At 69.7% G+C, this 56,362-nt stretch carries 48 protein-coding genes and 3 tRNA genes (1 of these 51 cut by a window edge); 31 read left to right on the top strand and 20 right to left on the bottom strand.

Going from position 1 to position 56,362, the window contains the following annotated elements; translation table 11 throughout:
- From AB4Z46_RS24915 to ligD, 4 genes are all read left to right on the top strand, one after another.
- Positions 1–1,802: the 3' portion of a branched-chain amino acid ABC transporter ATP-binding protein/permease gene (locus AB4Z46_RS24915; protein WP_442286228.1), read on the top strand. The gene continues 28 nt to the left of window position 1, outside the view; 1,802 of the gene's 1,830 nt are visible here — the last part of the coding sequence; its start codon lies beyond the left edge, outside the window; it ends in the stop codon at positions 1,800–1,802.
- Positions 1,799–2,551 (top strand): ABC transporter ATP-binding protein, encoded by a 753-nt coding sequence (locus AB4Z46_RS24910; RefSeq protein ID WP_442286227.1) that lies wholly within the window; start codon positions 1,799–1,801, stop codon positions 2,549–2,551. Before AB4Z46_RS24915 ends, AB4Z46_RS24910 begins: the two co-directional genes overlap by 4 nt.
- Positions 2,552–2,573: 22 nt before the next feature.
- Positions 2,574–4,619: a phenylacetic acid degradation bifunctional protein PaaZ gene (gene paaZ / locus AB4Z46_RS24905; protein WP_442286226.1), complete on the top strand. Its 2,046-nt coding sequence runs from the start codon at positions 2,574–2,576 to the stop codon at positions 4,617–4,619.
- 78 nt (positions 4,620–4,697) lie between these two features.
- Positions 4,698–7,208, top strand: coding sequence for a DNA ligase D (ligD, locus tag AB4Z46_RS24900; RefSeq protein ID WP_442286225.1), 2,511 nt, complete (start codon positions 4,698–4,700; stop codon positions 7,206–7,208).
- A gap of 16 nt (positions 7,209–7,224) precedes the next feature.
- Here the strand turns inward: ligD and AB4Z46_RS24895 are convergent, their stop codons facing one another.
- The 3 genes from AB4Z46_RS24895 to AB4Z46_RS24885 all read right to left on the bottom strand — a co-directional run bounded on the left by AB4Z46_RS24895 (position 7,225) and on the right by AB4Z46_RS24885 (position 10,015).
- Positions 7,225–8,214: an asparaginase gene (locus tag AB4Z46_RS24895; protein ID WP_442286224.1), complete on the bottom strand. Its 990-nt coding sequence runs from the start codon at positions 8,212–8,214 to the stop codon at positions 7,225–7,227.
- Positions 8,215–8,275: 61 nt separating this feature from the next.
- Positions 8,276–9,049, bottom strand: coding sequence for an aspartate/glutamate racemase family protein (locus AB4Z46_RS24890; RefSeq protein WP_442286223.1), 774 nt, complete (start codon positions 9,047–9,049; stop codon positions 8,276–8,278).
- Between the two features lie 150 nt (positions 9,050–9,199).
- On the bottom strand, positions 9,200–10,015 hold the full coding sequence (locus AB4Z46_RS24885) for a helix-turn-helix domain-containing protein (protein ID WP_442286222.1): 816 nt from the start codon (positions 10,013–10,015) through the stop codon (positions 9,200–9,202).
- Positions 10,016–10,171: 156 nt separating this feature from the next.
- Here AB4Z46_RS24885 and AB4Z46_RS24880 point away from each other — a divergent pair, with 156 nt between their 5' ends.
- Entirely contained in the window at positions 10,172–11,497 is a 1,326-nt protein-coding gene (locus tag AB4Z46_RS24880) for an MFS transporter (RefSeq protein ID WP_442286221.1), read from the top strand.
- Positions 11,498–11,502: 5 nt separating this feature from the next.
- The gene (locus AB4Z46_RS24875) at positions 11,503–12,990 is read left to right on the top strand and encodes an N-acyl-D-amino-acid deacylase family protein (protein WP_442286220.1); all 1,488 of its coding nucleotides are present in this window, start codon (positions 11,503–11,505) and stop codon (positions 12,988–12,990) included.
- Between the two features lie 12 nt (positions 12,991–13,002).
- On the opposite strand, the gene AB4Z46_RS24870 is transcribed toward AB4Z46_RS24875, so the two are convergent.
- Positions 13,003–13,623, bottom strand: coding sequence for a pentapeptide repeat-containing protein (locus AB4Z46_RS24870; protein ID WP_442286219.1), 621 nt, complete (start codon positions 13,621–13,623; stop codon positions 13,003–13,005).
- 235 nt (positions 13,624–13,858) lie between these two features.
- Between AB4Z46_RS24870 and AB4Z46_RS24865 the strand changes: the two genes are divergently transcribed.
- From AB4Z46_RS24865 to AB4Z46_RS24855, 3 genes are read left to right on the top strand one after another with little or no spacing between them, the layout of a single operon-like run.
- Positions 13,859–14,230 carry a hypothetical protein gene (locus tag AB4Z46_RS24865; protein ID WP_442286218.1) on the top strand — a complete coding sequence of 124 codons (372 nt, stop codon included), beginning with the start codon at positions 13,859–13,861 and terminating at the stop codon, positions 14,228–14,230.
- Positions 14,227–14,613: a DUF4345 family protein gene (locus AB4Z46_RS24860; protein WP_442286217.1), complete on the top strand. Its 387-nt coding sequence runs from the start codon at positions 14,227–14,229 to the stop codon at positions 14,611–14,613. Before AB4Z46_RS24865 ends, AB4Z46_RS24860 begins: the two co-directional genes overlap by 4 nt.
- A 53-nt stretch (positions 14,614–14,666) precedes the next feature.
- Positions 14,667–15,197: a dihydrofolate reductase family protein gene (locus AB4Z46_RS24855; protein ID WP_442286216.1), complete on the top strand. Its 531-nt coding sequence runs from the start codon at positions 14,667–14,669 to the stop codon at positions 15,195–15,197.
- Between the two features lie 30 nt (positions 15,198–15,227).
- Here the strand turns inward: AB4Z46_RS24855 and AB4Z46_RS24850 are convergent, their stop codons facing one another.
- The 3 genes from AB4Z46_RS24850 to AB4Z46_RS24840 form a co-directional block, all read right to left on the bottom strand.
- A complete protein-coding gene (locus AB4Z46_RS24850) occupies positions 15,228–15,830 on the bottom strand; it encodes a murein L,D-transpeptidase catalytic domain family protein (RefSeq protein ID WP_442286215.1) in 603 nt (200 codons plus the stop codon).
- Positions 15,831–15,982: 152 nt separating this feature from the next.
- Positions 15,983–17,779 carry an autotransporter domain-containing protein gene (locus AB4Z46_RS24845; protein WP_442286214.1) on the bottom strand — a complete coding sequence of 599 codons (1,797 nt, stop codon included), beginning with the start codon at positions 17,777–17,779 and terminating at the stop codon, positions 15,983–15,985.
- Between the two features lie 234 nt (positions 17,780–18,013).
- Positions 18,014–18,841, bottom strand: a complete 828-nt coding sequence (locus AB4Z46_RS24840; RefSeq protein WP_442286213.1) for a transglutaminase-like domain-containing protein — start codon at positions 18,839–18,841, stop codon at positions 18,014–18,016.
- Positions 18,842–19,074: 233 nt separating this feature from the next.
- Between AB4Z46_RS24840 and AB4Z46_RS24835 the strand changes: the two genes are divergently transcribed.
- Positions 19,075–21,264 (top strand): catalase, encoded by a 2,190-nt coding sequence (locus AB4Z46_RS24835; RefSeq protein ID WP_442286212.1) that lies wholly within the window; start codon positions 19,075–19,077, stop codon positions 21,262–21,264.
- A gap of 12 nt (positions 21,265–21,276) precedes the next feature.
- Here the strand turns inward: AB4Z46_RS24835 and AB4Z46_RS24830 are convergent, their stop codons facing one another.
- The 4 genes from AB4Z46_RS24830 to AB4Z46_RS24815 form a co-directional block, all read right to left on the bottom strand.
- The gene (locus tag AB4Z46_RS24830) at positions 21,277–21,501 is read right to left on the bottom strand and encodes a hypothetical protein (protein WP_442286211.1); all 225 of its coding nucleotides are present in this window, start codon (positions 21,499–21,501) and stop codon (positions 21,277–21,279) included.
- A gap of 142 nt (positions 21,502–21,643) precedes the next feature.
- Entirely contained in the window at positions 21,644–23,644 is a 2,001-nt protein-coding gene (locus AB4Z46_RS24825) for an ATP-binding protein (protein WP_442286210.1), read from the bottom strand.
- 13 nt (positions 23,645–23,657) lie between these two features.
- Positions 23,658–24,611 (bottom strand): ABC transporter substrate-binding protein, encoded by a 954-nt coding sequence (locus AB4Z46_RS24820; protein ID WP_442286209.1) that lies wholly within the window; start codon positions 24,609–24,611, stop codon positions 23,658–23,660.
- A gap of 158 nt (positions 24,612–24,769) precedes the next feature.
- Positions 24,770–26,683 (bottom strand): ATP-binding protein, encoded by a 1,914-nt coding sequence (locus tag AB4Z46_RS24815; RefSeq protein WP_442286208.1) that lies wholly within the window; start codon positions 26,681–26,683, stop codon positions 24,770–24,772.
- 262 nt (positions 26,684–26,945) lie between these two features.
- Here AB4Z46_RS24815 and phnD point away from each other — a divergent pair, with 262 nt between their 5' ends.
- Together phnD and AB4Z46_RS24805 are read left to right on the top strand one after the other, a co-directional pair.
- Positions 26,946–27,953: a phosphate/phosphite/phosphonate ABC transporter substrate-binding protein gene (gene phnD / locus AB4Z46_RS24810; RefSeq protein ID WP_442286295.1), complete on the top strand. Its 1,008-nt coding sequence runs from the start codon at positions 26,946–26,948 to the stop codon at positions 27,951–27,953.
- On the top strand, positions 27,950–28,996 hold the full coding sequence (locus tag AB4Z46_RS24805) for a phosphate/phosphite/phosphonate ABC transporter substrate-binding protein (RefSeq protein WP_442286207.1): 1,047 nt from the start codon (positions 27,950–27,952) through the stop codon (positions 28,994–28,996). The genes phnD and AB4Z46_RS24805 overlap by 4 nt, the downstream gene beginning before the upstream one ends.
- Here AB4Z46_RS24805 and AB4Z46_RS24800 read toward each other — a convergent pair.
- Positions 28,993–29,388 (bottom strand): hypothetical protein, encoded by a 396-nt coding sequence (locus AB4Z46_RS24800; protein ID WP_442286206.1) that lies wholly within the window; start codon positions 29,386–29,388, stop codon positions 28,993–28,995. The two genes, AB4Z46_RS24805 and AB4Z46_RS24800, sit on opposite strands and share 4 nt — an antisense overlap.
- 91 nt (positions 29,389–29,479) lie before the next feature.
- Between AB4Z46_RS24800 and fusA the strand changes: the two genes are divergently transcribed.
- Positions 29,480–31,540, top strand: coding sequence for an elongation factor G (gene fusA, locus AB4Z46_RS24795; protein WP_442286205.1), 2,061 nt, complete (start codon positions 29,480–29,482; stop codon positions 31,538–31,540).
- 3 nt (positions 31,541–31,543) lie between these two features.
- Here fusA and AB4Z46_RS24790 read toward each other — a convergent pair whose 3' ends face one another.
- Together AB4Z46_RS24790 and AB4Z46_RS24785 are read right to left on the bottom strand one after the other, a co-directional pair.
- Positions 31,544–32,620 carry a type VI secretion system protein gene (locus AB4Z46_RS24790; protein WP_442286204.1) on the bottom strand — a complete coding sequence of 359 codons (1,077 nt, stop codon included), beginning with the start codon at positions 32,618–32,620 and terminating at the stop codon, positions 31,544–31,546.
- A 20-nt stretch (positions 32,621–32,640) separates the two neighbouring features.
- A complete protein-coding gene (locus AB4Z46_RS24785) occupies positions 32,641–33,966 on the bottom strand; it encodes a DotU family type IV/VI secretion system protein (protein ID WP_442286203.1) in 1,326 nt (441 codons plus the stop codon).
- A 249-nt stretch (positions 33,967–34,215) separates the two neighbouring features.
- Here AB4Z46_RS24785 and AB4Z46_RS24780 point away from each other — a divergent pair, with 249 nt between their 5' ends.
- Positions 34,216–34,890, top strand: a complete 675-nt coding sequence (locus AB4Z46_RS24780; RefSeq protein ID WP_442286202.1) for a LuxR C-terminal-related transcriptional regulator — start codon at positions 34,216–34,218, stop codon at positions 34,888–34,890.
- A 27-nt stretch (positions 34,891–34,917) separates the two neighbouring features.
- On the opposite strand, the gene AB4Z46_RS24775 is transcribed toward AB4Z46_RS24780, so the two are convergent.
- From AB4Z46_RS24775 to prpC, 3 genes are read right to left on the bottom strand one after another with little or no spacing between them, the layout of a single operon-like run.
- Complete coding sequence (locus tag AB4Z46_RS24775) at positions 34,918–35,787, bottom strand: isocitrate lyase/PEP mutase family protein (RefSeq protein ID WP_442286201.1); 870 nt, start codon at positions 35,785–35,787, stop codon at positions 34,918–34,920.
- 1 nt (position 35,788) lies between these two features.
- On the bottom strand, positions 35,789–37,240 hold the full coding sequence (locus AB4Z46_RS24770) for a bifunctional 2-methylcitrate dehydratase/aconitate hydratase (RefSeq protein WP_442286200.1): 1,452 nt from the start codon (positions 37,238–37,240) through the stop codon (positions 35,789–35,791).
- A 50-nt stretch (positions 37,241–37,290) separates the two neighbouring features.
- Complete coding sequence (gene prpC / locus AB4Z46_RS24765) at positions 37,291–38,451, bottom strand: bifunctional 2-methylcitrate synthase/citrate synthase (RefSeq protein ID WP_442286199.1); 1,161 nt, start codon at positions 38,449–38,451, stop codon at positions 37,291–37,293.
- A 111-nt stretch (positions 38,452–38,562) separates the two neighbouring features.
- Here prpC and AB4Z46_RS24760 point away from each other — a divergent pair, with 111 nt between their 5' ends.
- Positions 38,563–39,996 (top strand): short-chain fatty acyl-CoA regulator family protein, encoded by a 1,434-nt coding sequence (locus AB4Z46_RS24760; RefSeq protein WP_442286198.1) that lies wholly within the window; start codon positions 38,563–38,565, stop codon positions 39,994–39,996.
- Here AB4Z46_RS24760 and metE read toward each other — a convergent pair.
- The gene (metE, locus tag AB4Z46_RS24755) at positions 39,956–42,313 is read right to left on the bottom strand and encodes a 5-methyltetrahydropteroyltriglutamate--homocysteine S-methyltransferase (protein ID WP_442286197.1); all 2,358 of its coding nucleotides are present in this window, start codon (positions 42,311–42,313) and stop codon (positions 39,956–39,958) included. The genes AB4Z46_RS24760 and metE overlap by 41 nt on opposite strands.
- 70 nt (positions 42,314–42,383) lie before the next feature.
- Between metE and AB4Z46_RS24750 the strand changes: the two genes are divergently transcribed.
- On the top strand, positions 42,384–43,310 hold the full coding sequence (locus AB4Z46_RS24750; RefSeq protein WP_442286196.1) for a LysR substrate-binding domain-containing protein: 927 nt from the start codon (positions 42,384–42,386) through the stop codon (positions 43,308–43,310).
- A 9-nt stretch (positions 43,311–43,319) separates the two neighbouring features.
- Here AB4Z46_RS24750 and AB4Z46_RS24745 read toward each other — a convergent pair whose 3' ends face one another.
- Positions 43,320–44,225, bottom strand: a complete 906-nt coding sequence (locus AB4Z46_RS24745; RefSeq protein ID WP_442286195.1) for a LysR family transcriptional regulator — start codon at positions 44,223–44,225, stop codon at positions 43,320–43,322.
- 152 nt (positions 44,226–44,377) lie between these two features.
- On the opposite strand from AB4Z46_RS24745, the gene AB4Z46_RS24740 reads away from it, so the two are divergent.
- The 3 genes from AB4Z46_RS24740 (at position 44,378) to gph (ending at position 47,926) form a co-directional block, all read left to right on the top strand.
- On the top strand, positions 44,378–45,706 hold the full coding sequence (locus AB4Z46_RS24740; protein WP_442286194.1) for an MFS transporter: 1,329 nt from the start codon (positions 44,378–44,380) through the stop codon (positions 45,704–45,706).
- A 16-nt stretch (positions 45,707–45,722) separates the two neighbouring features.
- The gene (locus tag AB4Z46_RS24735) at positions 45,723–47,168 is read left to right on the top strand and encodes an amidase (protein ID WP_442286193.1); all 1,446 of its coding nucleotides are present in this window, start codon (positions 45,723–45,725) and stop codon (positions 47,166–47,168) included.
- 65 nt (positions 47,169–47,233) lie between these two features.
- Positions 47,234–47,926, top strand: coding sequence for a phosphoglycolate phosphatase (gene gph, locus AB4Z46_RS24730; RefSeq protein WP_442286192.1), 693 nt, complete (start codon positions 47,234–47,236; stop codon positions 47,924–47,926).
- On the opposite strand, the gene AB4Z46_RS24725 is transcribed toward gph, so the two are convergent.
- Positions 47,890–48,480 carry a chalcone isomerase family protein gene (locus AB4Z46_RS24725; RefSeq protein WP_442286191.1) on the bottom strand — a complete coding sequence of 197 codons (591 nt, stop codon included), beginning with the start codon at positions 48,478–48,480 and terminating at the stop codon, positions 47,890–47,892. The genes gph and AB4Z46_RS24725 overlap by 37 nt on opposite strands.
- A 283-nt stretch (positions 48,481–48,763) precedes the next feature.
- Between AB4Z46_RS24725 and trpE the strand changes: the two genes are divergently transcribed.
- The 12 genes from trpE to AB4Z46_RS24665 all read left to right on the top strand — a co-directional run.
- Complete coding sequence (trpE, locus tag AB4Z46_RS24720) at positions 48,764–50,266, top strand: anthranilate synthase component I (protein WP_442286190.1); 1,503 nt, start codon at positions 48,764–48,766, stop codon at positions 50,264–50,266.
- 82 nt (positions 50,267–50,348) lie between these two features.
- Positions 50,349–50,738, top strand: coding sequence for a GxxExxY protein (locus AB4Z46_RS24715; protein WP_442286189.1), 390 nt, complete (start codon positions 50,349–50,351; stop codon positions 50,736–50,738).
- Positions 50,735–51,319 carry an anthranilate synthase component II gene (locus tag AB4Z46_RS24710; protein ID WP_442286188.1) on the top strand — a complete coding sequence of 195 codons (585 nt, stop codon included), beginning with the start codon at positions 50,735–50,737 and terminating at the stop codon, positions 51,317–51,319. Before AB4Z46_RS24715 ends, AB4Z46_RS24710 begins: the two co-directional genes overlap by 4 nt.
- Positions 51,320–51,324: 5 nt before the next feature.
- Positions 51,325–52,386 carry a low-specificity L-threonine aldolase gene (gene ltaE, locus AB4Z46_RS24705; RefSeq protein WP_442286187.1) on the top strand — a complete coding sequence of 354 codons (1,062 nt, stop codon included), beginning with the start codon at positions 51,325–51,327 and terminating at the stop codon, positions 52,384–52,386.
- Positions 52,379–53,029, top strand: a complete 651-nt coding sequence (locus AB4Z46_RS24700; protein ID WP_442286186.1) for a LysE family translocator — start codon at positions 52,379–52,381, stop codon at positions 53,027–53,029. Before ltaE ends, AB4Z46_RS24700 begins: the two co-directional genes overlap by 8 nt.
- 17 nt (positions 53,030–53,046) lie before the next feature.
- Positions 53,047–54,072: an anthranilate phosphoribosyltransferase gene (gene trpD / locus AB4Z46_RS24695; RefSeq protein ID WP_442286185.1), complete on the top strand. Its 1,026-nt coding sequence runs from the start codon at positions 53,047–53,049 to the stop codon at positions 54,070–54,072.
- 9 nt (positions 54,073–54,081) lie between these two features.
- The gene (gene trpC / locus AB4Z46_RS24690) at positions 54,082–54,882 is read left to right on the top strand and encodes an indole-3-glycerol phosphate synthase TrpC (RefSeq protein ID WP_442286184.1); all 801 of its coding nucleotides are present in this window, start codon (positions 54,082–54,084) and stop codon (positions 54,880–54,882) included.
- Between the two features lie 82 nt (positions 54,883–54,964).
- Positions 54,965–55,687 (top strand): uracil-DNA glycosylase, encoded by a 723-nt coding sequence (locus tag AB4Z46_RS24685; protein WP_442286183.1) that lies wholly within the window; start codon positions 54,965–54,967, stop codon positions 55,685–55,687.
- Between the two features lie 97 nt (positions 55,688–55,784).
- Positions 55,785–55,870: transfer RNA gene (locus AB4Z46_RS24680), tRNA-Tyr, on the top strand.
- Between the two features lie 74 nt (positions 55,871–55,944).
- Positions 55,945–56,018: transfer RNA gene (locus AB4Z46_RS24675), tRNA-Gly, on the top strand.
- Between the two features lie 51 nt (positions 56,019–56,069).
- Positions 56,070–56,144: transfer RNA gene (locus tag AB4Z46_RS24670), tRNA-Thr, on the top strand.
- Positions 56,145–56,218: 74 nt separating this feature from the next.
- A partial coding sequence (locus AB4Z46_RS24665; protein ID WP_341888899.1) for a GTP-binding protein occupies positions 56,219–56,362 on the top strand: 144 nt, incomplete at its 3' end.

Here is a 56,362-nt window from a genome sequence, read left to right as displayed (position 1 = left end):
GCATTGCCGCGCTGGCGCTCAGCTGGCCCTGGCTGCCCGAGTTCACGGTCACGCTGTTCAGCTACATCGCGCTCTATTCCCTGGTCGCGGCCGGCCTCGTGATGCTCACCGGCGTCGGCGGCATGACCTCTTTCGGCCAGGCGGCCTTCGTCGCCGTCGGCGCCTATGCGACCGCCTGGGTCTGCACCTCGCCGGCCGCCACCGCGGCGCTCTCGGGCGTGGTCGCGCCGGGGCTGCTGCCCTGGATCGGCCTGCTGTTCGGGCTGGTGCTGACTTTCGCCGTGGCCTGGGGCCTGGGCGCGATCACGCTGAAGCTCTCGGGCCACTACCTGCCCTTGTGCACCATCGCCTGGGGCCTGAGCCTCTACTTCCTGTTCGGGAACCTGGAGTTCCTCGGCGGCCAGACCGGCATCACCGGCGTGCCGGCGCTCACCATCGGCGGCCTCTCGCTGGCGTCGCCGCGCGCGCTGGGGCCCCTGATCTGGGCCGTGCTGCTGCTCGCTCTCTGGGCGCTGCACAACCTGCTCGACTCGCGCGAGGGCCGAGCCGTCCGCGCGCTCAAGTCGGGCCGCGTGATGGCCGAGTCGATGGGCGTCGACACGGCGCGCTACCGGGTCAAGGTGTTCGTGCTCGCCGCATTGCTGGCGGCCCTGTCGGGCTGGCTCTACGCGCACATGCAGCGCTTCGTGAACCCGACGCCCTTCAACATCAACATCGGCATCGAGTACCTGTTCATGGCGGTGGTCGGTGGATCGGGCCACCTGTGGGGCGCGGTGCTCGGCGCCACGCTGATCACGCTGGTCAAGGAGCAGCTGCAGGACATCCTGCCCAAGCTCCTGGGCGCCAGCGGCAACTTCGAGGTGATCGTGTTCGGCCTCCTGATGCTGTTCGTGCTGCAGCGCTTCGCCGAGGGGCTGTGGCCGACGCTGGCGCGCGTCACGGGGCGCTTCCTGAAACCGGAACCGGTGAAGCCGGCCAAAACGCTGGCGACGCTCGCGAGCCGATCGCTGCCGCCCGCCGGCGAGCTGCTGCTCGAGGCCGACCGGGTGACCAAGCGCTTCGGCGGCCTGGTCGCCAACAACGCGGTCGCGATGACGCTCAAGGCCGGCGAGGTGCATGCGCTGATCGGCCCGAACGGCGCCGGCAAGAGCACCTTCTTCAACATGATCTCGGGCGTCGACGACCCGACCGAGGGCGAGGTCCGCCTGCTGGGCGTGGCCATGACCGGCAAGCCCTCGCGCGACTTCGCGGCCCGCGGCCTGGGGCGCACCTTCCAGCACGTGCGGCTGCTCGGCACGCGCAGCGTGCTCGAGAACGTGGCGCTGGGCGCGCACCGGCGCGGGCAGCGCGGCTGGATCGCTTCCATGCTGCGGCTGGACCGTGCCGAGGAGGCCGCGCTGCTGGCCGAGGCGCGGCGGCAGATCGAACGCTGCGGACTCGGCGCACATGCCGATGCGCCGGCCGCTTCGCTGGCACTGGGCCAGCAGCGCGTGGTCGAGATCGCGCGCGCGCTGGCGGGCCAGCCGGCCGCGCTGCTGCTCGACGAGCCGGCCGCCGGCCTGCGCCACCTGGAGAAGCAGGCGCTGGCCGATCTGCTCGCGCAGCTGCGCGCCGAGGGCCTGGGCATCCTGGTGGTCGAGCACGACATGGAGTTCGTCATGAACCTGGCCGACCGCATCACGGTGCTGGAGTTCGGCGCCGTCATCGCCGAGGGCACGCCGGCCCAGGTGCAATCCAACCCCCGTGTGCTGGACGCCTACCTGGGCGGCAGCGACGACGAACCGATCGCGGTGGCCGCATGAAGAATCCACTTTTCGAATTGCAGGACTTCAGCGTCGCCTACGGCGCGGTCGAGGCGGTGCACCGCGTCGCGTTGCGCGTCGACGAGGGCGAGATCGTCACCGTCATCGGTCCCAACGGCGCCGGCAAGACCACGCTGCTGTGCGCCGCGATGGGCCTGCTGCCCTCCAGCGGCAGCCTGACCCTCGCGGGCGAGCGCATCGCCAGGCCCAGCGTCGAGGCCATGGTCGCGCGCGGCGTGGCGCTGGTGCCCGAGCGGCGCGAACTGTTCGGCGAGATGTCGGTCGAGGACAACCTGCTGCTCGGCGGCTTCTACCGCTGGCGCACCGGCCGCCGCGACCAGAAGGAGCGCATGGACGAAGTCTTCGCGATCTTCCCGCGCCTGAAGGAGCGTCGCGCGCAGCTCGCCAGCACGCTGTCGGGCGGCGAGCGCCAGATGCTGGCCATCGGCCGCGCACTGATGGCGCGGCCGCGCCTGCTGATGCTCGACGAGCCCTCGCTCGGCCTGGCGCCGCTGATCGTGCGCGAGGTGCTGCACGTGGTGTCCTCGCTGCGCGCGCACGGCGTCTCGGTGCTGCTGGTGGAGCAGAACGCGCGCGCCGCGCTGCAGGTCGCCGACCGCGGCTACGTGCTGGAAACCGGCGCGGTCGCGCTCACCGGTCCGGCGCAGGATCTGCTGCACGACCGCCGGATCATCGACACCTACCTCGGCCTCGGCAACAAGAGCGCCGCGGTCGCCGTGACCGTCTAACCCCAACTTCCGGGAGAACCCCATGACCCAGATCCTTCAGAGCTTCATCGGCGGCCGCTGGCTCGGCGCGCAGGGCGCGCAAGTGCTGCGCAGCGCCGTCAACGGCCGGCCCGTGGCGAGCACCCACGCCGAGTCCATCGACTTCGGCGAGGCGCTGAACCACGCCCGCACGGTCGGCCTGCCGAACCTGCTGGCGATGGATTTCCAGCAGCGCGCGCAGCGCCTGCGCGCCATCGCCAAGTACCTCGCCGAGCACAAGGAAGAGCTCTACGCGATCTCGGCCCACACCGGCGCCACGCGCGCCGACAGCTGGGTCGACATCGAGGGCGGCGCCGGCACGCTGGCGGCCTACGCCGGCATCGGCGGCAACGAGCTGCCCTCGGGCAACCTGGTGCACGAAGGCCCGGCGATGCCGCTGGGCAAGAAGGGCGGCTTCGCGGGCACCCACATCCTGGTGCCGCGCCGCGGTGTCGCGGTGCACATCAACGCCTTCAACTTCCCGGTCTGGGGCCTGCTCGAGAAATGGGCGCCGAGCTTCCTTGCGGGCATGCCCTGCATCGGCAAGCCGGCCACCTCGACCAGCTACCTGACCGAAGCGCTGGTGCGCCTCATGCACCGCTCGGGCCTGCTGCCCGAAGGCAGCCTGCAGCTGGTGATCGGCAGCACCGGCGACCTGCTCGACCGGCTCGACGGCCTGGACGTCGTGACCTTCACCGGCTCGGCCGACACCGCCGCCAAGCTGCGCGTGCACCCGAACATCGTGCGCCAGTCGATTCCGTTCAATGCCGAGGCCGACTCGCTGAACTGCGCCATCCTGGCGCCCGACGTCACGCCCGACGACGAGGAGTTCGATCTCTTCGTCAAGGAAGTGGCGCGCGAGATGACGGTCAAGTCGGGCCAGAAGTGCACCGCGATCCGGCGCGCCATCGTGCCGCGCCAGCACCTCGATGCGGTGGCCGAGAAGCTGCGCGCGCGGCTCGCCAAGACCGTGGTCGGCGACCCGGCGCGCGAGGACGTGCGCATGGGCGCGCTGGCCTCGCATGCGCAGCAGGCCGACGTGGCCGAGCGTGTGCGTCTGCTGATGCAGGGCGCCGAGCTGGTCTACGGCGAGCGCGACGGCTTCGCGCCGCAGGGCGAGGGCGTGGCCGAAGGCGCCTTCTTCGCACCGACCCTGCTGCTCGCCCGCGACCCGCTCGGCAATGACGCGGTGCACGACATCGAGGCCTTCGGCCCGGTCAGCACGCTGATGGCCTACGACGGCCTCGACGAAGCGCTGGCGCTGGCCGCGCGCGGCCGCGGCAGTCTCGTGGGCACCCTGGTCACGAAGGACCCGGCGACCGCTGCCAGGGTCATTCCGGTCGCCGCCGCGCATCATGGCCGCATGCTGGTGCTGGACCGCGAGGCCGCAGCCGAATCGACCGGCCATGGCTCGCCGCTGCCCTTCCTCAAGCATGGCGGCCCGGGCCGCGCGGGCGGCGGCGAGGAGCTCGGCGGCCTGCGTGCCGTCAAGCACTACCTGCAGCGCGCGGCGCTGCAGGGCTCGCCGAGCATGATCGCGGCGGTCACGGGCGAGTACATGCGCGGCGCCAAGCTCAACGAGTCCGAGCTGCACCCGTTCCGCAAGCACTTCGAGGACCTGGCCATCGGCGACTCGCTGCTGACGCACCGCCGCACCGTCGGCGAGGCCGACATCGTGGCTTTCGGCGGCATCTCGGGCGACTACTTCTACATGCACTTCGACGAGATCGCGGCCAAGGAAAGCCCGTTCGGCAAGCGCATCGCGCACGGCTACTTCGTGCTGTCGGCGGCGGCCGGGCTGTTCGTCTCGCCGGCCCCGGGCCCGGTGCTCGCCAACTACGGCCTCGACACGCTGCGCTTCGTCAAGCCGGTGGGCATCGGCGACACGATCCGCGCCCGGCTCACCTGCAAGCGCAAGATCGACCGCCAGAAGAAGGACGCCAACGGCGTCGGCCAGGGCGTCGTCGCCTGGGACGTCGAGGTGACGAACCAGGATGGCGAGCTGGTCGCGAGCTACGACATCTTGACGCTGGTCGCAAAGAAGGCCTGACCCCCGGGGCCCCACTCGGGGCGCGTTCCTACAGGCGAGCCCGGCGATGCACACTAACGTGCCAGCCTGGAGGACCCCATGCCCGCAGCCCCCCGAGCGCGCGAAGCCCTGGCGCCGTACCACGGCAAGCGCGATTTCAAGAAGACGCCCGAACCTCGCGCCGGCGGCGAGCCGGCCCAGGGCGTGCTGTCCTTCGTCGTGCAGAAGCACCACGCGAGCCACCTGCACTACGACTTCCGGCTCGAACTCGACGGCACGCTGAAGAGCTGGGCGGTGCCCAAGGGCCCCTGCCTGGACCCCACGGTCAAGCGCATGGCGGTGCAGGTGGAGGACCACCCGATCGCCTATGGCGGCTTCGAAGGCACCATTCCACCGAAGCAGTATGGCGCCGGCACCGTGATCGTCTGGGACCGCGGCGAGTGGTCGCCCGAGGGCGATCCGCGCCAGGCGCTGGCGGAGGGCCAGCTCAAGTTCTCCCTGCGCGGCGGCAAGCTGCGCGGCCGCTGGGCCCTGGTGCGCATGCGCGGCGAGGGCGAGAAGCAGACGCCCTGGCTGCTGATCAAGGAAAGGGACGCCGAGGCGCGTCCGCTCGCGGTCTACGACGTGGTCGAGGCCGAGCCCGACAGCGTGCTGAGCGGCCGCGGCGTCGACGACCCGGCCCCGCGCGCGGCCCCTGCCGCGGCGAAGAGACCCGCGAAGCACGCGGGCCGCAAGGCCGCCTTGCCCGCAGCGCTCGCACCGCAACTCGCGACCCTGGCCTCCGCGCCGCCCGCCACGCCCGGAGACTGGCTCTACGAACTCAAGTTCGACGGCTACCGTCTCCTGGCCCGCATCGATGGCGGCAAGGTGCAGTGCATCACGCGCAACGGCCATGACTGGACCGCGAAGCTGCCGACGCTGGCGAAGGCGCTGGCGAAGCTGAAGACCGCATCGGCCTGGCTCGACGGCGAGATCGTGGTCGCCGGCGACCACGGTGCGCCCGACTTCCAGGCGCTGCAGAACGCCTTCGACAGCGGTGCCACATCCGACATCGTCTACTGGCTGTTCGACGCGCCCTTCCTCGATGGCCTGGACCTGCGCGCACTGCCGGTGGAGGAGCGGCGGGCGCGGCTCGCGCGCCTGCTGGGCGACGCGCCGCCGGCGCCGCTGCGCTACAGCGAGGCCTTCGAGGCGGCGCCGCGCGACCTGCTCGCGTCGTCGGCCAAGCTGGGCTTCGAGGGCATCGTCGGCAAGCGCAAGGGGTCGGGCTACGTCTCGCGCCGCTCGCCCGACTGGATCAAGCTCAAGCATCAGCACCGGCAGGAGTTCGTGATCGGCGGCTACACCGCGCCGAAGGGCTCGCGCTCGGGCTTCGGTTCGCTGCTGCTCGGCGTGCACGACGACGAGGGGCAGTTGGTCTATTGCGGCAACGTGGGCACGGGCTTCGACGAAAGGCGGCTCGCCGACATCAAGGCCCGGCTCGACAAGCAGGCCAGCGACCAGTGTCCGTTCGGCGAGAAGCCGGCCGGCGTCAAGGCGCAATGGGTCAGGCCGGCGCTGGTCTGCGAGGTGTCCTTCGGCGAGTGGACCCGCGAGGGCCGGATCCGCCACTCGGTGTTCCAGGGCCTGCGCAGCGACAAGCCGGCGGCGCAGATCCGGCGCGAGCGCGCCGAGCCGACCGACGCGGCACCGGCGGGCGCCGGCGCCCGGAAAGGAGCAAGGCGTTCCATGGACCTGCGCATCACCCACGCCGAGCGCGTGATCGACAAGAAGAGCGGCATCACCAAGGGCGAGCTGGTCGCCTTCTACGACCAGGTGGCCGAAGTGATGCTGCCGCACCTCAAGGGCCGGCCGGTGTCGCTGGTGCGGGCGCCCGAGGGCATCGGCGGCGAGCTGTTCTTCCAGAAGCATGCGCAGCACAGCGAGATGCCGGGCGTGAAGCTGCTCGACCCCGCGCTCGACCGCGACCACGAACCGCTGCTGCAGATCGACAGCGCGCGCGGGCTGCTGTCGGCGGCGCAGATGAACGTGATCGAACTCCACACCTGGAACGCGACCTCGAAGGCCATCGACACGCCCGACCGCATGACCTTCGACCTCGACCCGGGCGAGGGCGTGCCGTGGGCGCGGATGCAGGAAGCCGCGCTGCTGGTTCAGGTGCTGCTCACCGAGCTGGGTCTGCCGGCTTTCCTGAAGACCAGCGGCGGCAAGGGCCTGCATGTGCTGGTGCCGATCCGGCGCGACCACGGCTGGGATGCGGTCAAGGGCTTCTCGCAGGCGGTGGTGCAGCACCTCGCGGCCACCATCCCCGAGCGCTTCGTCGCCAAGAGCGGGCCGCGCAATCGGGTCGGCAAGATCTTCGTCGACTACCTGCGCAACGGCTTCGGCGCCACCACCGTCAGTGCCTGGTCGGCGCGTTCACGGCCGGGGCTCGGCGTGTCGGTTCCGCTCGATTGGGACGAGCTGCCCGAGCTCGCGAGCGCCGCGCAGTGGACCGTGCGGAACATCGCGCACCGCCTTCCCACCGGCAACCGGCCCTGGGCCGGGATGGAGAAGAGCCGCAAGGCCCTCGGTGCGGCGATGAAGACGCTGGGCTACACGCCGCCGTGAGCGACTGGTGGCGTTCCTACAGTTCGCCGCACAGATCCTGCCGCAGCCAGTGCTGGCAGTCGGGCTCGCCGAGCCCCGCCGCCAGCAGGGCATGGAGCTTGCCGAGCGCGGCCTCCGAAGTCATGGCGCCGCCATCGATCACACCGGCCTCGCGCAGGCGCTGGCCGGCCTCGTAGGTGTCGATCTGCACGCGCCCCTCGGGACACTGGCTGACGGCGACCAGCACCATGCCGGCATCGCGCGCGCGCCGCAGTGCGGCGACGAATGCCGGGTGGCCGGTGGGCGCGGTGCCGCTGCCGTAGCAGGCCAGCACGCAGCCGGCGACGCCCGCCAGGCGCAGCGCATCCAGTGTTTCCGGCGCGAAGCCGGGGTGCAGCGCGAGCAGGGCGACACGGCGTGGCGCCCAGCGCAGGCGAAGGCGCCATGGGGCGGCGGCGGTGACGCGCGGGGTGCCCGCCTGCACATCGGGGCGCGCGCGTTCGGCGAAGGCGTCGAGGCCGTCGCTGCGCCACTTGGTGCAACGCACCGCGCTCAAGCTGCGGCCGGCGAAGTGCAGCCGCACGCCCTTTGCGCCGGGCTCGCGCAAGGCGGCCACGGCGCCCTGCACATTGGGCCAGGCATCGCTGCCGGGCTCGGTGGCGGGATGCATGCTGCCTGTCAGCACCACCGGCACGGCCAGCCCGTGCAGCAGGAAGGCGAGCGCGGCGCCGCTGTAGGCCATGGTGTCGGTGCCGTGCAGCACCACGACGCCGTCGCAGCCGGCGTCGGCGTGCGCGAGGACGGCTTCGGCCATCGCATGCCAGGTCGCGGGGCCGGCATTCGCGCTGTCGATGGGCGGCCTCAGTGCGGTGATGCGCCACTGCGGATGGTCGCCATGCATCGCCTGCAGGGTCGCGTGCAGCGTTCGAACGAGGTCGTCCGAGGGTGCGAGGTGCCCCCCGCGCGACTGCATGCCGATGGTGCCGCCGGTGTACAGCACGCCGATCAGCGGCGCCGCCGCGCTCATTGGAGCACCTTCGTGCTTCGCACTGCGGTGCGAGCTTGCTTGGGGCGGCCCGGCGCGGCGCTCATGGCGCAGCGTGCACGCCGGTGCGATCGAGCAAGGCTTCCGCCATCAGCTGGGTGACGTCGACGAGTCGCTTCTCGCTCGGCAAGTCGGCGATCAGCGGCAGTTCGGTGCAGGCCAGCAGGACGGTGGGCGATTCGATGCCGGACAGCAGCGCCGCGAAGCGTTCGCGCAGGCCCGGATGGGCGGCGCCGCGCCACTTGATGTCGTAGATCAACTGGTGCAGCGCCGCAGTGGCGTCATCGCCCAGCCGCTCGAAATCGACGCGGTCGCGCAGCGCGCGGTAGGGCGACCAGGCGCCGAGTTCGGCCACCGGCCGCGCGCCGAGCAGGCACACGCGGGCCGCGCCGCTGCGTGCCAGGTAGGCCGCCACGACGTCGGTGAACGAGATCAGTTGCGCGTGCAGCCCCAGCGCTTGCAAGCGGCCGGCAAACAGGTTGAGGGTGTTGCAGGCGATCGCGTAGACGGCCGCGCGGCCGTCGAGCGCCCGGGCATCGGCCTCCAGGGCGGCCCAGACGCGCGCCTCGGTGCGCTCGAGTTCCATCGACAGGCCCAGCTCGGGGTCCGACACGATGTGGACCGAAGGCGCGTCGACGTCGCCCCGGAAGGCCACGCCCAGGCGCCGGCGGTTTTCATGCAGCAGCTTGGTCCACAGGTCGATGCCGGCCTCGGGGCCCGAGCCGGTGAGGATGCCGATGGCCGGACGGGCGCGGTAGTCGGCGAGCGAGATGTCGGTGGCGGTCGCGGAGGGGTCGAAAGCGCGGGAAGCGGTCATGCGAAACAAGGGACGGAGGTGAACGAGGCCAGATCCGGGGCGTGGTGTCCCGGCCCTGGAATTCTCGAAGTCCGCCCGCTTCCGGGCAATTTCGCGACCGACCCGCTTTCGACGCGAGTTGCTTGCGCCCTTGTCGCGATCTGGCGCGCGTCAGGTGATCTGGAACAGCCCTTGGTCCATCTTCACGCGCTGCAACTGCTCGCGGATGTCGGCGCCGATGCCAGGATCGTCGGCGGCGAACAGGCCGAGCTGCCGATAGCAGCTCACGCGGCGGATCTCGGGTCCGAGGTAGTCCCACACCACGCGCGTGCAGCAGGCGACGCGCTGGTCGTTCGACGACACGCCCAGCTTCAGCCCATTGAGCCGCGTCACGCGATTCTTGAAGCTGGGCGTGAGCACCGTCTGCGAGATTTCGTTGGAGGTGAGCGACTCGTAGTCGACCAGGAACAGCTTGCCCTGGAGATGGAAGGCGGTGCCGAGGTAGCGACAGCGCACGTGCTCGGCCGGGGCGTCGGGCCGCTGCAGCCGTTCGGTTCGCTCGTAGCTGAAATGGCCGGCCTCTTCATGCAGGTGCACCAGCGAACGCAGGATGTGGCCGGGCGAGGACATCGAGTGGTAGTACTCGAAGTAGTAGCCGATGTGGCCGGCCAGCCGCGACGAAGACGACTGCGATCGCAGGTGCTCGAGGTGCGTGTAGGCCGGCGGGGCGGCCGCGCGCGCCGCACCGCCATCGCCCCTGCGCACGCCGATCAGTTGCGCGAAGGCCTGCGGCGGCTGCGCGATCTCGGCCTCGTCGACGCCGAAGAAGTCGCAGATGCGCTTGAGGTTGTGCGCCGTCGGCACCGACTGGCCGCCCAGGTACTTGTTGAACTGCGCGCGGTTGATCTCCACCCGCCGGCACACCTCGGCGATCGAGCGGTAGTGGCTGCACAGCAGCTTGAGATTGCCGGGGAAGTGTTCGTTCATGGCCGGCGAGCGTATCAGGTCGAGTGATGCGAAGTGACGCGACGGCGGCGTCGGTTCGCGCCATTTTTCAGGCATTCGCTCAATTGCGGCGGCGCGGGCCTGCTTTGACAATTCCCGCACACTTCGCAGCTTCAGGCCCACCGGGCCCACCCCCTCATGAGCTCCTCCGTCCCGCTCCAGACTTCGCCCCAGTCACCGCCGGCTGCTGCCGGATCCGATGCGGCGCAGCGTCTGTTCCGCCGCCTCGACTGGCGCATGCTGCCGCTGCTGATGGTCTGCTACATGGTGGCCTACATCGACCGCGTGAATCTGGGCTACGCGCAGCTGCAGATGAAGCAGACACTGCCCTTCGGCGACGAGGTCTACGGTCTGGGGGCCGGCATCTTCTTCATCGGCTATTTCCTGTTCGAGGTGCCGAGCAGCATGCTGCTGAAGCGCATCGGCGCGCGCGCCACCCTGCTTCGCATCATGTTCTGCTGGGGACTGGTCGCTGCCGCGACGATGTTCGTGCAGACCCCCACCCAGTTCTATGTGCTGCGCTTCCTGCTCGGCGTCTTCGAGGCTGGCTTTCTGCCCGGCGTCGTCTACTACCTGACGCAGTGGTACCCGTCCGCGCGGCGCGGGCAGGTGGTGGCGATCTTCATGTCGGCCGCCGTCGCCGCGGGCGTGGTCGCCGGGCCGCTGTCGGGCTTCATCATGAAGCACTTCGATGGCATGAACGGCTGGTCGGGTTGGCAGTGGCTGTTCCTGCTGCAGGGCCTGCCCGCCTCGGTGCTGGGCGTGATCGCGTGGTTCTGGCTGCAGGACCGGCCCGACGAGGCCCATTGGCTGTCGGCCGACGAGAAGGCGCTGCTGCGCGAGCGGCTCGCGAGCGACCCCGCAGCGGTGCAGGGCGGCCATGGCAACCTGCGGGCGCTGCTGAAGGATCCGCGCGTCTATGCGCTGGCGCTGGTCGACTTCCTGCTGATCGGGGCCAACTACGCGCTGGTGTTCTGGATGCCCACCCTCATCAGGGGCTGGGGCGTGACCGACCTGGTGCAGATCGGCCTCTATGCGGCGATCCCGCAGGCGCTCGGCGTGGTCGGGATGATCCTCATCGGCCGCAGTTCCGACCGCCGCAAGGAGCGGCGCTGGCACTACGCGGCGTCGAGCTTCCTCGCCGCCTTCGGCCTCTGGATCACGATCCAGTCGCAGAGCCAGCTGGCGCTCTCGATGCTCGGGCTGTGCATCGCCGTGATCGGGCTCGCGGCGGCCACGCCGCTGTTCATCACGGTCGTGACCGAGTACCTCGCGAAGCCGGTGGCGGCCACCGGCATCGCGTTCATCAACAGCCTCGCGATCCTTGGCGGCGCGGTGAGTCCGCCGATCATCGGCCTCATCAATGCCCGCGCCGGCAGCCCGGTGCCGGCGATCTACTTCGTGCTGACCCTGTATGTGCTCTCGGGCCTGCTGATGCTGGCCGTGCTGCGCCGAAAGCGCTGAAACCGATGACCGATCCCAACTTGTCCGATTCCGCTTCGTTCGATCTGCTGGTGCGTGGCGGCACCGTGATCGACGGTACGCGCGCGCCGCGCTTTCGCGCCGATGTCGGCGTGCGCGACGGCCGCATCGCCGCCGTCGGCGAGCTCTGGTCGGCACGGGCTGCGCAGGTGATCGAAGCCGCCGGGCGCATCGTCGCGCCCGGCTTCATCGATGCCCACACGCACGACGACCAGGCGCTGCTGCTGCAGCCAGGCATGCAGTTCAAGGCCTCGCAGGGCGTGACCACGGTCATCACCGGCAACTGCGGGATGAGCGCGGCGCCGCTGCGCGCGGGCGTCGACCTGCCGATGCCGATGGGCCTGATGGACGGCGCCGACGGCTTGCGCTTCGCCCGCTTCGGCGACTACCTCGACGCGCTGCGCGCCGATCCGCCGGCGCTCAATGCCGCGGCCTTCGTCGGCCACACCAACCTGCGCGTGTGGGCCATGAACGACCTCGGCCGCAGCGCCGACGAAGCCGAGATCGACACCATGCGCGGCCTGTTGCGCGAGGCGCTGGAGGCCGGCGCGCTGGGCTTGTCGACCGGCACCTTCTACCCTCCCGCCACGCATGCGTCGACCCGCGAGATCGTTGCGGTCGGGCGCGACCTGGCCGCCTTCGATGCGCGCTTCGCGACCCACATGCGCGACGAGTCCGGCCAGGTGATGGAATCGCTGGATGAGACTTTCGCGATCGGCCGCGCGCTCGGCGTGCCCGTGGTGATCTCGCATCACAAGGTGCAGGGCCGCGCCAATTTCGGCCGCACGGCCCAGACCTTGCCGCGCATCCGCGAGGCCATGCGTCACCAGTGCGTCGCGCTCGACTGCTACCCCTACGACGCCGGCTCCACCATGATCCGCACCGACAGAGGCATGCTCGACGGCCGGGTGCTGATCGCCTCGAGCACGCCGCACCCCGAGTGCGCGGGGCGCGACCTCGACGACATCGCGAAGGAATGGGGCGTGCCGCGGGAAGAGGCCGCGCGCCGCCTGCAGCCCGGCAGCGCGATCACCTTTCTGATGGACGAGGACGACGTGCAGCGCGTCATGGCCTTCGACGAGACCATGATCGGCTCCGACGGCCTGCCCACCGGCACGAGTCCGCATCCGCGGCTGTGGGGAACCTTCCCGCGCGTTCTGGGCCACTACGCCCGCGACGTCGGCCTGTTCCCGCTGGAGACGGCCGTCTGGAAGATGACGGGCCTGACGGCGCGCAACTTCGGCCTTTCGGAGCGCGGCACGCTGGCCGTCGGGCAGCATGCGGACATCGTCGTCTTCGACGCCGCGACGGTGCGCGACGCCGCCACCTACGCAGACCCCGAACAGGCGGCCGAAGGCATCGACTGCGTGATCGTCAACGGCGTGCCGACCTGGGCTGCGGGCGGGTCGACCGGGGCGCGGGCGGGACAGGTGCTGACGCGCGGGCCGATGGGCGGGCGGGAGCGCGCTGGCTGAAGCAGACGGCGGCTATTCCAGCCGAACGTCCAGCCCCAGCGCTTCGGCGATCGCCACCGTCTGCTCGATGGTGATGATGGCGCCCTGGAGCTTCGTGTGCTGCGGCTCGATGGCGCCCAGGTCGCTGCCTCGCAGGTCGCAGCCGGTGAAGTCGGCGCTGCGAAGCCATGCGCCCGACAGATCCACGTCCTGCAGCGAGCCGCCCTGGCACCTCGCGCCGGTGAGATCGACCTCCCGCATGCGCGTGCCCTTGAACGACGCCTTTCGCAGGTCGGCACCGGGCAGGCCGGCGAAGGACCAGTCGCCGCCGACCACCTTCATGACCTCGAACATGCAGCCGTCGAACATGCAGCCCACGAACTTGCACTCGGTGAAGCTGGCATCGAAGAACTTGCAGGCCACGAAGGTGCAGTTGACGAAGGCGGCATCGGTGTGGACGGAGGCATTGAAGCGCGCGTTCCGGAAGGTGCAGTCGGTGAAGATCGCTCCGGTGTTCCGGGCCTCGGTCATGTCCAGGTCGCCGAACAGCACCGCCGTGTGCTGCTGCCCGCTGATGTCCTCCCCATACCAGCTGGCGCCCATGAGGCGGGTGTGGGTCTCCGGGGCGGGTGCCCCGTATGCGCGATCGGCCATGGGGATGAGGTCCTCGGCGAGGACGAGTGAATGAAACGGGCGGACGGGCGAGGTCCGGTGCTGCTCGCATTCTGTCTCAGGCGGGGACGGCCAGGCGCTCCCGGGATCTTCTGGATGCACCAAAGTGCAATTGCGCGCCCGCGCGGCGAAGTTCACGCTTGCGCCCTTGCAAGCAGGCGCGGGGGCGTTGCTTCGTCTTCATGTCCGGCTTGCGGCAACCCTCGAGGAACCCATCATGGCAAAGAAGTCCGACAACGCTGCGAAAGCCGAGCTCCCCGCAGGCGGCACGCCTGAGGTGCTGCCGCGCCCTGACTTCCACTTCCCCGGCGAGATCGGGCGCACCTACCTCGATTCGGATCCGGCGCACATGAGCGCCAACAACCGGAAGATCGCCGAGGGACGACTCGAGCGCACGATTCCGATCCAGATCTCGCTGGGCGAGGGACTGGACGTGGGCATGGACATCGGTTCGCCGATCGACTTCACCTACAAGCTGCCTTTCGCCTTCACGGGCACCATCGAGCGGGTGACGGTCGAACTCGGCCAACTGGCCGTGGCTGCTGCAAAGCCCGGCCGGGCCCGCCAGCCCCCCAAAGGGCAAGCATGACACCCGACGCACCACTCCTCGCGAGCCAGGTGATCGTGCGCGTCTGCCTGTTCCTGGTGGCGGCCATCGCCCTGTTCGGCGGCGCCCTTCAGATGTTCCTCGGGCAACCGGACACCAGTGCGCGCCTGGACAATGTCCACCGCTTCATGGCCGGTGTCTACTTCTCGGTGGGGTTGATCTGCTTCTGGGCCGCGGTCACCATCCGGCAGCAGGGCTTGCTGGTCTATCTGCTGGCCCTGGGCGTGCTGCTTGCGGGCATCGGCCGGCTGGTGTCCATCGCCAAGGTGGGGTTGCCGGAACCCCATTCCGTCTGGCTCGCCTACCTGGTTCCCGAGCTGGTTCTTCCGTTCGTGATGGCGGGGGCGCACTTCGCGGGCAGTTGAAGACCGAAGCCTTCAGGCGGTATGCTCGAAGCCCCCTTCGTTCCCCATCCCCCTTGAAAGCCTCCGTATTCATTGCCGCGAGCGTCGACGGTTTCATTGCGCGACCGAATGGCGACCTCGACTGGCTGCCGACGGACAAGGACGTCGATGGGGGCGACTTCGGCTACCAGGCGTTCATGGATTCGGTCGACACGGTCGTCATGGGCCGGTTCACCTACGAGAAGGTCCTGGGCTTCGAGGGCGATTGGCCATTCGACGGCAAGCGCGTGGTGGTCCTGAGCACCCGAAGCGCGAACATCCCGGCCAGGCTCGCTGGCCAGGTATCGTGGATGGAGGGCCCACCGCATCGGATCCTGGAGCGGCTTGCCGCCGAAGGTGCCAGGCACCTGTACATCGATGGCGGACGGACCATCCAGGCCTTCCTGCAGGCACGGTTGATCCACCGGCTCATCGTCACGCGAATCCCGGTCCTTCTGGGCAGCGGCATCCCTCTGTTCGGCCTGCTGGAGAACGACGTCCCTCTGCGACACCTGCGCACCGCGGCATATGCGAACGGCATGGTCCAGAGCGAGTACGCGATCTGACGCCGGGCCTCGGCGCGCGCACCGGTCTGCTCACCCGTCCATGCTCTCCAGGTCCTTCACAGCGTAGATCAGCGCGCCGCCCTTGAGCATCCTGACGACGGCGTCGCGGTCCTTGGCCGAGAAGACCATGCATCCTTCGCTGCGGCCGGCGCGCCCTTGCCTTTCGATGTGGCCTGGCTCCATGTACCAGTTCGCATGGATCACGACGAGGCGTTCGAGCGCGTTGCTGTTGGTCTCGGACAGGCCGTGCAGGCGCATGGACAAGCCGTGTCCCTTCTTCGCGCTGAGGTAGGTCGCGCCGGTCCGGTAGAGCCCCAGGCTGCTCGCCTCGCTGTCGGGGACGTTCGAGAAGACATCGGCATATCCGTCGTCGCTCGGCCCCTCGGAGCCGCTGCCGTGCGCCACGAGGAAGCTCTGCACGACCTGTCCCTCGGAGCGCTCGATCACATGGAACCGTGGCCGGCCGGAGTGCTGCGAGAAGTCGAGCACTGCGGCATAACGGTGCTCCGACGGCTTGCCGAGCACGCGGGCGACCGCGACGTCCAGGAGCAGCGAGCGGTCCGCCTGCGCCCGCGCCGGGCCGCCGAGCGACAGGGCGGCGGCCGACGCCAGCAGGAAAGAGCGCCGCCTCACTCGCCACGCGCCGCGACGGGCCGAAGGAGGTACACGACCGACATGCGAAGCGATGTTAGGGGCGGCACCGCTTGCGTCAATATTCCGTTCGGTCGCCCGGAATTCTGTCCGGCCCCTCGCTGCGCTGCGGGGCCCGAAAGACAAGGTTTGCGCTACCAGCTCACACGCAGGCCGATCGTGCCCTGCACCGACGACTTCACCGTGGCGTCGCCGCCGGTGCTGAACAGGTGCCCGACTTCGCCATACACCGTGGTGACGGTCGTCAGCGCCAGCGAAAAACCGCCCGCCACTTCCGTCGAGGTGTAGCCGCTCGCGCTGGCGATGCGGGTGCCGGCGGCGGGGCCGATGAACGTCACCACGTCGGCGCCCGAACTCGCGCGGTAGACGTTGACCCGTGCATAGGGCTGCAGCCGCCCCGCCCCGGTGGCGATGTCGCCCTTGATGCGCACACCCAGCCGGCCGATCCAGCCGCCTTCGGCGTCTTGATGGACGCGCGAACCGATGGTCCACACGTCGTCGAAACGTGTCTTCTGGCCGATCAGTTGGGCCTGCGGCTCGATGGTCCAGCCCTCGGCCAGGGCGAAGGACTTGCCGGTCTCGATCGACGCGGAGAAGCTGCGCGCCTTGCCCGATGTCGTGAGACTGCCGTCGGGCCGGACGTCGTAGCGATGGCTGCCCGCCTGCAGCACGGCGTCGGCATACCAGCCGCCGGCATCCCTCCAGGTCGCATAGCCGCCGAGGTAGTTCGATTGCAGATCGGTGTTGCCGACCCGGCCGAAGGTGCCGCGCGCGTTGCCGCTCACGTCGGCGCCCCCGTCCAGCGAGCCGGCATAGATGCCGAGGCGCCAGCCGTTGCTGGTGGCCAGGAGGTCGGTGCCGGCCTGCAGGCCGCTCAAGTGCCCCTGGCTGTGCGGGGCGGCGCTGCCGCCCTGGCTGATGTCGAGGTCGGTGTAGATGGCACGCGCCCAGGCCTCGCGGTCGGAACTGACATCGCCGACACGGCGGTGCAGGTTGCCGAGCATCGCGAGATCGCCCTGGCGAACTTGTGCCGGCAGGGCCGCGAAGAGCGGCATGTCGTTTTGGTAGGCGGGCGCGACAGGCGCGGGCGCGATCGTGTTCTGTTCGGACTGTGCCGTCGTCGACGTGGCCTCGGCGCTTGTCGCTTCGGAACTCTTGGCGCCCGCTTCCGTGGTGGCCGCGGCCGCTGGGGCCGCTGCCGCTGCCGCAGGAGCTGGGGCTGGAGCTGGAGCGGGGGCTGGAGCCGGGGCCGGAGCGGGAGCGGGAGCGGGAGCTGGAGCTGGAGCTGGAGCTGGAGCCGGAGCCGGAGCCGGAGCAGGAGCAGGAGCCGGAGCCGGAGCAGGAGCAGGAGCAGGAGCAGGAGCAGGGGCAGGAGCCGGGGCGGGAGCCGGGGCGGGAGCCGGGGCAGGAGCAGGGGCAGGAGCAGGAGCAGGAGCAGGAGCAGGAGCAGGAGCAGGAGCAGGAGCAGGAGCAGGAGCAGGGGCAGGAGCCGGAGCAGGAGCCGGAGCCGGAGCAGGAGCAGGAGCAGGAGCAGGAGCAGGAGCAGGAGCAGGAGCAGGAGCAGGAGCAGGGGCAGGAGCCGGAGCCGGAGCCGGAGCAGGGGCTGGGGCTGGGGCAGGAGCTGGAGCTGGAGCTGGAGCCGGAGCCGGAGCCGGAGCCGGAGCCGGAGCCGGACCCGGGCACTTCGTCGCATTGCCGACGTCCTTGTCGTTGCCGCAATTCGCTGCCGGGGCGACACCCGCCATGGCGAGAAGTGCCACAGCCACACAAGCCTGCAGCCCCTTGGTCCGCGCAAATCCGGGCATTTCGAGTTGCGAACCGGAACGGGAGGTGCCGGTGGCCGTCGACTTGCCGACGCCGGTTGCCAGTTCCGATGCCACGGCCCAAAGGCCTTTGGACGTATTCCAGACGATCCTGAAAACGCAGTTCATAGTGTTCTTCCGAGGTTGCAAACGCCCCCGCCGAAGCGGGAATTGAGTACTTTCGAATTTAGGACGAAGGTACTAGTTACCTAAGGAAGGAGTTCACACAATCGGTTACATAACTGCGTAATTGCTATGATTTGGATAGCGTCCAAGGCCCATCCCACGAGCCTTCGTGAGTTTTTTCACATTCCGGAGGGTGTGACGCGCGCCGCTGACCGGCGAGCAGCGCCGTGCTGCCGCTCAGGCCGCGACCGCGAATACCTCGTCGGTCGTCACCTCGAAGCGCTCCAGCGTGTTGACGCCGAACACCATCGTGATCGGCACGTCGGCCGCATCGCGGCCGCGCGCGATCAGGACGCGGCCGATGCGCGGGATGTTGTGGCGGGCGTCGAAGGTGTGCCAGCGCTCGCCCAGGTAGACCTCGAACCAGGCGCTGAAGTCCATCGGATAGGGCACCGGCGCGATGCCGATGTCGCCCAGGTAGCCGGTCACGTAGCGCGCCGGGATGTTCATGCAGCGGCACAGCGTGATCGCCAGGTGCGTGAAATCTCGGCAGACGCCGACGCGCTCCCGGTAGGCCTCCAGCGCGGTGCGGGTGGCGCGCGCGCACTGGTAGTCGAAGCGCAGGTGCTGGTGCACGAAGTCGCAGATGGCCTGCACGCGCTGCCAGCCGGGTGAAATTCCGCCGAAGCGGCCCCAGGCGAACTGCAGCAGCTCGCTGTCCACTTCGCAGTAGCGGCTCGGCAGCAGGAACTGCAGCGTATCCACCGGCAGGTCGGCCGGTGCGTGTTCGATCGCGTCGAGGGCGACCGGGTCGGGCCAGCCCGAATCGAAGACCACGGCCTCATTGCGCAGCCGTACCCGGCTCACGCCCAGAGGCACCGCCACGCGGGCGCAAAGGTTGCCGAAGCTGTCGGTGTGGTGGTCGGTGCGCAGCGGTGGGCTGATCGTGAGTTTCTCCGGGCCCTGCAGGTCGCCCGCGCGCGACGGGTGCAGCGCCAGCATGTAGATCAGCGCGGTCGGCGCCGTGACCCCAAGTTCGATGTCGAAACCGATTTTGATGAGCATGGGGCTGGCCTTGAAGGAGGGGAATACAGGCAAAGCATGATTGGTGCCGCCGCCGTGTGCGTCCCATCCTATCGAGTCGGCTCGCGCGGCGGCGTGGGCGTGTGCGCGAGGCGGCGTAGGCGCTTGCGGAGCGGCCGTCGGCGCGGTCCTACCGCGCGTGCCTCGGTGCGCCGACAACGGGCAGCGCGAGGCCACTACGGCCCGCGGGACGACCCCGGCCTACGCTCTTCCACATGACGCAATCGAACAAGGCGGCCGCGGGCCGACGCCCCAGGCCGGGTGACGGCAGTGACGGCAGCCACGCCAAGGAGGCGCAACTGGCCGCCTTCACGGCGGACGCGGAGACCCGGCTGACCACCAACCAGGGCCTGCAGATCCCCGACAACCACAACTCGCTCAAGGCCGGCGTGCGCGGGCCGACCCTGCTCGAGGATTTCGTCCTGCGCGAGAAGATCACGCATTTCGACCACGAACGCATCCCGGAGCGCGTGGTGCATGCCAGGGGGTCGGCCGCGCACGGCTTTTTCGAGGTCTACAAGTCGATGTCGCAATTCACGTCGGCCGAGTTCCTGCAGGACCCGGCGGTGAAGACGCCCGTCTTCGTGCGATTCTCGACCGTGGCGGGCTCGCGGGGCTCGGCCGATACGGTGCGCGACGTGCGCGGCTTCGCGGTCAAGTTCTACACGCCGCAGGGCAACTACGACCTGGTGGGCAACAACATCCCGGTGTTCTTCATCCAGGACGCGATGAAGTTCCCCGACCTGATCCACGCCGTCAAGCCGGAGCCGCACAACGAAATGCCGCAAGCGGCGAGCGCGCACGACACCTTCTGGGACTTCGCCTCGCTGATGCCCGAGACCACCCACATGCTGATGTGGGCGATGTCGGACCGCGCGATCCCGCGCAGCCTGCGGATGATGGAGGGCTTCGGGGTCCACACCTTCCGCTTCGTCAATTCGCGTGGCGAGAGCCACTTCGTCAAGTTCCACTGGAAGCCGAAGCTCGGCGTCCACGGCCTGGCCTGGGACGAGGCGCAGAAGATCGCCGGCAAGGACGCCGACTTCCACCGCCGCGACCTGTGGGAGGCGATCGAGAACGGCGACTTCCCCGAATGGGAGCTCGGCGTGCAGATGATTCCGCAGGACAAGGAGCACGCCTTCGGCTTCGACCTGCTGGACCCGACCAAGCTGATCCCCGAGGAGATGGTGCCGGTGCAGCGCATCGGCCGCATGGTGCTCAACCGCAACCCCGACAACTTCTTCGCCGAGACCGAGCAGGTGGCCTTCCACCCGGGTCACCTGGTGCCGGGCATCGACTTCTCGAACGACCCGCTGCTGCAGGGACGGCTGTTCTCGTACACCGACACGCAGATCTCGCGGCTGGGCGGGGCCAACTTCCACGAGCTGCCGATCAACAAGGGCGTCTGCCCCTTCCACAATTTCCAGCGCGACGGCATGCACCGGCAGACCATCGCGCGGGGCCAGGTCGCCTACGAGCCGAACTCGCTGGGCGATGGCAAGGAGTTCCGGGTCGACGGCGGCCACGCCGGCTTCCAGTCCTTCCCGGAAGAGACCGAGCCGCCCAAGGTGCGCCGGCGCAGTCCGTCGTTCGACGATCATTTCACGCAGGCGCGGCTGTTCTTCAACAGCCAGAGCGCGGCCGAGAAGGAGCACCTCATCGCGGCCTTCCGCTTCGAGCTGTCCAAGGTCGAGGTGCCGGCGGTGCGCCAGCGCATGGTCGACAACCTGGCGCACGTGGACGAGAAGCTCGCGCGCCGCGTGGCCGAGGTGCTGGGCATCCAGGCGCCGGATGCGAAAGCCGCGGCGGGCCGAGCGGGATTCCGCGACCACCGCTTCACGCTGCCGATCGACGAGTCGCCGGCGCTCAGCATGGCCGGCTCCGGCGACGGCTCGGTGAAGACGCGCAAGGTCGCGATCCTGGTCGCCGACGGCATCGACTCGGCTTCGCTCAAGGCGATCCGCGAACCCATCGAGCAGGCCGGCGCGCGCTGCCTGGTGGTCGGCCCGCGGCTCGGGACCATCGTCAGCGCCTCCAAGCGCCAGCTCGAGGTCGACGCCACTTTCGCCAACACGTCGTCGGTGATGTTCGACGCGGTGCTGGTGCCCGCGGGTGCGCAGAGCGCCAAGACCCTGGTGGAGAGCGGGGACGCGGTTCACTTCGTGCTCGAGGCCTACAAGCATTGCAAGGCGATCTGCGCCGTGGGGGAGGGCGTCCAGCTGCTGGCCACGCTCGGCGTGGGACCCGACCCCAAGGCGGCGCCGGCCGGCGTGGTGGTGGCATCGACGCCGGTCACCAACCTCGGCGACACGACCGCCGCGGTGCGGATCGCGCAGGACTTCGTTGCCGCGATCGCGCAGCACCGGCACTGGGGCCGGGCCCACGTGGACGGCGTGCCGGCCTGAGTCCGGCGCGCCCTAGTCGATCGCGCTGCGGACGCTGGTCGAGGGAGCGGCCTTCGCCACGACGGTGGGGCTGCTCCGGTCCTCGCACTCGGCCATCATGTGGATGCTGCGCTTCACGCGCGCCACCATCTTGTCGTTCAGCGGCGTCCAGCCGCGGTACATCGGCACCACCACCAGCCAGCCGATGCCGATCACGCCGCCCAGCGCGCCCATGTACTCCCAGTGCATCGGTTCCATGTGTCCCACTCGTCTTTCCGCGCGAGGCGTGTTCAGCGTCGGCGCAAATGGTATCAACAAGGAACGGCAGGGCCGCTGTCGCGTCGCGCCGGGTCGCGGTGCATCGCGACGGGCTGTCACCGCCAGGCTACAGGTTGAACGATCAAGGAATGCTTTGGAATTCACTCCTGCGGCGCGTCGACAGCAGGGCCCTCAGCTTGGCCGGCGCGACCGGCTTGGTGAGCAGCATCACGCCACCCTGGCGCAGGCGCTGCAGCGCCTCGGGCCCGGTGGCGCCGGACACCAGCACGGGCAGCGCATCGGGCTGCAGCCGGCGCGTCGCCTCGATCACCTCCATGCCGTCTTCGTCGCGCGCCAGCTGCAGGTCGCACAGGACGACATCGAAATGGGCACCGTCCGCGCCGAGCTGCGCGAGGGCTTCGGCCTGGGTGGAAGCGCAGTCGACCGGGCAGCCCCATTGCGCAAGCAGGGTGCGGCTGCCGTCGAGGATCGCCGGGTCGTCGTCCACCACCAGGCAGTGCAGGCCGGCCAACGGCGCCGATACCTGCGGCTCCGGTGCCCGCGGCATCACTTCGCGCGGGCTGGCCAGCGGCAGCTCGAGCGCGAAGGTGCTGCCGGCCTGCAGCGCCGAGCGCACCGAGATGCGGGTGCCGAGCAGCGCGGCGATCCGCGAGCAGATCGAGAGCCCGAGGCCGAAGCCCTGGCGGCGGTCGCGCTCGGTGTTGGCGACCTGGTAGAACTCCTCGAAGATGCGTCCCTGGTGGATCGGCGCGATGCCCACGCCGTTGTCGCGCACCTCGATGCGTACCGCGTCGCCGCGGCGGCGCGCCGCCACCAGCACCGTACCTTCGGGCGGCGTATGGCGCACCGCGTTGCTGACCAAGTTGCCGACGATGCGCAGCAGCAGCGCGGCGTCGCTGCGCACCGCCAGGCCGTGGTCGCGCCACAGCAGCCGCACCTGGGCCGCGGCCGCAGGCGCGGCGTGCTGCGCCTCGAGCTGGTCGAACAGCGTCGCCAGCGACACGCCGCCGATCGCGGGCGTCAGGACCTGGGCGTCGAGCCGCGAGATTTCGAGCAGGTCGTCGAGCAGCACGCCCATGAACCCGGTCGCTTCCTGCAGGCGCAGCACCGCGGGCCGCTGCACGCGCGAGGCGGTCGGCAACAGGCCGTCGATGAACAGCCCCATCGCATGCAGCGGCTGGCGCAGATCATGGCTCGCGGCCGCCAGGAAGCGCGCGCGGGAGAGCGCGGCCTGCTCGGCCTCCGCCATGCGCTGCAGCGCCACTGCGGTGGCTTCGCGCACCCGCTCCTCGCTCTGCTGGCGGTTGCGCTGCAGGCGCTCGGCCAGTCGGTTGATGTCGTGCGCGAGGTTGGCGAACTCGTGCTGGGCGCGCTGCGCGCGCTCGGCCGGGTTGTCCTCGGCCCCCTGCGGGGCGACCACGTTGCAGCGGGCATCGAAGCGGCCGGCCTCCAGCGCCGCCACCGTGCGCGAGATGCGGCGCAGCGGCTGGGCCACGGCGCGCGCCGTGTGGCGTACCCAGGCCCAGGCGACCAGCAGCGCGATCATCGCGATGCCGATGCCCGCCATCAGGGAAAGCGTGCGTTCGCGCGCGTAGGCGGTGGTGTCGCGGAAGGTCTGGACCAACCCGATCGGCGTCTCGCCGGCAGCCGTCGACCCCGCGGGCGCAAAGGCGCTGGCCCGCGAGGCCTCGCGCAGCGTGACCGGCGCGGTGAACATCCGCAGCTGCGCGAGCGAGGCGGTCTTCGGGCCGGCCGTGACATAGACGCCGGCGCTGTTGCTGATCTCGACCCGCGTCACCTGGCCGCCGCGCAGCGCGGCGTTGGCGACGTTCTGCAGCGCCGGCAGGTCGCCCGCGTAGAGGCTCAGGTCGGACATCGCCGCGACCTGGCGCGCCACCGCCTCGCCTTCGGCATCGAACGCCGCCTCGAGCGTGACCAGGCGGCCGTGGGTGAACCAGGCGGTGAGCGCCAGCGCGACCGCCGCGCACGGCACCACGCCGAGGCGGAACAGGTCGCGATGCAGGCTGCCGCCGACCACCAGCGCGCTGCGCTCGGCCGACGCCGGATCGTTCGGCCGGACGGCGGCGGCAGGCACCGCCAGACGATGGCTTGGCGCGGTCATGTGGCGGCGGCGCTCATCGAACACCGGTCACGCGCGCGGTCAGGTCGCGTTCGTCGGGCAGGCGCAGGCCCAGTCCGCGGGCCACGGTGGTGTTGACGCGCACCGTCGCCGGCGTCGCGGCCTCGACCAGCACACTGGCGGTTCCGTTGGCCGCGGCCAGCTTGCGGCCCAGTGCGCGCGCCTGTTGTGCAAGCTGGCTCGGCGTCGACACCGCGGCGGCCAGGCCGCCGGAACGCACCAGGCCCTCGCTGGAGCCGAACACCGGCAGGCCGGCACCGGCGCCGGCGCGCAGCACCGCCAGCGTGGCGGCCTGGCTGTCGCCGATCTTGTCGGGAAGCACCAGCAGCGCGTCGCTGCGCGGCACCAGCAGCCGCAGCGCCGCCGCCAGCGACTTGGCATCCGGCGCGTATTCGACCTGCAGGTCCCAGCCCTGGCCGGCACGCTGCAGCTCGCTCACGACCGGCTCCGATTCCACGGTGGCGACGACGCCCAGCCGACGCTTCGCGGGCAGCAGCGCGTCGATCAGCGCCAGCTGGTCTGCCATCGCGGGCTCGCGCAGCAGGACGCCGATCTGGCGCTCCGGGCGCCGCAGGGCGGCCGTGCCCTTGAGGCTCTCGTAGTCGAGGCGGCTCAGCATCGCGAGCACCAGCGGATCCTGGCCCGGCCGCTCGATCGCCGAGCGCGCCGCGGCCATGCCGACGGCCATCGTGATGCCGGCCGGTCTCGAGGCCGCCGCGAAGTCCTCGCCGACGGGTTCTCCGGCCGCCAGGTGGACCAGGTTGAAGAGGCTGCCGGCGTCCTGCGTTTCTCGCAGTTGACGTACGAATTCGACATGGGCTGCCGTTTCGTCCGCCATCAGCACCGTGAGCCCGGTCGCCTGTGCGCCGCCGCACAGCAGGACCGTGCAGGCCATGGCCGCAATGGCGCGCTGCATGCGACGCAGCGTGGGAAGACGGGTCGAAGACATGGACTGCATCCGCAGAAGGCGATGAACCCAATGTACGAACGCGGCTGTTTGGGCGCGATAAGGCAGAGGGCTTATGTCCACCCGCGGCGGCGGCGCATTGGGGGGCGGAGGGCGAGATTGCGCAGCCTGTCGGTCTATGCCAGACGACGTACGGGCGCTTAGGCGGGGGTCGCGAGGGCGGCGCGCACCGCGGCCAACTGGGCCTGGATCGCCTGGCGCAGGATGCGCGGCGAGACCGGCTTGTAGAGGACGGCGACGCCGGCACCGGCGACTTCACGCAGGCGGTCGGGCTTGGTCTCGCCGGTCACCAGCAGGCGCGCGGTCGACGGCCCGATGCCGCGGGGGTGGCGCTCGAGCGCGGCGAGCACGTCGAGCCCGTTGTCGCCGCCCTGCAGCAGCAGGTCGCTCACCACCACGTCGGGCGGGCGGTCCCAGGCATCGGCGAGCGCCAGGGCCTCGGCGCGGCTCTGCGCGGCCAGCACCTCGGCGCCCCAGTTCGCGAGCACGACCTGCAGCCCCTCGAGGATGGTGCGCTCGTCGTCGATCACCAGCACCACCACATCGGCCAGGCTGGTGCGGGCTTCGGCCTCGTCCTCGGTCGGCATGCCGGGGGGCTGCGCGAGCGGCATCGCCAATGCGGGCACAGGCTCGATCGAGCGCACCAGCACGCGCACGCAGGTTCCCTTGTGCGGCCGTGAACTGAGTTCGACCCGCGTGTTGAGCAGGGCCGCGAGCCGCTGCACGGTGGCCAGTCCCAGGCCCATGCCGCGCGACTCGCGGCTGCCCTGCCGGCTTTGCGGTTCCACCTGGTAGAACTCCTCGAAGACCCGCGACTGGTGATGGACCGCGATGCCGATGCCGGTGTCCCAGACGTCGATCCGGATCGCCTTGCCGCGGCGCCTCGCACCGACCAGGATGCCGCCCTCTGCGGTGTGGCGCAGCGAGTTCGACACCAGGTTGTTGAGGATGCGCGACAGCATCACGTAGTCGCAGCGCACCCAGGCGTCGGTCTTGCGCACCACCAGCCGCAGGTTCTTCTGCTCGGCCACGGCGCGGAAGTTGCGGCTGATCTCGTCGAACAGGCTGTCGAGCGCGAAATCGGTCCACTGCGGCTGCAGCACGCCGGCGTCGAGCTGCGAGAGATTGAGCAGCTCGGAGAACAGCCGGTCCAGCGATTCGACGCACTCGCGGATGTGGCCGATGCGCTGCAGCCGCACCGGATCGGTCTCGCCGTTGGCGAGCCCGTCGGAGAACAGCGTGAGCGCATGCAGAGGCTGGCGCAGGTCGTGGCTGGCAGCAGCCAGCAGCCGCGTCTTGGCCTGGCTCGCGACCTCGAGCTGCTGGTTCTTGCTGGCCAGCTCGGCGGTCGCGTGCACGATGCGGCTTTCGAGCTGGTTGCGGCTTTCCAGCAGTGCGCGTGCCGCCAGGTTGAAGCCGTGCTGCAGCCGCCGAACCTCCGCCGTGCCTCCCACCTCCACCTGGGCATCCTCGCCGGCGCCCAGCCGGTCGACCGCTTCGCCGAGCGCCTGGATCGGCGCGCTGATGCGGCGCGCCGCCCACCAGCCGGCCAGCCCGACGCCGACCAGGCTGGCGCCGAGCACCAGCACGACGTTGAACCAGACCGCCTTCTTGGCGCTGCTCACCGCGTCCAGGCTCATCTCGACCATCACCTTGCCGGTGTGACTGCCGTCCTCGCCGGTGATCGGCGCCACGACCTGGAGGCCCTCGCCGCGTCGCCGGTCCTGGGTGTCCGCATTGGCGAGGATTTCGCCTTCCTCCGACCAGATCTGCACCTGCTGCACATGCGGCTGGTAGCTGCCGGACTGGGCGGTGCGCTGCAGCGCCCGGCGGTCCATGTGCTGGATCTGCGACTGGGCCACGGTCGCGACCTGCAGGGCCACGGTCTGGGCGTTGGCGCGCATCAGCTCGGTCAGGTTCGCGAGGTGCTGGCGCGTCAGCACCGCGATCGCGCCCAGAGTCGCCACGGTCGCCGGCAGCAGCGCCAGCAGCACGAGCTGCTGCGCCAGCGTCAGGCCGGCCAGCAGGCGAAGGGCGCGGAAGGACCAGCTCATGGAGAAAGGGCAATGGCGGCGATCCGCCTGTGGAGGCCCGGCAAATACCTGTGGATTGAGGAAAATGACACGGTTAATGCTTAAGTTGGTTTCTAATTGTGTTGTAGACAGCACTCGTTTGACCAGCCCGTTCGGGCTCGTCAGGCCCACGCGTTCCAGAAAGATGCAGGTTCCTGCCCGTTGCGCACCCAGCGCCCCCCTTGCTCCCGTGGCGCCTCGGCCGGACCGGTTCCGGGCCAGGACGCGGCGCGCCGGCGCCTGGCTGGCGCGCGGCGCATTGGTGCTGCTGCTCGGCTGGCCGCTTGCGGTGCCGGCGCAGACGGCGGGCGCGGCCGATGCCGCCGGCCTCGCGCCCTTGCGCTTCGGCATCCTGCCGCTGGGCGGCGCCTTCGAATCGCGCAATGACTGGGAGCCGGTGATCGCGGATCTGCGGCGTGCCATCGGGCGCCCTGTCACGATGCTGTCGGTGACTTCGTACGAGGGCCTGGAACAGGCAATCCAGCGCAACCAGGTCGACATGGCCTTCCTGTCCGGCAAGATGGCGCTCGACGCGGTGACACTGCGGCGCATGAAGGTGGTCGCCCAGGTCACGCGCCATGACGGCCTGCCCGGCTACCGCGCGCTGCTGCTGGCGCGCAAGACGGGTCCCCGCAGCACCCTCAAGGGCCTGCTGGCCGAGCCCGAGAACTGGCGCCTGGCGCGCGGCGAGAGCCGCTCGGTATCGGGCTTCATCGTGCCTCAGCTGCAGCTTTTCCTGCCCAACCACATCGCGATGGAGACCCGTTTTCGCAGCGAGCTGGTGGGTACGCACCAGATGACCGCGCTGGCCGTGGCGAACGACGAGGCCGACGTCGCCACCAACAACACGGCCGACTTCGAACGCTTCCGGCAGCAGTTCCCGGCCGAGGCGGAGCGGCTGCAGGTGATCTGGGAGTCGGAGCTGATCCCGCATGCGCAGATCGTCATCCGGCGCGACTACGGCCCCGAGTTCGAGCGCAAGGTGCGGCAGTTCCTGCTCGAGTACGCCCGCGGCAAGGGCCCGCGGGGCGACAGCGAGCGCGCGGTGCTGAAATCGCTGCACGACCTGGCCGGCTTCGTCGCGGCCGACGACAGCTCGCTGTTGCCGGCCGCCAAGCTGGCCTACCAGCTCGCGCGGCAGAGCGCCATGACCTCGCAGTGGGTCAACGAGGCCGCGCGCCAGGCCCGGCTGCAGCGCATCGAGGCCACCTACGCCGAGCAGGCGGCTGTGCTGCGCGCGGGCGCGCCTTGAACGCGGCCGCGATCCGCAGACGCTGGCTGCTTGCAGGCCGCTTCGCATTGGCGGCGGTGCTGGCCTGGCATGCGGGGGCCGGCGCGCAGGCCGGCCGCGCCGAGGTGGCCGAACTGCGTTTCGGCGTCCTGCCGGTCGGCGGCGTGGTCGAGTCGCGCGAGAACTGGACGCCGTTCCTGGCCGACCTGAGCCGCGCGATCGGCCGGCCCGTCACGGTCCATTCCGCGGCCAGCTATGCGTCGCTGGACGAGGCCATCCGGCGCCGACAGATCGATCTGAGCCTGCTGTCGGCCCAGCTCGCGCTCGATGCCGTCTCGCAACGCCACATGAACGTGCTGGCCCAGGTGCAGCGGCATTCGGGCGCACCCGACCATCGCGCCGTGCTGCTGGTTCGCCGGGCCGGTCCGCGCAACACGCTCGAGGATCTGCTGGCCCATCCCGAGCAATGGCGCCTGGCACGCGGCGACAACCGGTCGGTGTCGGGCTTCATCCTGCCGCAGGTCCAGCTTTTCCTGCCGAACCGGATCGTGATGGAGACCCGCTTCCGCAGCGAGATCGTCGGCACCCACCAGACCACGGCCCTGGCGGTGGCCAACGGCGATGCCGACGTGGCGACCAACAACACGACCGATTTCGAGCGCTTCCGCCAGCAGTTTCCGGTCGAAGCCGATCGGTTGCAGGTGATCTGGCGTTCGGAGCCGACGCCGCAGGCGCAGTTCGTGGTGCGCAGCGACTTTCCGGCGGAGCTCCAGAAGAAGCTGCGCCGATTCCTGGTGGGCTACGGCCAGGGCCGGGGGCCGCGCGCCGAGTCCCAGCGCGAGGTGCTGAAGACGCTGCATGCGGCGTTGGGCTACGTCGCCGCGGACAACAAGGCGCTGCTGCCGGCCGCCAGGCTGCAATACGAGCTCGCCAGGCAGAGCGCGCTCAATGCGCAGTGGGTCAACGAGGCCGCGCGCCAGGCCCGGCTGCAGCGCATCGATGCCGCCTACGCGCAACAGGTCGCGGCCCTTCGCGACTCCGGAATTGGCGTCGACAGACCCTAGGCCTGGGGCCGCTCCTGCAGCCAGTCGGGCGGGGCATAGATGTCGGCGAAGCGCAGGCGCCCGATCGAATAATGGATCTCGGTGCCCGGCGGCAGGCCGAGCGCCGGCAGCGCGGCCTGCAGCAGCACCCGCCCCGCGGCGATGTCCGAGACATCGATGTCGACGCGGATGAACGCGACCCGGCGCGGCCCGCCGGGCAATGCGTCGCCGAGCGAATCGCCCCAGCCGAGCACCGAGCCGATGCCCCGGGCTCGCAGGGCCTCGTCGATGCGCTCCTCGCGCTGGTGCCAGCGGTCTTCCACGCCCTCGATCACCGGGATCTTGACCGCCATGAACTCGCGGCGGCGCCCGTAGCCGGCGCTGTCGGATGTGGAATCGGGCGGCAGTCCCATGGGGCGATTCTCCGGCAAGTGGCCGCCGGCTTGCGTCGGAGCGGCCGATCCCGTACGCTGGGTTGCCGACCCGGCGCCGAGGAGACCACCCATGCCAAGCCGATCGAACGGCCACACGGCCGAAATGGAAGCGGTACGAACACTGGCGCTCGTTGGCGCCTCCGCCGCCGGCAAGACCTCGCTGGCCGAGGCCCTGCTGCACAAGGCGGGCGCCATCGGTGCGCGCGGCAGCATCGAGCGCGGCAGCACCGTCAGCGACCACGACCCCCTCGAGCGCCGAATGCAGCATTCGCTCAACGCCTCGTTGATGCACCTCACGCATGCCGGCACGCGGGTACACCTCATCGACACGCCGGGCGGGCCCGATTTCCTGGGCCAGAGCCTGCCGGCGCTGGAAGCGGTCGAAACCGCGGCGGTGGTCATCAACGCCGCCCTCGGCATCGAGCCGATGGCGCTGCGCATGATGGCGTACGCCGCCGAGCGGCATCTTGCGCGGATGGTCGTCGTCCACAAGATCGACGCCCAGGGCGTCGACCTGGCGGGGCTGCTGGCGCAGATCCAGTCCGTCTTCGGGCGCGAATGCCTGCCGCTGAACCTGCCCGCGGCCGGCGGCACGCAGGTGGTCGACTGCTTCTTCAACCGCGAGGGGCAGTCCGACATCGGCAGCGTCGATGCCGCGCACCGGGCCCTGGTCGAACAGGTGGTCGAGGTCGATGCGGCCTTCGTCGAGCGCTATCTGTCCGAGGGCGACGTCGATGCCGCCGAGCTGCACGCGCCGCTCGAACAGGCCTTGCGCGAAGGCCACCTGATCCCGGTCTGCTTCGTGTCGGCGCGCAGCGGCGCCGGCGTGGACGCGCTGCTCGACGTCATCGTCAGGCTGCTGCCCGACCCGACCGAGGCCAACCCGCCGGATTTCCTGCTCGGCGAGGGCGCGGCCGCAAAGCCCATGCAGGCCCGGCCCGACCCCTCGCTGCACGTGCTGGCGCACGTGTTCAAGGTCTCGGTCGACCCGTACGTGGGCAAGCTGGGGATCTTTCGCGTCCACCAGGGCACGGTCACGCGCGACAGCCAGCTCTATGTCGGCGACGGCCGCAAGCCCTTCAAGGTGGGCCATCTGTTCATGCTGCAGGGCAAGGACCACGTCGAGGTGCCGCGGGCGCTGCCGGGCGACATCGTGGCGGTGGCCAAGGTCGAGGAGATCCAGTTCGACGCCGTGCTGCACGACGCCGCCGAGGACGACCACGTGCACCTGGCGCCGCTCGGGTTCCCGATCCCGGTGCATGGCCTGGCGGTCGAGCCCAAGCGCCACGGCGACGAGCAGCGGGCCTGGGAAATCCTCGGCAAGCTGGTCGCCGAGGATCCCTGCCTGCGCGTCGAGCACGTGGTGGCGACCAACGAGACGATCATCTACGGCCTGGGCGAGTTGCATCTGCGCGTGATGCTCGAGCGCCTGCGCGAGGTCTACCGTTTCGAGGTCGAGACCCGGCCGCCGCGCATCGCCTACCGCGAGACCGTGACCGCGCCGGCCGAGGGCCACCACCGGCACAAGAAGCAGACCGGCGGCGCCGGCCAGTTCGGCGAGGTCTTCCTGCGCATCGAGCCGCTGGCGCGCGGCAGCGGCTTCGAGTTCGCCGACGAGGTCAAGGGCGGGGCGATCCCGGGCCAGTTCATCCCGGCGGTCGAGAAGGGCGTGCGCGAGGTGCTGCTCTCGGGCGCGGTTGCCGGCTATCCGGTGGTCGACGTGCGGGTGGTGGTGCACGACGGCAAGCACCACAGCGTCGACAGCAAGGACATCGCTTTCGCGACCGCCGGGCGCAAGGCCTTCATGGCCGCGATTCGCGCGGCGCGGCCGATCGTGCTCGAGCCGATCGTGCTGATCGAGATCGCCGCGCCCGACCATGCGATCGGCGACGTCACCGGCGACCTGTCCTCGCGGCGCGGCCTGGTCACGGGCACCGCGAACGGGGGCGTGGGCACGATCGTGATCCGCGGCCAGGTGCCGATGGCCGAGCTGGCCAGCTACCAGTCGCGACTCAACGCCATGACCAGCGGCCAGGGCCGCTACACGATCGCGCTGTCGCACTACGAGGCCGTGCCGCCGGCGACCCAGCAAACCCTGATGGGCCAGCACCGCGTGCGCGACGACGAATGAGCGTCACCAGGCCAGGGGTTGGTCGGTCGGCAGGAAGTGCTCGAACAGGTCGGCAATGAAGGCCCCGCCGACCGCCTGAGAGGGCGCGGCCGTCAGGTAGAGGCCGCGCCAGCGTGGTGCCCGCAGACCGTGCGGCGCGCCGAACAGCCGCTGCGCCATCAGACGCAAGCCGGGTTGCAGGGCCCGCAGCCGTTCCACGAAGGCGTGTGCGGCCTGGCGCCGGGCCGGCTGCTCGCCATCGCGCAGCAGTGCCATGCGCAGGGCATGCAGGTGCAGGCTCAGTTCGCCGAAAATGCCGTCGAGCCGGGCGCCGGCCTCGACGCCTGCCGCACCGTCTTCCGGCAGACGGTGGCCCAGCACCCGTCCGAGCGCCTCCTGCGGCAGCGCGGCGCGCACCGCTGCATAGCCTTCCAGCTGTTCCAGCCCGGTCACGACCAGGTAGACCGGCAGCTGCAGGCGCAGCAGTTCGGCCACTTCGTCGACCCGCTGGCGCATCCGTGCCGCGAGCGGCTCCACGGTCCGGGCATCGCCGAGCAGCGTGGCGGCGGCGACGCAGACCACGATGCCATTGAGCGGCAGGCGCTCCCGGCGCTCGGCCAGCTCGAGCAGCGCGCGGTACCAGCGGCCGCATTCGCGCCGGTCCCCGGGATCGCCGAGCGCCACCGGGCCGATCTGGATGGCGGTCGTCGAATGCAGGAAGTGCCAGCGCCAGAAGCTGTCGTCGATGTCGGGCGCAGGCGGTGCGGCGCCGGCGCCCGACAGCAAGCCCGACACCTGGGCCGGCGCGTCGCCGATGAACATGAACCAGGGGATCGCGTACAGCGAATGGCGCAGCGCGTGCGGCGCCGGCGCGTGCTGGGCCGCCCGTCGTCCGCTGGCCATCGCCTGCTGCATCCCGATCAGGTCGAGCGGCGCGGGCGCCGACGCCTCGGCATCGAGCGCCTCGATGCGCTTTCGCAAGCGTCGCCGCCGTGCGGCCCGGCCCCTTGCCAGGACCAGCCACCAGAGGGCGAGAAAGGCCAGCAGGCACAGCGCCAGCAGGCTCCAGAAATAGGGCGGAAGGAGGCTGGCGGCGTTCATCGGGCGACGGCTCGCGGGTTTCAGCGCGGCACGGTTTCGAGGAACACGACCTCGGCAACCGCCCGGGCGCCGAATTCGGCATTGGCCAGGGATTCACGCAGCCGCTGGAGGTAGGCCGAGGCCAGCTCGAACGGCGGCCGCTCGGCGGCGCCGCCGAAGGGGACGGGCGACGACAGCGCCGTCACCAGCACGGTTCCGAAGGGCGGTGCGGCCAGCCAGCTCGACGGGATGTCGCGACCGAGTTCGATGGTTTCCCCGGCGCGCAGAAGGGGTTGCACGGGCCCCGCGTTGAGGTGCAACACGGCACCGTCGGCGGTGTAGTAGTCGACCCACAGGTAGCCTTCGCGGCGGGCATTCGTGACCTCGATCAGCACCTGGTCGCCCTCCCGGAGGCGGCCGTTCGGCGCGGTGGGGGTGGCGATCGCCAGGCCCACCGCCATTTCGCGGTTGCGGGCCTGGTAGGGCTTCAGCAGTGCCAGCACCTCGCAGTGCGGCCAGATTCGCAGCTGGAGGTCGAAGCGGGCCGCAGTCACGCCGGGCACGGCCCGCACCTCCCGCTGCACCCGGGCGATGTCGTCGGGTTGCGAGACGAAGCCGTGCACCTGCGCCGCACCGTCCGGCGCCAGCGTGGCGGAGAGGTCCGCGCAGGCGACGGCCTGGAGCTGCCGGTCGACCCGCTGGGCCAGGGTGGGGGGCAGTTCGCCCGGACCCGCCAGCACGAACCAGAGCACGGACGCCAGCGGGATCAGCAGCGCCAAGGCGCCGCCGGCGCGCAGCAGGATGCGCTCGCGCCACTGCGGATCGCGCGGGCCCGGCGGGTCGGGCATGCCGTAGGGTTGGGGCGTGATGCGCTCCTGTGCCGCGCTGTCGAGCCGGGCCGGCCGCAGCGCGAGCTGCTCGCCGTGCAGGGCCTTGAGCTTGCCGAGCTCGCCGCCGTCCCCGGTCTCGAAGTAATACTGGCCCTTGAACCCCAGCGCCAGCGCGTGCCAGTAGACCTCGCGCACCTCGTCGTCGCCGGGCTGCAGCGCCGACAAGTGATGGAAGAACTCGGTCTGTGCGTTGTTCGAATTGAACAACTGCATCTGCAGCGGCACCATGCCGGCCGCCCGGCCGGGGTGCCGCGCCAGGATCTCGTCGAGCCAGGCGACCATCGCGAAGCGCGCCGATTCGACGTCCGCGGCAGATCGGCCGAGCGACCGGGCAGCCCCGCGGGCCTCTTCGAGGAGGTCGAGCGCCCGTTGCCAGGCGGCCTCCCAGCCGGGCTCGGCCCGCTGCGCCGCGACCGAAGCGTCCAGCCCGAGTCCGAACGAGATCAGCCGGGAAAAGCAGTCGATCAGCCGGGCCATGCAGCGCGCTCGACGCCGGGCCGGGCACTCGGGCCTATGGCGACCGGAGCCCTGCGATCGCGCCTGCGTCGTTGGCACATGCCCTTGTCCCCGGTCGTTCTTGGATGCGTAACATTCTTTCACGCGCACCGGCTGGCGCCATATCGCTTGGGTGCTATGTCGTTCGGGGAGCGAAATCCGCCTTGATGCGCGTCTCGTTCGCCGTTATCGTCGGCCTGCCTGAATTCATCCATGACGCTGGGGAAAGCCATGAAAATCCTGATCGCCGACGACCACCGGCTCGTCATCGAGGCGGTCAAGGCCAAGTTGTCGGAGCTCGAGGCCGACATCGACTTCGTCCTGGCCATGAGCGTCGACGAGTTGCTCGCCGGCGCCTCCGACGACATCGACCTGGCCGTGATCGACCTGAACATGCCCGGTGCCGAAGGCCAGGCCCACATCGACGAAATCCGCCGCCGCCATCCCGCCGTGCCGGTGATCGTGCTGTCGGGCTACGAAGACCCCGCGGTCATGCGCAGCGCCCTCGAGCGTGGCGTGCTCGGCTTCATTCCCAAGGCCTACTCGCCGGAGGTGATGCTGTCGGCCGTGCGCCTGGTTCTGGCCGGGGGCGTCTACGTTCCGCCGATGATGCTGTCGTCCCTGCCGCCCGGCGTCGTCGCCGGTATCGCCGGCCCCGAGGGCACCCAGCGCGGCTCGGCGGCGGCCGCCGTGCAGACCCTCGAGCATCTGCGCAACGTGCTGACCGAGCGCCAGGTCGAGGTGCTTCAGCTGCTGTCGCAGGGCAAGCCCAACAAGCTGATCGGCCGGGCCCTGGGCATCAGCGAAGGCACGGTCAAGATCCACCTGGCCGCCATCTTCCGGGCCCTCAACGTGCGCAACCGCACCGAGGCCGTGGTCGCGGCCCAGACGCTGACGGAGGCTTGATCTCCAGCTTTCGGGGGCGAAAGGCCTTCAGGCGGCGTATCTTTTTTCCAATGCGTCCAGCGCCGGCTTGCCCACCAGGCGCTGGCGCTCCGCGAAACTCACGACCAGCGCCGGGTCCTCGTCGATGCGGCGCGTGTCGCGCAGCACCGAGAGCGCCTTCTGCATGCCCGCCACCGCGCCCTGCAGCGCCGCGTTGGCGTACAGCACCAGCCCATAGCCCAGTCCGGCCAGCTCGTCGGCATCGAGGATCGGCGTCTTGCCGCCGATCACCATGTTCAGCAGCTGAGGCCTGACAACGCATTGCGGCAGCGCCCGAATTTCCGCGGCCGTGGTCACTGCCTCGACGAAAAGGAGGTCGGCGCCGGCCTCGCTGAACTTCTGCGCCCGTTCCACCGCGGCCTCGAAGCCCAGCGTCGCGCAGGCGTCCGTGCGGGCCAGGATCAGCAGATCGGGATCGGTGCGGGCATCGACCGCGGCCTTGATCCTGGCCACCGCCTCGGCGGTGCCGATCACCTCCTTGCCCGAGAAGTGGCCGCAGCGCTTGGGCGCGACCTGGTCCTCGAACTGGATGCAGTCGGCGCCCGCGCGCTCCAGCACGCGCACCGTGTGCCGCACGTTGAGCGCGTTGCCGAAGCCGGTGTCGGCGTCGACGATCAGCGGCAGCGCCACCGCGTCGCGAATGCGCGCCGTGTGGTCGGCGATCTCGTGCAGGCCCATGAAGCCCAGGTCCGGCAGGCCGAACCACATGTTGGTGACGCCGGCGCCGGTGACGTAGAGGGCCTCGAAGCCGAGGTCTTCGACCACCCGCGCCGACAGCGCATTGAAGGCGCCGGGCACCAGCACGCCGCGGCGTGATTCGGCCAAGGCGCGCAGGGTCTGTCGTGTGCTTTGCGCCATGTCAGATCACGAAGAGGTCGAGGTAGTCGTTGACCGGCATGGCTTCGAGCGCCCTCGGGTCCAGCGAGACCGCCAGGATCGCGTCCTGCTGCTTCTTCGGGAAGCTGCGCGCGAGGTTGGTGCGGAACTTGGCCTCCAGCAGCGGGATGCCCTCGGCGCGCCGGCGCCGGTGGCCGATCGGGTACTCGACGGCGACCTCGGCGAGCCGGCTGCCGTCGCTGAACTCGACGGTCAGCGCATTCGCGATGCTGCGCTTCTCCGGGTCGTGATAGTCCCGCGTGTATCGCGTGTCCTCCACGCAATGGATCCTGGCGCGCAAGGCGTCGATGCGCGGATCGGCGGCCACGCCGGCCTCGTAGTCCGATGCCTTCAGAGTGCCGAAGATCAGCGGCACCGCCACCATGTACTGGATGCAATGGTCGCGGTCGGCCTCGTTGTGGAGCGGGCCCTGCTTGTCGATGATGCGGATGCAGGCCTCGTGCGTGCGGATGGTGATCTTCTCGATGTCCCCCACCGTCTTGCCGGCCGCCTTCAATTGCCGGTGCAGCACGACCGCCGCCTCCACCGCCGTCTGGCTGTGGAACTCGGCCGGGAAGCTGATCTTGAACAGCACGTTCTCCGACACGTAGCTGCCGTACGGTCGCTGGAACTTGAAGGGCTGACCCTTGAAGAGCGCGTCGTAGAAGCCCCAGGTCCTGGCGGTCAGCGCCGAGGGGTAGCCCATCTCGCCGGTCTGCGCGATCAGCGCCAGGCGAACCGCGCGGCTGGTGGCGTCGCCCGCCGCCCAGCTCTTGCGGCTGCCGGCGTTCGGCGCGTGGCGGTAGGTGCGCAGCGACTGGCCGTCGACCCAGGCCAGCGACACGGCGGCCAGCGTTTCGTCGCGCGAGAGGCCCAGCAGTTGCGACACCACGGCGGTCGAGGCCACCTTGACCAGCAGCACGTGGTCGAGGCCGACCTTGTTGAAGGAGTTCTCCAGCGCGATCACGCCCTGGATCTCGTGCGCCTTGATGATGGCCGTCAGCACGTCGCGCATCCGAAGCGGCTTGCGGCCCGCGGCGACCGCGCTGCGGCTCAACCAGTCGGCCACGGCCAGGATGCCACCCAGGTTGTCGCTCGGGTGGCCCCACTCGGCCGCCAGCCAGGTGTCGTTGAAGTCCAGCCAGCGGATCAGCAGCCCGATGTTGAAGGCGGCCTGAACCGGGTCGAGCTGGAACTGCGTGCCCGGCACCCTGGTGCCGTTCGGCACCGCCGTGCCCTTGACGATCGGGCCGAGCAGCTTGCGCGCCGCGGGGTACTCCAGCGCCTCGAGGCCGCAGCCCAGGGTGTCGATCAGGATGTGGCGGGCGGTGTCGTAGGCCAGCTCGGATCGGACTTCGTAGCCGAGCGCGTAGTCGACGATGTCGACGATGACGGAGTCCCATTCGGGGCGGACGTTGCTGATGTGTGCGGACATGCGGGTGATGAAGAAGTGAGGAACGGAAAAGCGGGAGAGGAGGGGGCGCGCTACCGGCGCTCCGCCATGGGCACGTAGGCAAGATCCTCGGGGCCGGTGTAGTTCGCGCTCGGCCGGATGATCTTGTTGTCGATGCGCTGCTCGATGATGTGGGCGGCCCAGCCCGAGGTGCGCGCGATCACGAACAGCGGCGTGAACATGGCGGTCGGCACGCCCATCATGTGGTAGCTCACGGCGCTGAACCAGTCGAGGTTGGGAAACATCTTCTTGGCCTCCCACATCACGGCTTCGAGACGCTCCGCGATGTCGAACATCTTGGTCGAGCCCGCCGCGAGCGACAGCGACTTCGCGACGCCCTTGATGACCTCGTTGCGCGGATCGCTCACCGTGTAGACCGGGTGGCCGAAACCGATTACCACCTCCCTGGCTTCGACGCGCCGGCGGATGTCGGCCTCGGCGTCGTCGGGCGAGTCGTAGCGCTTCTGGATCTCGAAGGCCACCTCGTTGGCGCCGCCATGCTTGGGGCCGCGCAGCGCGCCGATCGCGCCGGTGATGGCCGAGTACATGTCGGCGCCCGTGCCGGCCACGACACGCGCCGCGAAGGTGCTGGCGTTGAACTCGTGCTCGGCGTAGAGGTTGAGCGAGGTGTGCATGGCGCGCTCCCACTCGGGCGTGGGCCGGCGCCCGTGCAGCAGGTGCAGGAAATGCGCGCCGATGGAGTCGTCGTCGGTTTCCACTTCGATGCGCTTGCCTTGCGTCGACCAGTGGTACCAGTACAGCAGCATCGACCCGAGCGAGGCCATCAGGCGGTCCGCGATGTCGCGCGCGCCGGGCAGGTTGTGGTCGTCCTTCTCGGGCAGCATGCAGCCCAGCGTGGAGACGCCGGTGCGCATCACGTCCATCGGGTGCGCGCTCGCGGGCAGCTGCTCCAGCGCTTCCCGCAGGCTCGCGGGCAGGCCGCGCAGGGCCTTGAGCCTGGCCTTGTAGGCCCGCAGTTCGGCCGCGGTCGGCAACTTGCCGTGCACCAGCAGGTGCGCGATCTCCTCGAACTCGCAGACCTCGGCGATGTCCAGGATGTCGTAGCCACGGTAGTGCAGATCGTTGCCGGTGCGTCCGACGGTGCACAGCGCCGTGTTGCCGGCGGTGACGCCCGACAGGGCGACGGATTTCTTCGGCTTGAAGCCGGCGGGGGATGCGAGCTCGTTTGTCATGATTCGCAATTTACGCATTTCAATCTCCATAATGAAGTCCTGAAATAGCGAAGAGTTGCGAATGAAAAACCTCGGTTTTGCAAACATTGCGAATATTTGGAGAGCGGCCTGATGCGCAAGACCTTCATGGGCGTGCGCCTGCGCAAGCTCCGGGCCGAGCGCGGCCTGAGCCAGGTGGCGCTGGCCCATGCGCTGGGCCTGTCGCCCAGCTACCTCAACCAGATCGAGCAGAACCAGCGGCCGCTGACCGTCGCCGTGCTGCTCAGGATCAGCCGCGCGCTCGGCGTCGACGTGCAGCAGTTCTCCGAGGACGAAGAGGCGCGGCTGGTGGCCGACCTGCGCGATGCGCTCGCCGACAATCCGGGTGGCGAGACGGTGTCGCTGCCCGAGTTGCGCGAGGTCGCCTCGCAGATGCCCGCCGTGGGCCGCGCGCTGCTGGCGTTGCATCGCCGTCACCAGGAGGCGATGGAGCGGCTGGAGACGATGGCGGCCGAGCTGGGCGACGGGCGCGGCGACCTTGTGGGCGCGCGTCCGATGCCCTTCGAGCGGGTGCGCGACTTCTTCTTTTCCCACCAGAACTACTTCGATCCGCTCGACGTCGCCGCCGAGGCACTGGCGTCGGAGGCCCGGGGCCACGGCGGGCCGCTGGGCGAATGGCTGCTGCAGCGGCTCCTGAAGCGCCACGGCGTGCGCGTCGTGCCCGCGGACGATGGCGCGGCCGACAGCCAGCGCCGCTACGATCCCGCCCACCGCGTGCTGCGCCTGTCCGCGAGCCTGGAGGCGGGCCAGCAGGCCTTCCAGCTGGCCACCCAGCTCGCGCTGCTCGAACAGGCGGACCTGATCGAGTCGCTGGTCGAGGGCGCGGACTTCGGGGACCTGCCGGCGCATGCGCTGGCGCGCATCGGCCTGGCCAACTACTTCGCCGGGGCCTTGCTGCTGCCCTACGGCATCTTCCTGAACGCCGCCGAGACGCTGCGCTACGACATCGACCAGCTCGCGCGCCGCTTCGGCGTCGGCTTCGAGACCATCTGCCACCGGCTCAGCACGCTGCAGCGGCCCCAGGCGCCCGGCGTGCCCTTCTTCTTCATCCGCGTGGACCGGGCCGGCAACATCTCCAAGCGCCAGTCGGCGACGCACTTCCATTTCTCGAAGACCGGCGGCACCTGCCCGCTGTGGAACGTCTACGAGGCCTTCGCCCAGCCGGGGCGCATCCTGCCGCAGCTCGCGCGCATGCCGGACGGCCGCGCCTACCTCTGGATCGCGCGCACCGTGTCGCATGGGCAGCGCGGCTTCGGCTCGCCCAGCAAGACCTTCTCGATCGGCCTCGGCTGCGACATCCGCTACGCGCCGCGGCTGGTCTATTCGAAGGGCCTCGACCTGAAGGATCCCGAGGTGCCGACGCCGATCGGGATGGGTTGCAAGGTCTGCGAGCGCGTGGCCTGCCCGCAGCGGGCCTTTCCGTTCGTCGGCCGGCCGCTGGACGTGAACGAGAACGAGAGCCGCTTCACGCCGTACGCGGTGGCGGACGCCAAGCCGGCGGCTTGAGAGCCCCCGGCCTGAGTTCGCCGCGCAGGATCCGCGCCGCCGCCACCATGTTCGACAGCGCCGCCTCGGTCTCCGGCCAGCCCCGGGTCTTGAGCCCGCAGTCGGGGTTGATCCATAGATTCGCCGCCGGCACCACCGCGGCCGCCTTGCGCATCAGCCGCACCATCTCGTCGGTGCTCGGGATGCGCGGCGAGTGGATGTCGTAGACACCCGGGCCGATCTCGTTCGGATACCTGAAGTCGCCGAAGCCGCGCAAGAGCTCCATGTCGGAGCGGCTGGTCTCGATGGTGATCACGTCGGCGTCCATCGCCGCGATCTCCGGCAGGATGTCGTTGAATTCCGAATAGCACATGTGGGTGTGGATCTGGGTCCGGTCGGCCACGCCCGAGGCGCTGATGCGGAAGGATCGGGTGGCGCCTTCGAGGTAGTTCTTCCAGCCCGCGCGCCGCAGCGGCAGGCCTTCGCGGATCGCCGGCTCGTCGATCTGGATGATGCCGATGCCGGCCTGCTCGAGGTCCACCACCTCGTCGCGGATCGCCCAGGCGATCTGCTCGGTCGTGACGCTGCGCGGCTGGTCGTCGCGCACGAAGGACCACTGCAGGATGGTGATGGGCCCGGTGAGCATGCCCTTCATCGGCAGCTTCGTCAGGCTCTGCGCGTAGGCGGTCCATTCGACCGTCATCGGCGCCGGCCGCGCCACGTCGCCGAAGATCACCGGCGGCTTGACGCAGCGCGAGCCGTACGACTGCACCCAGCCGTTGGCCGTGAAGGCGAAGCCGTCCAATTGTTCGCCGAAGTATTCGACCATGTCGTTGCGCTCGGCCTCGCCGTGCACCAGGACGTCGATGCCGAGCGCTTCCTGCTTGCGAACGGCGAGCGCGATCTCGGCCTGCATCTTTTCGCGGTAGGACGCGGCATCGAGTTCGCCGCGCTTGAAGGCGGCACGCGCCGCACGGATCGCGCCGGTCTGCGGGAACGATCCGATGGTGGTGGTGGGCAAGGGCGGCAGCGCGAAGCGCGCGCGTTGCTCGGCCTGGCGCTGCGGGAAGCCGGACAGGCGGCGATCGTCGCTGGCGACGCTGCGCGCCAGGCGCAACGCGACGTCGGCACGGTGCACGCGCGGGCTCGCGCGGCGCGCGGCCACGGCCTTGCGGGCCGCGACCAGCTCGGCCTCGACGGCGCTTTCCTCGCCGTCCAGCGCCGCACGCAGCACCCGCAGTTCATCGAGCTTCTCGACCGCGAACGCCAGCCAGGACTTGATCTCGGCATCGAGCCGGGTCTCCGCCGCGAGGCTGAACGGCACGTGCAGCAGCGAGCACGAGGGCGCGATCCAGAGTTCGCCCCGATGCTTGTCGACCACCGGCTGGAGCCGGGCGAGCGCCGCATCCGGATCGGTGCGCCAGATGTTGCGGCCATCCACGATGCCGACCGACAGCACCTTGTGCGCGGGCAGCCAGTCGGCCACGCCCGTGAGCTCGCCGGGCGCGCGCACGGCGTCCACGTGCAGGCCGGCCACCGGAAGCTGGCAGGCCAGGCGGAGGTTCTCCGCCAGCGGCGAGAAGTAGGTGGCGAGCAGCAGCTTGGGCGCGCTGCGCGCGAGCTGCCAGTAGCTGCGCTCGAAGGCGTTGCGCCAGGCGTCGGGCAGGTCGAGGCCGAGGACGGGCTCGTCGATCTGCACCCATTCCACGCCGAGCGACTTGAGGCGGGCGAGCACCTGCTCGTAGACCGGCAGCAGCGCGTCCAGCAGCGTGAAGCGGTCGAAGCCGGCCTGCTTCTCCTTGCCCAGCCACAGGAAGCTCAGCGGCCCGAGCAGCACCGCCTTGACCTTGTGCCCGAGCTTCTGCGCCTGCGCGACCTCGTCGAACAGGCGCACCGACGAAAGGCCGAAGCGGGTATGGGCCGAGAACTCGGGCACCAGGTAGTGGTAGTTGGTGTCGAACCACTTGGTCATTTCCAGCGCGAAGGTGGCGTGGCCGCCGTGCGCGCAGCCTTCGTGGCCGGCCTCGTCGGCGACGCCGCGCGCCATCGTGAAGTAGCGCGCCAGTTCGGGCGCATCGCCCGCGAACTCGAAGCGCGGCGGCTCGCAGCCCAGCAGCTGGATGTGGTTGGCGACGTGGTCGTAGAAGGCGAAGTCGCCCACCGTCACGAAGTCGAGGCCGGCATCGCGCTGGGCCTGCCAGTGGCGCGCGCGCAGGTCGGCGCCGAGGGTTTCGAGGGCGGCGGCGTCGATCTCGCCGCGCCAGTGCCGTTCGAGGGCGAACTTGAGCTCGCGGTGGGCGCCCATGCGCGGGAAGCCGAGGATGTGGGTACGTGTCATGCGGCGATGTTCCCAAGGATGCCGATATGATTCAAACGAAACCTTTTGCTCTTCAACTTGAACGAAATTCATGATCTCGTCCGTCCTCGAAATCCGCCACTTCCGCACGCTGGCCGCGCTGCGCGACACCGGGAGCCTGGTGCGGGCGGCGCAGCTGCTGAACCTCACGCAGTCGGCGCTGTCGCACCAGATCAAGTTGCTGGAGGATCATTTCGGCCTGGCGCTGTTCGAGCGCAAGTCGGTCCCGCCGCAGTTCAGCGTCGCGGGCATGCGCCTGCTCGAGCTGGCCGACAAGGCGTTGCCGCTGATCGGCGAGGCCGAGCGCGACCTGGCGCGGCTGTCGAGCGGGCGCACCGGCCAGCTGCGCATCGTGGTGGAATGCCACACCTGCTTCGACTGGCTGATGCCCGCGATGGACGCCTTTCGCCAGCGCTGGCCCGAAATCGAGCTCGACATCGTGTCGGGCTTCCATCCCGATCCGATCGCGCTGGTGCTGCAGGACCGGGCCGAAGTCGCGATCGTCTCCGAGCAGGACCCGGCCGAGAGCGTCGACTACCACCCGCTGTTCCGCTTCGAGATCATGGCGCTCCTGGCCAACGACCATCCGCTCGCCGCAAAGACGCATCTCACCGCGCGGCACTTCGCCGACCAGACGCTGATCACCTACCCGGTGCCCGACGACATGCTGGACCTCGTGCGGCAGGTGCTGCAGCCGGCCGGCGTCGAGCCGGCCCATCGGCGCACCACCGAGCTCACGGTGGCGATGCTGCAGCTGGTGGCGAGCGGGCGCGGCATCGCGACGCTGCCGCTGTGGGCCGTGCAGGGCTACCTCGACCGCGGCTACGTCACGGCCCGGCCCGTGGGCAGGAAGGGGCTGACCGGCGAACTGCACATGGCCTGCACCGCCGCGACCTCGAAACAGGCCTGGCTGGGCGATTTCGTGCAGATCACGCGCGAGACCTGCTTCAAGAGCCTGCCGGGGATCGAGCTGCTCTAGCTTGCGGCATCAGGCGTCGATCGGGACCGACCGCAAGGCCAGGCGCACGCTTTCGATGAACCAGCTGGCGGGTGCGTCCAGCCGGCTGTCCTTGCGGATGACGATGCCGAGCGGCACCGACAAGGGCGAGGCGTCCAGCAGGATCTCCTGGCTGATCGCTCCGAGCCACGGGATCGAGAGCATGGCGCGCGGCAGCGGCACGATGGAGTCTCCCTGCGTGGACAGGATCATCGAGGCCATCGAGGACGGGCACTCGATCACATGGCGCAGCGCCGGCACCTCGTGCCGCGCGAGCCATTGGCGGACCGCTTCGCTGATGCCGCCGCGCGAGCCGTCCAGCAGCCAGGTGGCGTCGCCCAGGCTGTCCAGCCGCCGCCGCACGGGCGGGAAGCGGCCGGGCCGGCCGGCGATCGCGATGGCCAGCCGGCCCAATGGCTCGAACGACAGATCGGTGCCCAGCACCTCGGGGTTCAGCGCGGTGATCGCCAGGTCGACCGTGCCGTCGCGCAGCATCGGCAGGGTCTGGGAAAGAAAGGCATCGCGGATGCTGAGCGTCGCGTCGGGAAAGCGGCCACGGAACCGTTCCAGCGTTTCGGGCAGGCACAACGCGGACACGGCAGGCGTCACGGCCGCCGTGACGCGCGGCGTCCCTTGGCCGAGAAAGCTCCGGATGGCGGCGCGAGCGTCTTCCATCTCGGTCAGGATCAGCTTGGCATGGCGCAGCAGCTCCGCGCCCACCGGGGTCAGGCGCACGCCTTGCGGACTGCGCAGCAGCAGCGTGGCCTGCAGGTCGAGTTCGAACTCGTGCAGCGCCTTGGTCAGCGCGGTTTGCGAGAGCGCGAGCGATTTCGCGGCAGCGCGGATGCTGCCGTGCTCGGCGACGGCGACGAGCGCGCGCAGCTGGTGCTTTTTCATGCGAAGAATCGGGTCCGGGAAGCGGGAACGGGGTGATGCGTGAAAACCAAAGGTGTTCACGATGAAATCTTATCCCTACCACCCCAGGGCTGGCCTTGCCTACGATCCGCGACCACCGAAACGCATGGTGCGTCGTCGGAACAGGAGACAAAGTGCCCTCTCGAACACATTCCACATACGCCGCATCGGCGCTTCCGGATGCCCCCGTCCAGGACCTCGCAAGCGAAGACAGGATCTACGCCAAGGTCACGCGCCGTCTCGTGGGCTTTCTCTTTCTCTGCTATGTGTTCGCCTTCCTCGATCGCATCAACGTCGGCTTCGCCAAGATCGGCATGCAGGCCGACCTCGGCTTCAGCGAAGCGGTTTTCGGGCTGGGCGCCGGCATCTTCTTCCTGAGCTACTTCCTGCTCGAGGTACCGAGCAACATGATGCTGGCGCGCTTCGGCGCCCGGCGCTGGATCGCGCGGATCATGGTGTCGTGGGGGCTGCTGTCCGTGGCGACGCTGTTCGTCCAGACGCCGACCCAGTTCTACGTGCTGCGCTTCCTGCTCGGTGCGGCGGAAGCCGGCTTCTTCCCCGGCGTCATGCTCTACCTGACCTACTGGTACCCGGCGCAGCGCCGCAGCCGCGTGATCACCTTGTTCATGGCGGCGATTCCGGTGGCGAGCATCCTGGGCGGACCGCTGTCGGGCTGGATCCTGCGCACTTTCGCCGACTCGCAGGGACTCGCCGCCTGGCAATGGCTCTACCTGATCGAAGGCATTCCGGCGGTGCTGCTCGGCGTGGTCACGCTGTGGTACCTGGACGACTCGATCGCCGATGCCAAGTGGCTGAGCCCGGCCGAGAAGCGGCTGCTGCAGCAGCGCGTGCAGAGCGACCAGAAGCACGCGGTCGCGCACAAGATCATCGACGCGCTGAAATCGCCCCTCGTGTGGCTGCTGGCGGTGATCAATTTCGCCTTCCTGGCCGGCATCACGCTGGCGTTCTGGATGCCATCGATGCTGCGCGGTGCCGGGGTCAAGGACACGGTCCAAATCGGCTGGATGGTGGCCGTGCCCTATGTCTTCGCGATCGTCGCGATGCTGGCGCTCGGCCGCACTTCCGACCGGACCCGCGAGCGTCGCTGGCACACGGCCCTGCCCGGGCTGGTGTGTGCCGCGGGCATCGCGCTCATGCCCTGGGCGCTGCACGACCCGATGCTGCTGATGCTGGCGAGCGTCGCGGCGATCGGCGGCAACGTGGTGGCCAACGCGCTCTACTGGAACCTGCCGACCGCGATCCTGTCGGGCGCGGCGGCCGCTTTCGGCATCGCGTTCATCAACGCCTTCGGCCAGATCGCCGGCTTCGCCAGCCCCGCCTTGTTCGGCTGGTTGTTCTCGCTGACCGGCAGCGCCGCGGCGGGCCTGGGCATCCTGGCCGCCTGCATCGCGCTGGGCAGCGTCGGCGCCTTGCTGATCCCGGCCCGATCGGTCGCCCGTTGAGGCCGGGAGCCGAATCGTGAATCAATCCGACTATGTGCAGCACGACGGACTGGCGCTGGCCGAGCGCGCACGGCGCGGCGATGTGAGTCCCGTCGAACTGCTCGAGAGCGCCGTGGCCCAGATGTGTCGCGTCCAGCCCCGGATCCACGCAGTCTGCTGGGAGGAACTGGAAGCGGCGCGTGCGGCGGCCCGTGCGATGGAGACCGAGCTTCCGCCGGGCGCCTTTGCCGGCGTGCCGATGCTGCTCAAGGACGTTGCCTTGAGCGCGAAGGGCTTCTGCCTGACCCACGGCTCGCGGCTTTTCGCGGGCGTGCGGAGCGCCCAGGACAGCGAACTGGCGACCAGGCTTCGCGACGCCGGCTTCAATTTCTTCGGTCGCAGCACGACACCCGAGTTCGGCGCCAACTGCACGACCGAGGCGCTGGTCTACGGCGCACCCACGCGCAACCCCTGGCAGCTCGACCACTCTGCGGGCGGTTCGTCGGGCGGGGCCGCGGCGGCGGTGGCCGCCGGCATCCTTCCCGTGGCGCACGCCTCCGATGGCGGCGGCTCGATCCGCATTCCGGCGTCCTGCTGCGGCCTGTTCGGCCTCAAGCCGACGCGGATGCGCAATCCGCTGGGGCCCGTGGCCGGGGAAGGGTGGGGCGGCCTGGGTGTCGACCACGTGATCTCGCGCTCGGTTCGCGACAGTGCGGCGGTGCTCGATGCGACGCATGGGCCGGACGTCGGGGCCCCCTATGCGGCGCCGGCCTTTGCCGGCAGCTACCTGGCGCTGTTGGCACAGCCGGCGCCCCGCCTGCGTGTCGGGTTGATCACCGACTCGCCGTCGGGCGTGGCGGTCCATCCCGATTGCCTGGAGGCGGTGGCCGACGCGGCGAGGCTGTGCGAGCAACTCGGGCATGGCATCGAGCCGGCCCGGCTGCCGGAACTGGACTTCGAGGCCTTCGGCCACGCGATGCGCCTGATCGTCGCTGCCGGCACGGCCCAGGCGGTGCAGGCCGGCAGCGCCCTGCGCGGCGTCGCTCCCAGCTACGACAACCTCGAGCCTTCCATCTTCACCGCGGTGGACTTCGCCTTGCGGCATTCGGCCGTGGACTACGCCGATGCCATCGGCCGGATGCATCAGGCCGGACGCCAGCTCGGCGCCTTCATGGGCGGCTACGACGTCCTGCTCACCCCGACCCTGACGACGCCGCCGGCGCGCATCGGCCGCTATGCGGCCGACCGCGACTACGTGAGCCATCGCACCGACACCTTGCGCTACACCGCCTTCCTGCCCTATTTCAATGCCAGTGGGCAGCCCGCCATGTCGGTGCCGCTGTTCTGGAACCGCGAGGGCCTGCCGGTGGGCATCCAGTTCGTCGCCGCGGCGGGGCGGGAGGATCTGCTGTTCCAACTGGCCGCGCAACTGGAGCGGGCGCGGCCCTGGTTCCATCGCTTGAGTCCGCTGGCCTCGGGGTGACCCTATGATCCGGGCGCCAGCCGGCGAACCCGCATCTTGAAACCCCACCCCCTGTCTTGAACCCCATGGGCTTTGACCTTTCCCACTTCGACGCCGCGATCGTCGACCTCGACGGCACGATGGTCGACACCCTCGGCGACTTCGTCGTCGCCCTCAACCTCATGCTGGACGACCTGGCCTTGCCTCGGGTCGACGCGCCGGCCGTCGAAACCATGGTGGGCAAGGGCTCGGAGCACCTGATCCAGTCGGTGCTGCGCCATGTCGGCGGCGGCGCGGCGCTGTACGACCGCGCCTGGCTGCGCTATCAGCATCACTACCTCGCGATCAACGGCCAGCATGCCAGCGTCTATGCCGGTGTCGCCGAAGGGCTGTCGGCGCTGCGGGACCGGGGCCTGCGCCTGGCCTGCCTGACCAACAAGCCGACCGCCTTCGCGCGGCCGCTGCTGGCCGCCAAGGGCCTCGACGGCTACTTCGAGCAGGTGTTCGGCGGCGATGCCTTCGAACGCAAGAAGCCCGACCCGCTGCCCCTGCGCAAGACCTGCGAGGCGCTGGGCACGCTGCCGGCGCGCACCCTGATGGTCGGCGACTCCAGCAACGACGCCCAGGCCGCGCGCGCCGCCGGCTGCCCGGTGGTGCTGGTCAGCTACGGCTACAACCACGGCGAGCCGGTGCGCGGCGTGGATGCCGACGGCTTCGTCGACTCGCTGGCGGAGCTTGGCGTTCAGCCCTTCCCTAGCAGCGCGTCCTTGAGCTTGTAGTCGGCCGGCGACGGCCCGATCCAGATGCGCAGCAGCGCGTTGAAGAACGCCTGCTCCTTGATCGGATCGCCCTGCGGCACGCCCCTGACCGTGATCAGGCTTCCGCTGCCCGGAATCCAGTCGACCGTGAAGCTGTCGCCCGCCTTCAGCTGCTTCTGGTCCGCGAACATCTGGCCCATGCGCAGCAGGCCGGGGATCAGCTGCGACATTTCGCCCTTGGGCGAGTTGTCCTCGATGCCGCGCGTGAACAGCTTGCCGAGTTCGTTGGCGTCGATGTCGCGCAGCATGGTGATCGTCACGCGCTTGGGGCCCGGCGCGGCCAGCACTTCTTCGGCGGTGTCGGCCTTCTTGCCCAGGTAGAGGCCCGCGGTGTAGGCCTTGAAGACCGCCTTGTAGCGCACGCCGGCGCCGTTGAGCTGCAGCTTGCTGCCGCGCAGGTCGATCGTGTCGTCGAGCTTGACGCCCGCGACGTCGACCTGGGCGGCCGATGCCGCGGCAGCAGCGAAGGCAAGGATGGACAGCGCGACGACGCGCCGCAAGGCGAAGGAAGGCATCTGGGTCTCCGTGGCAGCCAAGAATTTTTAAAGTGCCCGAATGTATCTTTTTGAATGCCTCTTGTCGCTGGGCTAAACTCCCGATTCCATGTTCATTCATCACGTCACTCAGACAGGTCAAGGCAGCCGGGGAGCCTGGCCTTGGCGCACGCCATCGTCGTTGCCTGTTTGATTGCACGGCGCACGCCGTGCGCCCGCGGCCTTCAGTCGACCTGAACCGGCCAACCCTGAATGACCCCGCCAGCGACCCTGAAGCGTCCGCTGGCCGACGGAGACCCCACCCGTGATCACTGAACTCGAATTCAAAAGCCTCAGCGCGCAGGGCTACAACCGCATTCCGCTGATGGTCGAGGCCTTTGCCGACCTCGAAACCCCCCTGTCCCTCTATCTCAAGCTGGCCTACACCAAGGACAGCGGGAAGCACAGCTTCCTGCTCGAATCGGTGGTCGGCGGCGAGCGCTTCGGCCGCTACAGCTTCATCGGCCTGCCCGCGCGCACGCTGCTGCGGGCCAGCGGCTTCGGTGCCGACGCGCTGACCGAGGTCGTCACGGACGGCAAGGTCGTGGAAAAAGCCCATGGCAATCCGCTCGATTTCGTTGCGGCCTACCAACAGCGCTTCAAGGTCGCTCTGCGTCCGGGCCTGCCGCGCTTCTGCGGTGGGCTGGCCGGCTACTTCGGCTACGACACGGTGCGCCACATCGAGAAGAAACTCGAGAAGACCTGCCCGCCCGACACCCTGGGCTGCCCCGACATCCTGCTGCTGCAGTGCGAAGAACTGGCGGTGATCGACAACCTCTCGGGCAAGCTCTACCTGATCGTCTATGCCGACCCGGGCCAGCCCGAGGCCTATGCCAACGCCAAGCGGCGCCTGCGCGAACTGCGCGACCAGCTCAAGTACTCGGTCAGCGCGCCGCAAGTCAAACCGAGCCAGGCCCACCCCGCGCAGCGCAGCTTCGCCAAGGCCGACTACCTGGCCGCGGTCGAGCGCGCCAAGGAACTGATCGCGGCCGGGGACTTCATGCAGGTGCAGGTCGGACAGCGCATCAGCAAGCGCTACACCGAGTCGCCGCTGTCGCTCTACCGGGCGCTGCGCTCGCTCAATCCCTCGCCCTACATGTACTACTACCACCTGGGTGATTTCCACGTGGTCGGCGCCTCGCCCGAGATCCTGGTGCGGCAGGAGCACACCGGCGAGGGCGAGCAGAAGATCACCATCCGCCCGCTCGCCGGCACCCGGCCGCGCGGCGCCTCGCCCGAACTCGACCGCGCGGCCGAGGTCGAGCTCATCAACGACCCCAAGGAACGCGCCGAGCACGTGATGCTGATCGACCTGGCGCGCAACGACATCGGGCGCATCGCCAAGACCGGCACGGTCAAGGTCACGGAGGCCTTCGCGGTCGAGCGCTACAGCCACGTGATGCACATCGTGAGCAACGTCGAGGGCACGCTCAAGGACGGCATGACCGCGATCGACGTGCTGCGCGCCACCTTCCCGGCCGGCACGCTCACGGGCGCGCCCAAGGTGCATGCGATGGAGCTGATCGACCAGCTCGAGCCGACCAAGCGCGGGCTCTACGGCGGCGCCTGCGGCTACATCAGCTACGCCGGCGACATGGACGTCGCGATCGCGATCCGCACCGGCATCGTGAAGGACCAGATGCTGCACGTGCAGGCCGCGGCCGGCGTGGTCGCCGATTCGGTGCCGGAGCTGGAATGGAAAGAGACCGAGGCCAAGGCGCGGGCGCTGCTGCGCGCGGCGGAACTGGTCGAGGAGGGGTTGGAATGAGCGCCGCGCAGGGCCGCCCCAAGCAAGCTCGCGCCCCCTCGGGGGGCAGCGCAGCACACGAAGTGGCAAGCGTGGGGGCACTATGAGCACCGAAGAAAACAACAACGACTTCTCGCACGAGATCATCGGCGCCGCGGTCGAGGTCCAGCGCGTGCTCGGCATCGGCCTGGCCGAATCCGCCTATGCCGCCGCGCTGGCGATCGAACTGGCCGAGCGCGAGATCGGCTTCGTGCGCGACGTGCCGGTTTCGGCCAGCTACAAGGGCCGCGCGCTCGGCGAGGTCTGCCGCGCCGCCTTCGTGGTCGAGCAGTCGGTGGTGGTCGAGGTGAAGGCGGTCGACGCGCTGACCGACCTGCATCGCGCGCAGGCCCAGGCCGCGGTGCGCCTGTCGGGGCTGCGCCTGGGCTTGCTGATCAACTTCAACGTCTTTCCCGTGGTCAAGGGCGTGCACCGGATCGGAGTCAAGCCATGAAGCTCCTGATGATCGACAACTACGACAGCTTCACCTACAACCTGGTGCAGTATTTCGGCGAGCTCGGCGCCGAGGTCGAGGTGCACCGCAACGACGAGATCACGCTCGAGGGCCTGCAGGAGCGCATCGGCAGCGGCATCGGCCGGCTGGTGATCTCGCCGGGCCCGTGCTCGCCGGCCGAGGCCGGCGTCTCGGTGGCGGCGATCCAGGCCTTTGCGGGAAAGCTGCCGATCCTCGGCGTCTGCCTCGGGCACCAGGCGATCGGCGCCGCCTTCGGCGGCAGGATCATCCGCGCCCAGCAATTGATGCACGGCAAGACCAGCGAGATCACGACCACGCGCGAGGGCGTCTTCGCGGGCCTGCCCGAGAAGTTCAGCGTCAACCGCTACCACTCGCTGGCGATCGAGCGCGATTCCTGCCCGGAGGCGCTGGCGCTCACCGCCTGGACCGACGACGGCGAGATCATGGGCGTGCGGCACACCGGCTTCGCGCATGCCGTTCGCATCGAAGGCGTGCAGTTCCATCCCGAATCGATCCTGACGGAGCACGGCCACGCGATGCTCCGCAACTTCCTGGAGTGAGCACCATGAGCAGCCTGTCTTCACCGTCCATGATCGACTTGCGCAGCGACACCGTGACCCAGCCGACCGACGCCATGCGCGCGGCCATGCTGGCGGCGCCGCTGGGCGACGACGTGTTCGCCGACGACCCCAGCGTCAACGCGCTGCAGCGGCAGATCGCCGAACTGCTGGGTTTCGAGGCGGCGCTGTTCGTGCCCACCGGCACGCAGAGCAACCTCTGCGCGATCCTCTCGCATTGCCAGCGCGGCGACGAGTACATCGTCGGCCAGCAGGCGCACTGCTACCGCTGGGAAGGCGGCGGCGCGGCGGTGTTCGGCAGCGTGCAGCCACAGCCCCTGAACCACCAGCCGGACGGCACGCTCGCGCTCGACGAGGTCGAGGCCGCGATCAAGCCCGACGACGCGCACTTCGCGCGCACCCGGCTGCTGGCGCTCGAGAACACGCTGGGCGGCAAGCTGCTGCCCTTCGGCTACGTGGAGGAGGCCACGCAACTCGCGCAACGCAAGGGCCTGGCGCGCCACCTCGATGGCGCCCGGCTCTTCAACGCCGCGACCGCCCAGGCGACGGCGCTCGGCACCGACGTCCGTGCCGAAGCGCGCCGCATCGCGGGTTGCTTCGACAGCGTCTCGGTCTGCTTCAGCAAGGGGCTTGGCGCGCCCGTGGGTTCAGCGCTGTGCGGCTCGCGCGAGTTCATCGCACGCGCCCACCGCATCCGCAAGATGGCCGGCGGCGGCATGCGCCAGGCCGGCTTGCTGGCCGCGGCGGCCTCCTACGCGCTCGAGCATCACGTCGACCGCCTGGCCGACGACCATGCGCTGGCGCGCAGGCTGGCGGACGGCCTCGCAGGCATCCCCGAGCTGCAAGTCGAGGCGCCGCAGACCAACCTGCTGTTCGTCGACCTGGCCGGCGCGGCGCGATCGCGCTCCGGCGAACTGCTGGCGCACCTGAAGGCGCACGGCGTCCTCGCCACCGGCCTCTACCGGCTGCGCTTCGCCACCCACCTCGATGTCGACGCCGGCGGCATCGATCGCGCCATCGGCGCCATCCGGGGCTTCTTCCATGCCTGACGCCCATTCGCTGGCGCTGTTCGTCGCCGCCGGACTGCTGCTGAACCTCACGCCGGGCCCCGACGTGCTCTACATCGTGAGCCATTCGCTGCGCTCGGGCGTGCGCGCCGGCATCCTCGCCGGCTTCGGCATCACCGCCGGCTGCTTCGTCCACATCGTCGCCGCGGCGCTGGGCCTGAGCGCGCTGATGGCCGCCTCCAGCACCGCCTTCACCGTGCTCAAGTGGGTCGGTGCGGCCTACTTGCTGTGGGTCGGCGTGCGAATGCTGTGCTCCCGGCCTTCCACGACCGCGCCGACGCCGGTCGCGGCCGGCGCGGCCGACGCGAAGAGCGTGTTCCTCGGCGGCTTCTGGACCAACGCGCTGAATCCGAAGGTGGCGCTGTTCTTCCTGGCCTTCGTGCCGCAGTTCATCGCACCGGGCACCGACCACAAGGCGCTGTCCTTCTTCCTGCTCGGCGTGCTGTTCAACTTCAACGCGATCTTCGTCAACGTGGCCTGGGCGCTCGCGGCCGGCTGGACCGCGCGCCGCGTCGGCGTGGTGCAGCGCGGCATGCACTGGCTGCAGCGCGGCGCCGGCGTGCTGTTCATCGGCTTCGGCCTCCGCCTCGCGCTGTCCGACCACCCGGTTGCAACGACCCCCTGAATCGAAGGAGACACCCCATGCCCATCACCCCCCAGGAAGCCCTGCAGCGCACCATCGAGCACCGCGAGGTGTTCCACGACGAGATGCTGCACATCGTGCGCCTCATCATGAGCGGCGAGTGCTCGCCCGTGATGATGGCGGCGCTGATCACCGGCCTGCGCGTCAAGAAGGAAACCATCGGCGAGATCACCGCGGCCGCGCAGGTGATGCGCGAGGTCTCGACCAAGGTGCCGGTGGTCGACACCACGAACCTGGTCGATATCGTCGGCACCGGCGGCGACGGCTCGCACACCTTCAACATCTCGACCTGTTCCATGTTCGTCGCCGCGGCCGCCGGCGCCAAGGTGAGCAAGCACGGCGGGCGCAGCGTCAGCAGCAAGTCCGGCAGCGCCGACGTGCTCGAGTCGCTGGGCGTCAACATCAACCTGACGCCGGATCGGATCGCCAGGTGCATCGCCGACGTCGGCATCGGCTTCATGTTCGCGCCGAACCACCACCCGGCGATGAAGAACGTCGCGCCGGTGCGCAAGGAACTCGGCATCAAGACCATCTTCAACATCCTGGGCCCGCTGACCAATCCGGCCGGTGCGCCGAACATCCTGATGGGCGTGTTCCACGCCGACCTGGTCGGCATCCAGGTGCGCGCGTTGCAGCGCCTGGGCGCCGAGCACGCGCTGGTGGTCTACGGCCGCGACGGCATGGACGAGATCTCGCTCGGCGCCGCCACCATGGTCGGCGAGCTCAAGGACGGCGAGGTGCGCGAGTACGAGCTGCACCCGGAGGATTTCGGCTTCTCGATGTCGAGCAACCGAAGCCTGCGCGTGGAGACGCCCGAACAGTCGAAAGCGATGTTGCTCGACGTGCTCGACAACCAGCCCGGCCCGGCGCGCGACATCGTGGTGCTGAACGCCGGCGCCGCGCTCTATGCCGCGAACGTCAGCGCATCGATCGCCGCCGGCGTGGAGCGGGCACGCGCCGCGCTCGACTCCGGCGCCGCCAAGGCCAAGCTGGCCGAATTCGCCGCTGCCACCGCAGCGGCTTGAGGAAGAACCATGTCGAACACCCTCGAGAAGATCGTCGCCGTCAAGCGCGAGGAAATCGCCGCGGCGAAGAAGAAAAGCCCGCTCGAAGCGGTCCGCTTCGATGCCGAGAGCCGCGTGCTGACGCGCGATTTCGTGGGCGCCCTGCGCGCCAAGATCGCGGCCGGCGCGGCCGCCGTCATCGCCGAGGTCAAGAAGGCCAGTCCGAGCAAGGGCGTGCTGCGCGCCGACTTCATTCCGGCCGACATCGCGCAGAGCTACGCCGAGGGCGACGGCCAGGTCAGCGCCGCCTGCCTCTCGGTGCTGACCGACCGCCAGTTCTTCCAGGGCGGCGTCGACTACCTGAAGCAGGCGCGCGCCTCGTGCGAGCTGCCGGTGCTGCGCAAGGACTTCATCGTCGACCCCTACCAGGTCTACGAGTCGCGCGCGATGGGCGCCGACGCGATCCTGCTGATCGTCTCCTGCCTCGACGACGCCCAGATGCGCGATTACGAAGCCATCGCCGCCGGGCTCGGCATGGCGGTGCTGGTCGAGGCGCACGACGGCGCCGAGCTCGACCGCGCCCTGAAGCTGCGCACGCCGCTCATCGGCGTCAACAACCGCAACCTGCGCACCTTCGAGGTGTCGGTGCAGACCACGCTCGACCTGCTCCCGAAGGTGCCCGCCGATCGCCTGCTGGTGACCGAGTCGGGCATCGCGACGCGCGAGGAGGTCGCGAAGCTGCGCGCGGCGGGTGTGCACGCCTTCCTGGTCGGCGAGACCTTCATGCGGGCCGCCGAGCCGGGCGAGGCGCTCGCCGAATTGTTTCGATGAGCGCCGTGCCGGGCCGCCCCCAGCAAGCTCGCGCCCCCTCGGGGGGCAGCGAGGACACGAAGTGCCGAGCGTGGGGGCTTCTATGAGCGCCGCTGGTCAACTGGCGACGGCGGACCCGGCCGACTGGCCGGTCGCCGCGGGCTGGCGGCCGCTGGTCGACGAGTTCTTCGCCAGCCCGGTCGGTGTGAAGCTGCTCGGCTATCTGCGCGAGCGGCTCGACGCCGGCGCCGTGATCTTCCCGCCGCAGCCGCTGCGCGCCCTCGAGCTGACGCCGCCCGAGGAGATCCGTATCGTCATCCTGGGCCAGGACCCGTACCACGGCCGCGGCCAGGCCGAGGGCCTCGCGTTCTCGGTGGCGCCGGGCGTGCCGCTGCCGCCCTCGCTGCGCAACATCTTCAAGGAGCTGGAACGCGACCTCGGCACGCGGCCGCCAACGTTCCCGACCCCTGGCGGAAGCCTCGCGAAATGGGCCACGAACGGCGTGCTGCTGCTCAACACCTGCCTCACGGTGGAAGAGGGCCAGGCCGCCAGCCATTCGGGGCGCGGCTGGGAGGTGCTGACCGACGCGGTGATCCGTCACGTGGCGAGCCGGCCGCAGCCGGTGCTCTTCATGCTCTGGGGCGCGCATGCGCAGAGCAAGCGGGCGCTGATCGATACGAATCGTCACAAAGTGCTGGTCGCCAATCATCCGTCACCGTTGTCGGCCCTCAGGCCGCCCCTGCCATTCATCGGCTGCGGTCATTTCGGCCAGGCGCGCGCCTGGCGGGAAGCAGGATCGTCGGCATCCCGCCAGGAAGACGCCTGATTTCGTGCGAGAATCGAGGGCTCTCGGAACGCGGGCGGCGTGGGCGGGCTGTCATCGACGTGGCTCCCCAAAACCGTGCTATATTCCGAGGTTCGCCGGAGAGGTGGCCGAGTGGTTAATGGCAGCAGACTGTAAATCTGCCCTCTTACGAGTACGCTGGTTCGAATCCAGCCCTCTCCACCAGCGATGAATGGATTTTTGCAGAGCGCTTGACTGTGACCGTTGCGGTGCTTCCCGAGCTGGGGTGGTGCCACGATGCGGGAGTAGTTCAATGGTAGAACCCTAGCCTTCCAAGCTAATGACGCGGGTTCGATTCCCGTCTCCCGCTCCAGAGGTCCAGGTCGGCGCAATGCGCAGAGTTTTTGGCAGGTTTTTTGATATCGCCCATTTGGCTCAGTGGTAGAGCACTCCCTTGGTAAGGGAGAGGTCGCGGGTCCGATTCCCGCAATGGGCACCAGTTTTGGGGTTGCAGCCGGCCGGTTGCAACCCCATGTCAGTGTGTTGATCTAGTTATTTTTCGGAGTCGAGAAAATGGCAAAAGGAAAATTCACCCGCACGAAGCCGCACGTCAACGTGGGCACGATCGGTCACGTGGACCATGGCAAGACGACGCTGACGGCGGCGATCGCCACCGTGCTGTCGGCCAAGTTCGGCGGCGAAGCGAAGGCCTACGAC

The sequence above is a fragment of the Variovorax sp. M-6 genome (assembly GCF_052114385.1).
Taxonomy (GTDB): domain Bacteria; phylum Pseudomonadota; class Gammaproteobacteria; order Burkholderiales; family Burkholderiaceae_C; genus Variovorax.
The sequence above is the reverse complement of the archived record's forward strand: the minus strand, read 5'-3'. Positions and strand labels throughout refer to the sequence as shown.

Bases quoted from the DNA above. Each gene is read 5' to 3' on its own strand.
- AB4Z46_RS24910 (WP_442286227.1), top strand. From the start codon at position 1,799: ATGAAGAATCCACTTTTCGAATTGCAGGACTTCAGCGTCGCCTACGGC.
- paaZ (WP_442286226.1), top strand. From the start codon at position 2,574: ATGACCCAGATCCTTCAGAGCTTCATCGGCGGCCGCTGGCTCGGCGCG.
- ligD (WP_442286225.1), top strand. From the start codon at position 4,698: ATGCCCGCAGCCCCCCGAGCGCGCGAAGCCCTGGCGCCGTACCACGGC.
- AB4Z46_RS24895 (WP_442286224.1), bottom strand. From the start codon at position 8,214: ATGAGCGCGGCGGCGCCGCTGATCGGCGTGCTGTACACCGGCGGCACC.
- AB4Z46_RS24890 (WP_442286223.1), bottom strand. From the start codon at position 9,049: ATGACCGCTTCCCGCGCTTTCGACCCCTCCGCGACCGCCACCGACATC.
- AB4Z46_RS24885 (WP_442286222.1), bottom strand. From the start codon at position 10,015: ATGAACGAACACTTCCCCGGCAATCTCAAGCTGCTGTGCAGCCACTAC.
- AB4Z46_RS24880 (WP_442286221.1), top strand. From the start codon at position 10,172: ATGAGCTCCTCCGTCCCGCTCCAGACTTCGCCCCAGTCACCGCCGGCT.
- AB4Z46_RS24875 (WP_442286220.1), top strand. From the start codon at position 11,503: ATGACCGATCCCAACTTGTCCGATTCCGCTTCGTTCGATCTGCTGGTG.
- AB4Z46_RS24870 (WP_442286219.1), bottom strand. From the start codon at position 13,623: ATGGCCGATCGCGCATACGGGGCACCCGCCCCGGAGACCCACACCCGC.
- AB4Z46_RS24865 (WP_442286218.1), top strand. From the start codon at position 13,859: ATGGCAAAGAAGTCCGACAACGCTGCGAAAGCCGAGCTCCCCGCAGGC.
- AB4Z46_RS24860 (WP_442286217.1), top strand. From the start codon at position 14,227: ATGACACCCGACGCACCACTCCTCGCGAGCCAGGTGATCGTGCGCGTC.
- AB4Z46_RS24845 (WP_442286214.1), bottom strand. From the start codon at position 17,779: ATGAACTGCGTTTTCAGGATCGTCTGGAATACGTCCAAAGGCCTTTGG.
- AB4Z46_RS24840 (WP_442286213.1), bottom strand. From the start codon at position 18,841: ATGCTCATCAAAATCGGTTTCGACATCGAACTTGGGGTCACGGCGCCG.
- AB4Z46_RS24835 (WP_442286212.1), top strand. From the start codon at position 19,075: ATGACGCAATCGAACAAGGCGGCCGCGGGCCGACGCCCCAGGCCGGGT.
- AB4Z46_RS24830 (WP_442286211.1), bottom strand. From the start codon at position 21,501: ATGGAACCGATGCACTGGGAGTACATGGGCGCGCTGGGCGGCGTGATC.
- AB4Z46_RS24825 (WP_442286210.1), bottom strand. From the start codon at position 23,644: ATGACCGCGCCAAGCCATCGTCTGGCGGTGCCTGCCGCCGCCGTCCGG.
- AB4Z46_RS24820 (WP_442286209.1), bottom strand. From the start codon at position 24,611: ATGTCTTCGACCCGTCTTCCCACGCTGCGTCGCATGCAGCGCGCCATT.
- AB4Z46_RS24815 (WP_442286208.1), bottom strand. From the start codon at position 26,683: ATGAGCTGGTCCTTCCGCGCCCTTCGCCTGCTGGCCGGCCTGACGCTG.
- AB4Z46_RS24800 (WP_442286206.1), bottom strand. From the start codon at position 29,388: ATGGGACTGCCGCCCGATTCCACATCCGACAGCGCCGGCTACGGGCGC.
- fusA (WP_442286205.1), top strand. From the start codon at position 29,480: ATGCCAAGCCGATCGAACGGCCACACGGCCGAAATGGAAGCGGTACGA.
- AB4Z46_RS24790 (WP_442286204.1), bottom strand. From the start codon at position 32,620: ATGAACGCCGCCAGCCTCCTTCCGCCCTATTTCTGGAGCCTGCTGGCG.
- AB4Z46_RS24785 (WP_442286203.1), bottom strand. From the start codon at position 33,966: ATGGCCCGGCTGATCGACTGCTTTTCCCGGCTGATCTCGTTCGGACTC.
- AB4Z46_RS24780 (WP_442286202.1), top strand. From the start codon at position 34,216: ATGAAAATCCTGATCGCCGACGACCACCGGCTCGTCATCGAGGCGGTC.
- AB4Z46_RS24775 (WP_442286201.1), bottom strand. From the start codon at position 35,787: ATGGCGCAAAGCACACGACAGACCCTGCGCGCCTTGGCCGAATCACGC.
- AB4Z46_RS24770 (WP_442286200.1), bottom strand. From the start codon at position 37,240: ATGTCCGCACACATCAGCAACGTCCGCCCCGAATGGGACTCCGTCATC.
- prpC (WP_442286199.1), bottom strand. From the start codon at position 38,451: ATGACAAACGAGCTCGCATCCCCCGCCGGCTTCAAGCCGAAGAAATCC.
- AB4Z46_RS24760 (WP_442286198.1), top strand. From the start codon at position 38,563: ATGCGCAAGACCTTCATGGGCGTGCGCCTGCGCAAGCTCCGGGCCGAG.
- metE (WP_442286197.1), bottom strand. From the start codon at position 42,313: ATGACACGTACCCACATCCTCGGCTTCCCGCGCATGGGCGCCCACCGC.
- AB4Z46_RS24750 (WP_442286196.1), top strand. From the start codon at position 42,384: ATGATCTCGTCCGTCCTCGAAATCCGCCACTTCCGCACGCTGGCCGCG.
- AB4Z46_RS24745 (WP_442286195.1), bottom strand. From the start codon at position 44,225: ATGAAAAAGCACCAGCTGCGCGCGCTCGTCGCCGTCGCCGAGCACGGC.
- gph (WP_442286192.1), top strand. From the start codon at position 47,234: ATGGGCTTTGACCTTTCCCACTTCGACGCCGCGATCGTCGACCTCGAC.
- AB4Z46_RS24725 (WP_442286191.1), bottom strand. From the start codon at position 48,480: ATGCCTTCCTTCGCCTTGCGGCGCGTCGTCGCGCTGTCCATCCTTGCC.
- AB4Z46_RS24715 (WP_442286189.1), top strand. From the start codon at position 50,349: ATGAGCACCGAAGAAAACAACAACGACTTCTCGCACGAGATCATCGGC.
- AB4Z46_RS24710 (WP_442286188.1), top strand. From the start codon at position 50,735: ATGAAGCTCCTGATGATCGACAACTACGACAGCTTCACCTACAACCTG.
- ltaE (WP_442286187.1), top strand. From the start codon at position 51,325: ATGAGCAGCCTGTCTTCACCGTCCATGATCGACTTGCGCAGCGACACC.
- AB4Z46_RS24700 (WP_442286186.1), top strand. From the start codon at position 52,379: ATGCCTGACGCCCATTCGCTGGCGCTGTTCGTCGCCGCCGGACTGCTG.
- trpD (WP_442286185.1), top strand. From the start codon at position 53,047: ATGCCCATCACCCCCCAGGAAGCCCTGCAGCGCACCATCGAGCACCGC.
- trpC (WP_442286184.1), top strand. From the start codon at position 54,082: ATGTCGAACACCCTCGAGAAGATCGTCGCCGTCAAGCGCGAGGAAATC.
- AB4Z46_RS24685 (WP_442286183.1), top strand. From the start codon at position 54,965: ATGAGCGCCGCTGGTCAACTGGCGACGGCGGACCCGGCCGACTGGCCG.